The sequence below is a fragment of the Geodermatophilus sp. SYSU D00703 genome (genome assembly GCF_054050155.1).
Genome location: NZ_JBJGYU010000005.1, coordinates 168,693 through 209,239, shown reverse-complemented (window position 1 = coordinate 209,239; position 40,547 = coordinate 168,693). Strand labels below are relative to the sequence as shown.

At 72.1% G+C, this 40,547-nt stretch carries 32 protein-coding genes and 4 tRNA genes (1 of these 36 only partly in view); 6 read left to right on the top strand and 30 right to left on the bottom strand.

The features are described 5' to 3' along the window. Nucleotides 1–225: 225 nt before the first annotated feature. The 4 genes from ACI782_RS08820 to rplJ all read right to left on the bottom strand — a co-directional run bounded on the left by ACI782_RS08820 (nt 226) and on the right by rplJ (nt 9,287). Nucleotides 226–4,131, bottom strand: a complete 3,906-nt coding sequence (locus tag ACI782_RS08820; protein ID WP_456908178.1) for a DNA-directed RNA polymerase subunit beta' — start codon at nt 4,129–4,131, stop codon at nt 226–228. Between the two features lie 100 nt (nt 4,132–4,231). Continuing rightward, entirely contained in the window at nt 4,232–7,741 is a 3,510-nt protein-coding gene (gene rpoB, locus ACI782_RS08815; protein WP_456908176.1) for a DNA-directed RNA polymerase subunit beta, read from the bottom strand. 537 nt (nt 7,742–8,278) lie between these two features. After that, complete coding sequence (gene rplL / locus ACI782_RS08810) at nt 8,279–8,677, bottom strand: 50S ribosomal protein L7/L12 (RefSeq protein WP_456908174.1); 399 nt, start codon at nt 8,675–8,677, stop codon at nt 8,279–8,281. A gap of 16 nt (nt 8,678–8,693) precedes the next feature. Continuing rightward, nucleotides 8,694–9,287, bottom strand: a complete 594-nt coding sequence (rplJ, locus tag ACI782_RS08805; RefSeq protein WP_456908172.1) for a 50S ribosomal protein L10 — start codon at nt 9,285–9,287, stop codon at nt 8,694–8,696. 233 nt (nt 9,288–9,520) lie between these two features. On the opposite strand from rplJ, the gene ACI782_RS08800 reads away from it, so the two are divergent. Continuing rightward, a complete protein-coding gene (locus ACI782_RS08800; protein WP_456908170.1) occupies nt 9,521–10,441 on the top strand; it encodes a Kelch repeat-containing protein in 921 nt (306 codons plus the stop codon). On the opposite strand, the gene rplA is transcribed toward ACI782_RS08800, so the two are convergent. The 5 genes from rplA to ACI782_RS08775 all read right to left on the bottom strand — a co-directional run bounded on the left by rplA (nt 10,356) and on the right by ACI782_RS08775 (nt 13,386). After that, the gene (rplA, locus tag ACI782_RS08795) at nt 10,356–11,075 is read right to left on the bottom strand and encodes a 50S ribosomal protein L1 (RefSeq protein ID WP_456908168.1); all 720 of its coding nucleotides are present in this window, start codon (nt 11,073–11,075) and stop codon (nt 10,356–10,358) included. The genes ACI782_RS08800 and rplA overlap by 86 nt on opposite strands. Before the next feature lie 147 nt (nt 11,076–11,222). Next, nucleotides 11,223–11,654 (bottom strand): 50S ribosomal protein L11, encoded by a 432-nt coding sequence (rplK, locus tag ACI782_RS08790; protein WP_456908167.1) that lies wholly within the window; start codon nt 11,652–11,654, stop codon nt 11,223–11,225. An 87-nt stretch (nt 11,655–11,741) separates the two neighbouring features. Then, nucleotides 11,742–12,617 carry a transcription termination/antitermination protein NusG gene (gene nusG / locus ACI782_RS08785; RefSeq protein ID WP_456908165.1) on the bottom strand — a complete coding sequence of 292 codons (876 nt, stop codon included), beginning with the start codon at nt 12,615–12,617 and terminating at the stop codon, nt 11,742–11,744. Between the two features lie 44 nt (nt 12,618–12,661). Further along, the gene (secE, locus tag ACI782_RS08780) at nt 12,662–13,204 is read right to left on the bottom strand and encodes a preprotein translocase subunit SecE (protein ID WP_456908163.1); all 543 of its coding nucleotides are present in this window, start codon (nt 13,202–13,204) and stop codon (nt 12,662–12,664) included. 109 nt (nt 13,205–13,313) lie between these two features. After that, a tRNA-Trp gene (locus tag ACI782_RS08775) sits at nt 13,314–13,386 on the bottom strand. A gap of 330 nt (nt 13,387–13,716) precedes the next feature. On the opposite strand from ACI782_RS08775, the gene ACI782_RS08770 reads away from it, so the two are divergent. Further along, nucleotides 13,717–14,973: a pyridoxal phosphate-dependent aminotransferase gene (locus ACI782_RS08770; RefSeq protein WP_456908161.1), complete on the top strand. Its 1,257-nt coding sequence runs from the start codon at nt 13,717–13,719 to the stop codon at nt 14,971–14,973. A gap of 13 nt (nt 14,974–14,986) precedes the next feature. On the opposite strand, the gene ACI782_RS08765 is transcribed toward ACI782_RS08770, so the two are convergent. From ACI782_RS08765 to ACI782_RS08735, 7 genes are all read right to left on the bottom strand, one after another. Further along, on the bottom strand, nt 14,987–16,420 hold the full coding sequence (locus ACI782_RS08765; protein WP_456908159.1) for a peptidase M1: 1,434 nt from the start codon (nt 16,418–16,420) through the stop codon (nt 14,987–14,989). After that, complete coding sequence (locus tag ACI782_RS08760; protein WP_456908157.1) at nt 16,417–16,833, bottom strand: MaoC/PaaZ C-terminal domain-containing protein; 417 nt, start codon at nt 16,831–16,833, stop codon at nt 16,417–16,419. The genes ACI782_RS08765 and ACI782_RS08760 overlap by 4 nt, the downstream gene beginning before the upstream one ends. After that, on the bottom strand, nt 16,830–17,276 hold the full coding sequence (locus tag ACI782_RS08755) for an FAS1-like dehydratase domain-containing protein (protein WP_456908155.1): 447 nt from the start codon (nt 17,274–17,276) through the stop codon (nt 16,830–16,832). Before ACI782_RS08755 ends, ACI782_RS08760 begins: the two co-directional genes overlap by 4 nt. 32 nt (nt 17,277–17,308) lie before the next feature. Further along, nucleotides 17,309–17,473, bottom strand: coding sequence for a 50S ribosomal protein L33 (rpmG, locus tag ACI782_RS08750; protein ID WP_456908153.1), 165 nt, complete (start codon nt 17,471–17,473; stop codon nt 17,309–17,311). A gap of 97 nt (nt 17,474–17,570) precedes the next feature. Further along, nucleotides 17,571–17,644: transfer RNA gene (locus ACI782_RS08745), tRNA-Met, on the bottom strand. Between the two features lie 45 nt (nt 17,645–17,689). Beyond that, nucleotides 17,690–17,762: transfer RNA gene (locus ACI782_RS08740), tRNA-Thr, on the bottom strand. A gap of 70 nt (nt 17,763–17,832) precedes the next feature. Next, entirely contained in the window at nt 17,833–20,382 is a 2,550-nt protein-coding gene (locus tag ACI782_RS08735; protein WP_456908152.1) for an EAL domain-containing protein, read from the bottom strand. Between the two features lie 616 nt (nt 20,383–20,998). On the opposite strand from ACI782_RS08735, the gene ACI782_RS08730 reads away from it, so the two are divergent. Next, nucleotides 20,999–21,430, top strand: a complete 432-nt coding sequence (locus tag ACI782_RS08730) for a pilus assembly protein TadG-related protein (RefSeq protein WP_456908150.1) — start codon at nt 20,999–21,001, stop codon at nt 21,428–21,430. An 82-nt stretch (nt 21,431–21,512) separates the two neighbouring features. On the opposite strand, the gene ACI782_RS08725 is transcribed toward ACI782_RS08730, so the two are convergent. Further along, nucleotides 21,513–21,594: transfer RNA gene (locus tag ACI782_RS08725), tRNA-Tyr, on the bottom strand. A gap of 90 nt (nt 21,595–21,684) precedes the next feature. Here ACI782_RS08725 and ACI782_RS08720 point away from each other — a divergent pair. After that, nucleotides 21,685–22,176 (top strand): YajQ family cyclic di-GMP-binding protein, encoded by a 492-nt coding sequence (locus ACI782_RS08720; protein WP_456908148.1) that lies wholly within the window; start codon nt 21,685–21,687, stop codon nt 22,174–22,176. Nucleotides 22,177–22,191: 15 nt separating this feature from the next. On the opposite strand, the gene htpX is transcribed toward ACI782_RS08720, so the two are convergent. Beyond that, the gene (gene htpX, locus ACI782_RS08715; protein ID WP_456908146.1) at nt 22,192–23,067 is read right to left on the bottom strand and encodes a zinc metalloprotease HtpX; all 876 of its coding nucleotides are present in this window, start codon (nt 23,065–23,067) and stop codon (nt 22,192–22,194) included. Nucleotides 23,068–23,272: 205 nt separating this feature from the next. On the opposite strand from htpX, the gene ACI782_RS08710 reads away from it, so the two are divergent. Together ACI782_RS08710 and ACI782_RS08705 are read left to right on the top strand one after the other, a co-directional pair. Then, nucleotides 23,273–25,192: a 2-oxoacid:acceptor oxidoreductase subunit alpha gene (locus ACI782_RS08710; RefSeq protein ID WP_456908144.1), complete on the top strand. Its 1,920-nt coding sequence runs from the start codon at nt 23,273–23,275 to the stop codon at nt 25,190–25,192. Then, on the top strand, nt 25,189–26,280 hold the full coding sequence (locus ACI782_RS08705) for a 2-oxoacid:ferredoxin oxidoreductase subunit beta (protein ID WP_456908141.1): 1,092 nt from the start codon (nt 25,189–25,191) through the stop codon (nt 26,278–26,280). The genes ACI782_RS08710 and ACI782_RS08705 overlap by 4 nt, the downstream gene beginning before the upstream one ends. Before the next feature lie 100 nt (nt 26,281–26,380). Here the strand turns inward: ACI782_RS08705 and ACI782_RS08700 are convergent, their stop codons facing one another. From ACI782_RS08700 to nuoF, 12 genes are all read right to left on the bottom strand, one after another. After that, complete coding sequence (locus tag ACI782_RS08700; RefSeq protein WP_456908139.1) at nt 26,381–26,881, bottom strand: hypothetical protein; 501 nt, start codon at nt 26,879–26,881, stop codon at nt 26,381–26,383. Between the two features lie 120 nt (nt 26,882–27,001). Continuing rightward, entirely contained in the window at nt 27,002–28,213 is a 1,212-nt protein-coding gene (locus tag ACI782_RS08695) for a PQQ-dependent sugar dehydrogenase (RefSeq protein ID WP_456908137.1), read from the bottom strand. 22 nt (nt 28,214–28,235) lie between these two features. Next, nucleotides 28,236–29,294 (bottom strand): polyprenyl synthetase family protein, encoded by a 1,059-nt coding sequence (locus ACI782_RS08690; RefSeq protein WP_456908135.1) that lies wholly within the window; start codon nt 29,292–29,294, stop codon nt 28,236–28,238. After that, nucleotides 29,294–30,859 carry an NADH-quinone oxidoreductase subunit NuoN gene (nuoN, locus tag ACI782_RS08685; RefSeq protein WP_456908133.1) on the bottom strand — a complete coding sequence of 522 codons (1,566 nt, stop codon included), beginning with the start codon at nt 30,857–30,859 and terminating at the stop codon, nt 29,294–29,296. Before nuoN ends, ACI782_RS08690 begins: the two co-directional genes overlap by 1 nt. After that, nucleotides 30,859–32,505: an NADH-quinone oxidoreductase subunit M gene (locus tag ACI782_RS08680; protein ID WP_456908131.1), complete on the bottom strand. Its 1,647-nt coding sequence runs from the start codon at nt 32,503–32,505 to the stop codon at nt 30,859–30,861. The genes nuoN and ACI782_RS08680 overlap by 1 nt, the downstream gene beginning before the upstream one ends. An 88-nt stretch (nt 32,506–32,593) precedes the next feature. Continuing rightward, the gene (gene nuoL, locus ACI782_RS08675) at nt 32,594–34,489 is read right to left on the bottom strand and encodes an NADH-quinone oxidoreductase subunit L (RefSeq protein ID WP_456908129.1); all 1,896 of its coding nucleotides are present in this window, start codon (nt 34,487–34,489) and stop codon (nt 32,594–32,596) included. Nucleotides 34,490–34,505: 16 nt separating this feature from the next. Continuing rightward, the gene (gene nuoK, locus ACI782_RS08670) at nt 34,506–34,805 is read right to left on the bottom strand and encodes an NADH-quinone oxidoreductase subunit NuoK (RefSeq protein WP_456908127.1); all 300 of its coding nucleotides are present in this window, start codon (nt 34,803–34,805) and stop codon (nt 34,506–34,508) included. Beyond that, entirely contained in the window at nt 34,802–35,608 is an 807-nt protein-coding gene (locus ACI782_RS08665; protein ID WP_456908125.1) for an NADH-quinone oxidoreductase subunit J, read from the bottom strand. Before ACI782_RS08665 ends, nuoK begins: the two co-directional genes overlap by 4 nt. Then, on the bottom strand, nt 35,605–36,252 hold the full coding sequence (gene nuoI / locus ACI782_RS08660; RefSeq protein ID WP_456908123.1) for an NADH-quinone oxidoreductase subunit NuoI: 648 nt from the start codon (nt 36,250–36,252) through the stop codon (nt 35,605–35,607). The genes ACI782_RS08665 and nuoI overlap by 4 nt, the downstream gene beginning before the upstream one ends. After that, nucleotides 36,245–37,711: an NADH-quinone oxidoreductase subunit NuoH gene (gene nuoH, locus ACI782_RS08655; RefSeq protein WP_456908121.1), complete on the bottom strand. Its 1,467-nt coding sequence runs from the start codon at nt 37,709–37,711 to the stop codon at nt 36,245–36,247. The genes nuoI and nuoH overlap by 8 nt, the downstream gene beginning before the upstream one ends. Continuing rightward, complete coding sequence (locus ACI782_RS08650; RefSeq protein WP_456908119.1) at nt 37,708–40,194, bottom strand: NADH-quinone oxidoreductase subunit G; 2,487 nt, start codon at nt 40,192–40,194, stop codon at nt 37,708–37,710. The genes nuoH and ACI782_RS08650 overlap by 4 nt, the downstream gene beginning before the upstream one ends. After that, nucleotides 40,191–40,547: the 3' end of an NADH-quinone oxidoreductase subunit NuoF gene (gene nuoF / locus ACI782_RS08645; RefSeq protein WP_456908117.1), read on the bottom strand. 972 nt of this gene lie beyond the right edge of the window; the window shows 357 of its 1,329 coding nt (coding positions 973–1,329); its start codon lies off the right edge, out of view — the gene reads right to left on this strand; its stop codon occupies nt 40,191–40,193. The genes ACI782_RS08650 and nuoF overlap by 4 nt, the downstream gene beginning before the upstream one ends.

Genomic DNA, 40,547 nt, shown 5'->3' with positions numbered 1-40,547 from the left:
CGTCAGGCGACCCGCCCCGCCGGCCCCGCCCGCCGCCGCCCCCCCCCCCCCCCCCCCCCCCCCCCCCCCCCCCCCCCCCCCCCCCCCCCCCCCCCGGGACACGGGGAGGGCCCAGGCAGCAGGGGGACGGCACCTGGCCACGGTGTCGTCCGGCGGACGACAGTGACGCAGGAGGGCCCCCAGGTCTGCGCGACCTGGGGGCCCTCCTCGTGGACTACCGGGGGCTCAGCCCCGCCAGTCGTACTCCTCGAGGCGGACGGCCTCGCCGGAGCCCTGACCGAAGACGTCCGGGCTGTAGTACTGCCCGTCGTCGTACCCGGCCATCGTGTAGACGGCGGCGCGGGCCTCCTCGGTCGGCTCGACCGTGATGTTCCGGTAGCGGCTGATCCCGGTACCGGCCGGGATCAGCTTCCCGATGATCACGTTCTCCTTGAGGCCGAGCAGGCTGTCGCTCTTGCCCTGGATCGCGGCGTCGGTGAGCACCTTGGTCGTCTCCTGGAAGGAGGCGGCCGACAGCCACGACTCGGTCGCGAGCGAGGCCTTGGTGATGCCCATGAGCACCGGGCGGGCCGAGGCCGGCTCGCCACCCTCGGCGACGACCCGACGGTTCTCGGTCTCGAACAGCGTCCGCTCGACCAGCGCACCGGGCAGGAACTCCGTCGCGCCCGAGTCGATGATGGTCACCCGCTTCAGCATCTGCCGGATGATCACCTCGATGTGCTTGTCGTGGATCGACACGCCCTGGCTGCGGTAGACCTCCTGGACCTCGCGGACCAGGTGCAGCTGCACCTCGCGGGGGCCCATGATCCGCAGCACCTCGTGCGGGTCGACCGCACCCTCGGTGAGCTGCTCGCCGACCTCGACGTGGCCGCCGTCCTCGACCCGCAGCCGCGAACGGCGCGACAGCTTGTCGTAGACGACCTCGTCGGAGCCGTCGTCCGGGGTGATCGTGAGCTTGCGGAACTGCTCGCCGTCCTCGATGCGGACGGTGCCGGCCAGCTCGGCGATCGGCGCCTTACCCTTGGGGACGCGTGCCTCGAAGAGCTCGACCACACGCGGCAGACCGTGGGTGATGTCCTCACCCGCGACACCACCGGTGTGGAAGGTGCGCATCGTCAGCTGGGTGCCGGGCTCACCGATCGACTGGGCGGCGATGATGCCGACCGCCTCGCCGACGTCGACCAGCTTGCCGGTCGCCAGCGACCGGCCGTAGCAGGTGGCGCAGGTGCCGAGCAGCGACTCGCAGGTCAGGACGCAGCGGACCTTGACCTCCGCGACGCCGGCGTCGACCAGCTGGCCGATCAGCACGTCTCCGAGGTCCTGGCCGGCCTGCGCGATCAGCGTGCCGTCCTCGGCCACCACGTCGGCGGCCAGGGAGCGGGCGTACACGCTGGTCTCGACGTGCGCGTCCCGGGTGAGCTGGCCGTCGATCACGGTCGCGATGGGCATGATCACGCCGCGCTCGGTGCCACAGTCCTCCTCGCGGATGATGACGTCCTGGGAGACGTCGACCAGCCGGCGGGTGAGGTACCCGGAGTCCGCGGTCCGCAGCGCGGTGTCGGCCAGACCCTTGCGGGCACCGTGCGTGGAGATGAAGTACTCCAGCACGGACAGACCCTCCCGGAAGTTGGCCTTGATCGGCCGCGGGATGATCTCGCCCTTCGGGTTGGCGACCAGGCCACGCATACCGGCGATCTGGCTGATCTGCATCATGTTGCCTCGGGCGCCCGAGTTGACCATGACCCAGACCGGGTTGGTGGTCGGGAAGTTGTCCACCATCGCCTGGGAGACCTCGGCCCGCGCGCGGGTCCAGATCTCGATCAGCTCGCCACGACGCTCGGCGTCGGTGATGACACCGCGCTCGTACTGGCGCTCGATCTGCCGGGCCTCGTCCTCGTGCCGGTCGAGGATCTCCTGCTTGGCCGGCGGGGTGACGACGTCGTCGATCGCGATCGTGACGCCGGACCGGGTGGCCCAGCGGAAACCGGCCGACTTGAGGGCGTCCAGCGTCGCCGCGACCTGCACCTTGGGGTAGCGCTCGGCGAGGTCGTTGACGATCGCCCCGAGCTCCTTCTTCGGCACCTGGTAGTTGACGAAGCGGTAGTCCTCGGGCAGGGCCTCGTTGAACAGCACCCGGCCCAGGCTGGTCTCGACCAGCGCCGCCGCACCCGGGGTCCAGTCCTCCGGCTGCTCCCACGGCTCGTTGACCTTGCCGTTGTCGACGCCGAACACCTCGTCGAGGCGGATGAACGCCCGCTCCTGCAGGCCCAGCGCACCCTGGTCGAAGGCCATGATCGCCTCGGCCGGCGAGCCGAACGCCGCCGGCCTGCCGCCGTCGGCCTCGTGCCGGCTGGGCACCAGCGTGGTCAGGTGGTACAGGCCCAGCACCATGTCCTGGGTCGGCGCGGTGATCGGACGACCGTCGGCCGGGGACAGGATGTTGTTCGACGACAGCATGAGGATGCGGGCCTCGGCCTGGGCCTCGGCCGACAGCGGCAGGTGCACCGCCATCTGGTCACCGTCGAAGTCCGCGTTGAACGCGGTGCAGACCAGCGGGTGGATCTGGATGGCCTTGCCCTCGACCAGCTGCGGCTCGAAGGCCTGGATGCCGAGACGGTGCAGAGTCGGCGCGCGGTTGAGCAGCACCGGGTGCTCGGTGATGACCTCCTCGAGCACGTCCCACACGACCGGCCGCGCGCGCTCCACCATCCGCTTGGCGGACTTGATGTTCTGCGCGTGGTTGAGGTCGACCAGCCGCTTCATCACGAACGGCTTGAACAGCTCCAGGGCCATCTGCTTGGGCAGACCGCACTGGTGCAGCTTCAGCTGCGGGCCGACGACGATGACCGAACGGCCGGAGTAGTCGACGCGCTTGCCGAGCAGGTTCTGGCGGAACCGGCCCTGCTTGCCCTTGAGCAGGTCGGACAGCGACTTCAGCGGGCGGTTGCCCGGGCCGGTGACCGGCCGGCCGCGACGGCCGTTGTCGAACAGCGCGTCGACCGACTCCTGCAGCATCCGCTTCTCGTTGTTCACGATGATCTCGGGCGCGCCGAGGTCGAGCAGACGCTTCAGCCGGTTGTTCCGGTTGATCACGCGGCGGTACAGGTCGTTCATGTCGCTGGTGGCGAAGCGGCCACCGTCGAGCTGCACCATCGGGCGCAGGTCCGGCGGGATGACCGGGACGCAGTCCAGCACCATGCCCATGGGCGAGTTGCGGGTCTGCTGGAAGGCCGCGACGACCTTGAGCCGCTTGAGGGCGCGCAGCTTGCGCTGGCCCTTGCCGCTGCGGATGGTCTCGCGCAGCGCGGCGGCCTCGGCGTCGAGGTCGAACTCGGCCAGCAGCTTCTGCAGCGCCGCGGCACCCATGCCGCCCTCGAAGTACTCACCGAACCGGTCGCGGAGCTCGCGGTAGAGCCCCTCGTCGGCGATGAGCTGCTTGACCTCGAGCTTGCGGAAGGTGTCGAGCACCTCCTCGAGGCGGTCGATCTCCCGCTGGGCGCGGTCGCGCAGCTGGCGCATCTCGCGCTCGCCACCCTCGCGGACCTTGCGGCGGACGTCGGACTTGGCGCCCTCGGCCTCGAGCTCGGCGAGGTCGGCCTCCAGCTTCTGCTGGCGGGCCTCCACGTCGGCGTCCCGACGGCTCTCGAGGTTGTGCTTCTCCGCGCTGATCTCGGCCTCGATGGTCGGGAGGTCGCGGTGGCGCGCCTCGTCGTCGACCGAGGTGATCAGGTAGGCCGCGAAGTAGATGATCTTCTCGAGGTCCTTGGGCGCCAGGTCGAGCAGGTAGCCCAGGCGCGAGGGAACGCCCTTGAAGAACCAGATGTGGGTGACCGGCGCGGCCAGCTCGATGTGGCCCATCCGCTCGCGGCGGACCTTGGCCCGGGTCACCTCGACGCCGCAGCGCTCACAGATGATGCCCTTGAACCGGACCCGCTTGTACTTGCCGCAGTAGCACTCCCAGTCCCGCGTGGGACCGAAGATCTTCTCGCAGAAGAGACCGTCCTTCTCCGGACGCAGCGTCCGGTAGTTGATGGTCTCGGGCTTCTTCACCTCACCGTGGCTCCACTGGCGGATGTCGTCGCCGGTGGCCAGACCGATGCGGAGCTCGTCGAAGAAGTTGACGTCGAGCACTGAGTGGACCCCTTTCCCGGGGCTCGGTTACTGCACTTCTTGCTGATGGTCTTGGGTGGGCGCCGGCCGGCCCCGGGTGCTGGGGCCGGCCGGCGGCCGATCAGACGTCCTCGACGCTGGAGGGCTCGCGGCGGGACAGGTCGATGCCCAGCTCCTCCGCGGCCCGGAAGACCTCGTCGTCGGTGTCACGCAGTTCGATCGCCTGCCCGTCGCCGGAGAGGACCTCCACGTTCAGGCAGAGCGACTGCAGCTCCTTGAGCAACACCTTGAACGACTCCGGGATGCCCGGCTCGGGGATGTTCTCGCCCTTGACGATCGCCTCGTAGACCTTGACGCGGCCCAGGATGTCGTCGGACTTGATGGTGAGCAGCTCCTGCAGCGCGTAGGCCGCGCCGTAGGCCTGCATCGCCCAGCACTCCATCTCACCGAAGCGCTGGCCACCGAACTGCGCCTTACCACCCAGCGGCTGCTGCGTGATCATCGAGTAGGGGCCGGTCGACCGGGCGTGGATCTTGTCGTCGACCAGGTGCAGCAGCTTCAGGATGTAGACGTAGCCCACCGAGATCGGCTCGGGGAACGGCTCGCCGGAGCGGCCGTCGAACAGCCGCGCCTTGCCGGTCGGGGCCACCATCCGGTTGCCGTCGCGGTTCGGGACGGTCGAGCTCAGCAGCCCGACGATCTCCTCCTCGCGGGCACCGTCGAACACGGGGGTCGCCGTCCGGGTGCCCGGCCCGGCCGCCCGCGCGGCCGGGGGGAGGTTCGCCGCCCACTCGGGGTCGCCCTCGACCTGCCAGCCGGACTTGGCCACCCACCCGAGGTGGGTCTCCAGGACCTGGCCGACGTTCATCCGGCCGGGCACGCCCAGCGGGTTGAGGACGATGTCCACCGGGGTGCCGTCCTCGAGGAACGGCATGTCCTCCTGCGGCAGGATCTTCGCGATGACGCCCTTGTTGCCGTGGCGGCCGGCGAGCTTGTCACCGTCGGAGATCTTGCGCATCTGGGCGACGTAGACCCGGATCAGCTCGTTGACGCCGGCGGGCAGCTCGTCGCCGTCCTCGCGGGAGAACACGCGGACGCCGATGACCTTGCCGGACTCGCCGTGCTTGACCTTCAGCGACGTGTCGCGGACCTCGCGGGCCTTCTCGCCGAAGATCGCCCGGAGCAGCCGCTCCTCGGGGGTCAGCTCGGTCTCGCCCTTGGGCGTGACCTTGCCCACGAGGATGTCGCCGGGGACGACCTCGGCACCGATGCGGATGATGCCGCGCTCGTCGAGGTCGGCGAGGACCTCCTCGGAGACGTTCGGAATGTCCCGGGTGATCTCCTCGGCACCGAGCTTGGTGTCGCGGGCGTCGACCTCGAACTCCTCGATGTGGATCGAGGACAGGACGTCGTCCTGCACGAGGCGCTGCGACAGGATGATCGCGTCCTCGTAGTTGTGGCCCTCCCACGGCATGAAGGCGACGAGCAGGTTCTTGCCCAGCGCCATCTCACCCTGGTCGGTGCACGGCCCGTCGGCGATGACCTGGCCGACCTCGACCCGCTGCCCCTCGTCGACGACCGGGGTCTGGTTGATCGAGGTGCCCTGGTTCGAGCGACGGAACTTCAGCAGCCGGTAGGTCTGCCGGGTGCCGTCGTCGGCCATGACGGTGACGTAGTCGGCGGTGGAGTCCTCGACCACACCGGCCTTCTCGGCCACCACGACGTCGCCGGCGTCGACGGCGGCACGCAACTCCATGCCGGTGCCGACCAGCGGCGCCTCGCTGCGCAGCAGCGGGACGGCCTGACGCTGCATGTTCGCGCCCATGAGCGCGCGGTTGGCGTCGTCGTGCTCGAGGAACGGGATCATCGCCGTCGCGACGGAGGTCATCTGCCGTGGCGAGACGTCCATGTAGTCGACGTCGGCCGGCGGCAGGTAGTCGACCTCGCCGCCCTTGGTGCGGACCAGGACGCGCTCCTCGGCGAACCGGCCCTGGACGTCCAGCGGCGAGTTGGCCTGGGCGACGACGAAGCGGTCCTCCTCGTCGGCGGTCAGGTAGTCGATCCGGTCGGTGACCACACCGTTCTCGACCCGGCGGTACGGGGTCTCGATGAAGCCGAAGGCGTTCACCCGCCCGTAGGCCGACAGCGAGCCGATCAGGCCGATGTTCGGGCCTTCCGGCGTCTCGATCGGGCACATCCGGCCGTAGTGGCTCGGGTGGACGTCGCGGACCTCCATGCCGGCCCGCTCACGGGACAGACCACCGGGGCCCAGCGCCGACAGGCGGCGCTTGTGGGTCAGGCCCGCGAGCGGGTTGGTCTGGTCCATGAACTGGGACAGCTGGCTGGTGCCGAAGAACTCCTTGATGGAGGCGACGACCGGCCGGATGTTGATCAGCGTCTGCGGCGTGATCGCCTCGACGTCCTGGGTGGTCATCCGCTCGCGGACGACACGCTCCATGCGGGAGAGGCCGACCCGGATCTGGTTCTGGATCAGCTCGCCGACGGTGCGCAGGCGGCGGTTGCCGAAGTGGTCGATGTCGTCGACACCGTGGTCGGGCTCGCCGGCGTGCAGGCGCACCACGTACTCGATGGTGGCGACGATGTCGTCCTCGGTCAGCGTCAGGGTGGCCTGGGGCACCTCGAGGCCGAGCTTCTTGTTCACCTTGTAGCGGCCGACCTTGGCCAGGTCATAGCGCTTCGGGTTGAAGAAGAGGTTCTCCAGCAGCGCCTGGGCGCTCTCCCGCGTCGGCGGCTCACCCGGCCGCAGCTTGCGGTAGATGTCGAGGAGCGCCTCGTCCTGCCCGGCGATGTGGTCCTTCTCCAGGGTGGCGAGGACGGTCGGCGACCACTGGAAGTGCTCGCGGATGCGGTCCTCGGTCCAGCCCAGCGCCTTGAGCAGCACGGTGACCGGCTGGCGGCGCTTGCGGTCGATGCGGACGCCGACGGTGTCGCGCTTGTCGACGTCGAACTCCAGCCAGGCACCGCGGCTGGGGATGACCTTGGCGCTGAAGACGTCCTTGTCCGACGTCTTGTCCAGGGTCTTGTCGAAGTAGACGCCGGGGCTGCGGACGAGCTGCGAGACGACGACGCGCTCGGTCCCGTTGATGACGAAGGTGCCCTTCTTCGTCATGATGGGGAAGTCGCCCATGAACACCGTCTGGCTCTTGATCTCGCCGGTCGTGTTGTTCATGAACTCCGCGGTGACGAACAGCGGCGCCGCGTAGGTCATGTCCTTGTCCTTGCACTCCTCCAGGGACGCCTTGACGTCCTCGAAGCGCGGGTTGGAGAAGGACAGCGACATCGAGCCGCTGAAGTCCTCGATCGGGGAGATCTCCTCGAGGATCTCGGCGAGCCCGCCGACGGCGGTGGCCTGCTCCTCCGGCGCGAGGGTGGCGCGCCACTCGGGGCTGCCGACCAGCCAGTCGAAGGAGGCGGTCTGGAGCGCCAGGAGGTCCGGCACCTCGAGGGGCTCGGAGATCTTGGCGAACGACACGCGCAGCGGCGCGCCGGGGATCTTCTGCTGGTCGGCCTCGCCGGTGCGGGGGGCGGTCTGGGGAGGCTGCGGGGTGGTACCGGTGGTGCCTGACTCGGTGGTGCTGGCGGAGATGCTGGTGGGGCGAGAGCCTGCCAAGATGCGTCCTTCCAAGGACCTCACGACGTGCGGGCGGTGGGTGCTGGGTCGTCCTGGGTCGTCGTCGGTGATGGCGGGGCTGTCCGCGTCATTCCTGCACCATGGGGGATCCACCGGGTGTCCGGGACGGATCCCGGGCACCACATGTGACCCGTCAGTAGCGGGCAGGCAGTCAGGGGGCAGCGCAACAGAGAACCCTACCCCTGCTGCGGCTGGCTGTCCACGTCGGGGGTCCGGTGCGACCGGACACACACCCGGGAAGGACAGCCGGCCCAGTGGGAGCCGGGTCGGTCGCGCGTGTGACGACACGCCCATGGTGCCAGCCGGACGGCCGCTGCGGGAGTGCCACGCCGCGCTTTTCCCCGGATGGGCGCCCGGGGTCCGCCGGCCGCGGCCGGATGCCGCAGGGGCCGCCCTCCGGGTGGAGGACGGCCCCTGGGAACGCGGTGGAACGGCCCCGGCGGTCAGGCGCCGGGCAGGGCCTCGCTGCAGGGTCCCACGCCGAGCGGGCGAGGCGTGGGGGCAGCGAGGTCCTCCTTACTTGACGGTGACGGTGGCGCCGGCGCCCTCGAGAGCGGCCTTGGCCTTCTCGGCGGCGTCCTTGGCGACCTTCTCCAGGACCGGCTTCGGCGCGCCGTCGACCAGGTCCTTGGCCTCCTTGAGGCCCAGCGAGGTCAGGCCGCGCACCTCCTTGATGACCTGGATCTTCTTGTCACCGGCGCTCTCGAGGATGACGTCGAACTCGTCCTGCTCCTCGACAGCGGCGGCACCGCCGTCGCCACCGGCACCACCGGCGGCCGGGGCGGCCGCGACGGCGACGGGCGCAGCAGCGGTGACCTCGAAGGTCTCCTCGAACTGCTTCACGAAGTCGGACAGCTCGAGCAGCGTCATCTCCTTGAACGCGTCGAGCAGCTCCGCGGTGGACAGCTTGGCCATGATCTCTCCTTCTGGGTCAGTCGGTGCTGGCCGCGGCGTCGGCGGCGTCAGCGTCGGTGGCGGGGGTGGTGTCAGCAGCAGCGGAGTCGCCGCCCTCGGCGGGCTTCTTCTCCTGCAGCGCAGCGGCCAGGCGGGCGACCTGCGACAGCGGGGCCTGGAACAGACCCGCGGCCTTGGACAGGTTGCCCTTCATCGCGCCGGCCAGCTTGGCCAGCAGGACCTCGCGCGGCTCGACGTCGGCCAGGGCGGTGACCTCGGCGGCGCCGACGGTGCGGCCCTCGACCACGGCACCCTTGACGACGAGCAGCGGGTTGGCGCGCGCGAAGTCACGGATGGCCTTGGCGGCGTTCACCGGGTCGCCCTCGATGAAGGCGATCGCGGTCGGCCCGTTGAGCAGCGGGGTCAGGTCGCCGAAACCGACCTGCTCCGCGGCCCGCTTCGTCAGGGTGTTCTTGACGACGGCGTAGCTGCTGCCCTCACCGAGGGAACGGCGCAGCTGGGTCAGCTGGGCCACGGTCAGCCCGCGGTACTCGGTGAGCAACGCCGCGCTGGACGACTGGAACCGCTCGGTGATCTCGTCGATCACCGCGGCCTTCGCCTGCGTGGGCATGGGCCTCCTCTCGTCTGTCGGGCGACCACCGGCCGGTGCACGACGGCGGGCGATCTACCGGGCCCGGAGACGAGGAACGCCCCGGCGCAGGGCGCACGGGGCGAGAGGCGGACGCACGGCGCCCACCGATCGGACCGTCCTCCTGCGCGGGCCGCCCGGGATCCGGGACCTTCGATCGCACGCGGACGTGCGACGACCAGCGGTCTTGGGGGGAACGGCGACGAGCATACGCCATGCCGCGGGACCGCCGCTGTCGCCGTCCTCACCCGGCGGGCTCCCCCGGACGCGGCTCTCCGTGCGTCGTCGCGCGCTCACGCCCGGTACGGCGGCGTCCGTGTCGGGCCCACGGACGCCCGGATGGCCGTCAGGGTCCGGGCGGTCACCGACCCTGGGCAGGACACGTCGCCCGGGGAGGGGGAGCCATGAGCGGCTGGTCGGCCACGGGACCGACGGGCACGGGGCGCAGCGGGCACAGCGCGAGCCTGTTGCCGAACGGCACCGTGCCCGTCGCCGGCGGGGACGCCGGGGGCCAGCAGACGGCGACGTGCGAGGTCTACGACCCCGCGACGGGTACGTGGTCGGTGGGAGCTCCGCTGCTCACACCGCGGACCGCGCACACCGCCCTGTCGCTGCCTGGCGGGCGCGTCCTCGTGCTGGGCGGCTACGCCGAGGACGTCTTCGTCCCCACCCTCGAGCTCTTCGACCCCGCCACGGGCACGGGGACGAGCCCCGGCGCGACCGCCCCGCCGCGGGAGCACCCCGCCGCGGTGCTGCTGGGCAGCGGAGCCGTGCTGGTGACGGGCGGCTACGACCGTCAGGCGCAGACCGACCTGGCCAGTTGCGCGTCCTTCGACCCGGTCGGCGGCACGTGGTCGGGGGTCGCGGCCATGGCGCCCCCCTCGCTACAGCCACGCCGCCACGCTGCTCACCGACGGGCAGGTGCTCGTGGCCGGCGGCGGTTCGGCCACCGCGGAGCTGTTCACCCCCTGATCCACGGCCGCCGGTCCCGGGAACGTCGGAGGCCCCGCAGCGCGGCGCGCTGCGGGGCCTCCGACGAGGTGCCCGTCGTCAGGCGGTGGGCTCGTCCACCGTCAGGTTGCGGGTGCGGTTCGGGTCAACCGGGATGCCCGGGCCCATGGTCGTGGAGATGGTGACCTTCTTCAGGTACCGGCCCTTGGCGGCGGCCGGCTTGGCCCGCAGGACCTCGTCCAGCGCCGCGGCGTAGTTCTCCACCAGCTTGGTCTCGTCGAACGAGGTCTTGCCGATGACCAGGTGCAGGTTGGCCTGCTTGTCGACGCGGAAGTTGATCTTCCCGCCCTTGATGTCGGCGACGGCCTTGGTCACGTCGGGGGTGACGGTGCCGGTCTTCGGGTTCGGCATCAGGCCGCGCGGGCCGAGGATGCGGGCGATCCGGCCGACCTTGGCCATCTGGTCCGGGGTGGCGATCGCCGCGTCGAAGTCCAGGAAGCCGCCCTGGATGCGCTCGATCAGGTCGTCGGAGCCGACGACGTCGGCGCCGGCGGCCTCGGCCTCGGCGGCCTTGTCACCGGTGGCGAACACGATGACGCGGGCGGTCTTGCCGGTGCCGTGCGGCAGGTTCACCGTGCCGCGGACCATCTGGTCGGCCTTGCGCGGGTCGACGCCGAGCCGCATGGCCACCTCGACGGTGGCGTCGTAGGTGGTCGGGGAGGTCTCCTTGGCCAGGGTCGCCGCCTGCAGCGGGGAGTACAGGTTGTCGCGGTCGACCTTCGCGGCGACCTCGCGGTACTTCTTGCCGTGCTTCGCCATGGTGGTTCCTCTCCCCCGGCGTCCGCCGGGAGTCGTGTGGTGCACGGGCCTGGCGAGAGGCCCTCCCACTCGTTACCTGATGGAACGGCCCCGGTGCAGGGACCCGGCCCGAGCGGAGCGAGGGCTGGGGGGCACCGGGGTCCTTCTTCAGCCCTGGACGGTGATGCCCATCGAGCGCGCGGTGCCCTCGATGATCTTCTCGGCCTGCTCCAGGGAGTTGGCGTTGAGGTCGGCCATCTTGGTCTGGGCGATCTCGCGGACCTGGTCGCGGGTCACGCTGGCGACCTTGGTCTTGTGCGGCTCGCCGGAGCCCTTCTCCACGCCGGCCGCCTTGAGCAGCATGCGCGCCGCCGGCGGGGTCTTCGTGACGAAGGTGAACGACCGGTCCTCGTAGACCGAGATCTCGACCGGGATCACGTTGCCGCGCTGCGACTCCGTGGCGGCGTTGTACGCCTTGCAGAACTCCATGATGTTGACGCCGTGCTGGCCGAGCGCCGGACCCACGGGCGGGGCGGGGGTCGCCGCGCCGGCGTTGATCTGGAGCTTGATGACCGCGGTCAACCGCTTCCTGGGGGGCATGACTTCCTTCTCGGTGACGGGATGGAACGGCCCCGTCGCAGGGCCCCGCCGCGAGCTTACGAGCGGTGGGGGCGACGGGGTCCTTCCTCAGATCTTCTGGACCTGGTTGAACGAGAGCTCGACCGGCGTCTCCCGGCCGAAGATGGAGACGAGCACCTGCAGCTTCTGCTGCTCGGCGTTGATCTCGTTGATCGTGGCCGGGAGCGTGGCGAACGGGCCGTCCATGACGGTGACCGACTCGCCGACCTCGAAGTCGACGACGGCGACCGGAGCGGCCGTGGTGGTCGTCGTCTCCGCGGCCTTGGCCGCCGGCTTCTGGATGGCCGGGGCGAGGATCTTGACGACCTCGTCGAGGGTGAGCGGCGAGGGCCGCGAGGTGGCACCCACGAAGCCGGTGACGCCGGGGGTGTTGCGCACCGCGCCCCAGGACTCGTCGTTGAGCTCCATGCGGACCAGCAGGTAGCCGGGGAAGACCTTGCGGTTGACCTGCGTGCGCTTGCCGTTCTTGATCTCGGTGACCTCCTCGGTGGGCACCTCGATCTGGTAGATGTAGTCCTCCATGTCCAGCGACTGGATGCGGGACTCCAGGTTGGTCTTCACCTTGTTCTCGTAGCCCGCGTAGGAGTGGACGACGTACCAGTCGCCGGGCGCGATGCGCAGGGCCTTGCGCAGCGCCTCGGCCGGGTCCTCCTCCTCGTCCTCGGCCAGGTCGGAGGACGGCGCCGGGGCGGCCAGCGGGTCGCTCACCAGGCTGTCGGCATCGCCGCTCTCCACCTCGGGCGTCGCGTCGGCCACGCCGGTGAGGGCGTCCTGGTCGACGGTGTCGATGGACCCCTCGGCGGCTCCGGGCTCGCCCGCGCCGGTCTCGAGGTCCGCGGTGCCGCGGACGTCGAAGCGGGCGTCGTCGAGGTCGATCCCCTCGACGGCGCTGTCGGTGTCGAAGGGCTCGCGGGGGTCGGTCACGGTGTCTCTTCCTCGTCGGCGTCGTGTGGGTGTGGCGGCGGTGCTCAGCCGAAGACGGCGAGCACGCCCTGGGCGAAGAGGAGGTCCAGGCCGGCCACCAGCGCCACGATGAAGGCGACGAAGACGATGACGACGGTCGTGTACGTGATCAGCTCCCGCCGACCCGGCCAGATGACCTTGCGCAGCTCGGCGACGACCTCGCGCAGGAACCGGCGCAGGCTGCGCCGCTGGCGGACCTCCTCGGCGCGGGCCCGCTGGGCCGCCGCACGCGACCGCGTGCCCGTCCCCTCCCCGGCCGGACGGGCGTCGGTGCGCTCGCGGGCCGCCCGGCGGGTGCGCGGGGCGACCGGCTCGTCGTCCTCGTCGTCCCCGGCGGTGATCCGGCTCCCGCGGCGGGCCCCCGAGGGCCGCCCGGCCACGACCTTGTCCTCGTCGGCCTCGGCCTCGGCGGCGAGGTCGGCCTCGGCGGCCTCGAGCTCGGCGGCGTCGTCGACGCCCGGGGCCTCGCGGTCGAGCTGCTCGTCGGTCAGCTCAGCGTCGGAGGCGGCGCGAGGCTCGTCCTCGCGTCCCGGCTTCTCGTCGCTCACTGCGCCTCGCTCGCCTCGTGGGTGGTGGCCGCTGCTCTGGGGCCGACGGTCTGGGATCGGTGCTGTCGTACGGGTCGTGCACGTCGCCGGCGGGTGCCGGCGGCACGGGCAGGGGTGACAGGACTTGAACCTGCAGCCTGCGGTTTTGGAGACCGCTGCTCTGCCAATTGAGCTACACCCCTATGCCCTGGGCCGGGCCTGGGCCCGCGCGCCCCCACCACGGACAGCACCGAGCCCGTGGGGGCATCCGGGGCACGCCGGTGGCGGGGTCAAACAGCCCCAGGACAGCGAGTGTACGGGACCGACGGGCTCCTCAGCCAACGTCCCTCCGAAAGGGGTGGCGGTGCCGCGACGGGCGCGCCGCCCCGAGGCGGTCCGCCCTCGCCGGCTCGGGTTGCGTCGGGTGCGCGCCGTCACCCTCGGTGGCGCACGTGCGGCTGCGGCGGGACGCCGGGGCCGGGCTCCCGGGAACGGGGGCGACCCCGGACGCCGCCCTTTGACACGATGAGGGCATGACCGCCGTCTCCTCCTCGGAGCCCGCTGCCCCCGCCCCCGACCTGCCGCCCGCGCAGCGGCGGGTCTCCCGCCGGATCGCTGCCATCGCCGAGTCGGCGACGCTGGCCGTGGACGCCAAGGCGAAGGCGCTCAAGGCGGCGGGCAAGCCGGTGATCGGCTTCGGCGCCGGTGAGCCGGACTTCCCGACGCCGGACTACGTCGTCGAGGCCGCCATCACCGCCTGCCGCCAGCCGGCCATGCACCGCTACACACCCGCGGGCGGGCTGCCGGCGCTCAAGGAGGCGATCGTCGCCAAGACCGCCCGGGACTCCGGGTTGGAGATCACGCCGGCCAACGTGCTGGTCACCAACGGCGGCAAGCAGGCCGTCTACGAGGCGTTCGCGACGATGCTCGACCCCGGCGACGAGGTGCTGATGCCCGCGCCGTACTGGACGACCTACCCGGAGGCGATCGCCCTCGCCGGCGGTGTGCCGGTGCCGGTCGTGGCCGACGAGCAGAGCGGCTACCTGGTGTCGGTGGCGCAGCTGGAGGCCGCCCGCACGCCGCGGACCAAGGTGCTGCTGTTCTGCTCGCCGTCGAACCCCACCGGCGCCGTCTACCCGCCCGAGGTGGTCGAGGAGATCGGCCGCTGGGCGCTGGACAACGGGCTGTGGGTGCTCACCGACGAGATCTACGAGCACCTGACCTACGACGGGGCGACCGCCCCCTCCCTGCCGGTCGTGGTGCCCGAGCTGGCCGACCGGTGCGTCGTCGTCAACGGGGTGGCCAAGACCTACGCGATGACCGGCTGGCGGGTCGGCTGGATCGTCGGCCCGACCGACGTCGTGAAGGCGGCCACCAACCTGCAGTCGCACGCCACGTCCAACGTGGCCAACGTCTCACAGGCGGCCGCCATCGCCGCGCTGAACGGCGACCTGTCCGCGGTGGCGACGATGAGGGAGGCCTTCGACCGGCGGCGCCGGACCATCGTGTCGATGCTGCGGGAGATCCCCGGCGTGGCCTGCCCCGAGCCGCAGGGGGCGTTCTACGCCTACCCGTCGGTCAAGGGCCTGCTGGGCCGGTCGATCGCCGGGCGGACGGCGAACGACAGCGTCGAGCTCGCCGAGCTGGTCCTCGAGGAGGCCGAGGTCGCCGTCGTCCCCGGTGAGGCGTTCGGCACCCCCGGCTACCTGCGGATGTCCTACGCGCTCGGCGACGACGACCTGGTCGAGGGCGTGAGCCGGATGCAGCGCCTGCTCGGTTCCGCGGACTGAGGAACGACCCCACTCAGCCGGGGAGGTCGTCCTCCTGCAGGGCCCCGGCGTCCACGAGGACGTCGAGGGCCGCAGGCAGGTCCTGCAGCGCCAGGGCGACGTCGGCCGGGGTCGCGGTGGTCCAGGCGTTGGCGTCCACGTAGCAGCGCAGCGCGGCGTCGAACGCCTCCGCGCCCGCGGCCTCGCGCGCGGCGAGCAGTGCGGCGCCGCCCTTGCCGTAGACCCGGCCGAAGTATGCGCCGGTGCCGGGGAACTCGTCCATCGCCGAGCCGACGTCCCCGGGAGCCCGCAACGCCTGGTCCACCTCGGCGTCCGGCACCGGGAAGGCCACCGACTCGGCGTAGCTGGCGAACGCCTCGTCCAGCCAGGGGTCGCGGAACTGGGAGTCGCCGACCATCCCGTAGAACCACATGTGGGCGACCTCGTGCAGCAGCACCAGTCGGGTGGCGCCGGCCAGCAGGATCGAGCTGGGGTACTCGATGCCACCGCCGTAGTCCGGCAGCAGCGGCACGGTGAGGGTCTCGTACGGGAAGGCGCCGAAGCGCTCCTCCAGGTCGGTGATCGCCTCGACGGTCCAGCCGGCGAGCTCGTCGGCCGGGACCTGCGGGTCGGGCAGCACCCCGGTGGTCACCTCGACGCCGCTCGGGGTGGCGGCCGTGGCGGTGGTGAACTCCCCCACCGCGACGCTGACGTCCCGGGCCACCGGCTCGGTCGACGTCCACGTCCGGCGGCCGTCGCTGGGCGCGGAGGGTTGGTCCTGGTCCCCGGTCATGAGGACGGTGAGGTCCTCCGGCGCCGAGACGCGGATCGTGGTGTCGGCGACCGCGCTGCTCGCGGTCTCTCCCTGGACCTCGACGAACGGGTCGCGGGCCCAGCCGACCCCGGGCTCCCAGGCCAGCAGCGGGGCGCCGCTGGCCCACCAGGACACCCCCTCGGCCGTGCCGACCCGCTCGAAGCGGCCCTCGCCCAGCGCGAGCGTGAAGTCCAGCTCCACCTCGGTGGACGCCCCGGCCGCGAGCTCGTCGTCCAGCCGGACCACGTACAGCCCGCCGGGCCCCTCCGCGGCGGCGTCCTCGTAGTCGCCCGCGGCCACGTCGTCCCCGCGGACGCCGTCGACGGTCAGGCGGTTGCCCGCGCGGGCCGCGTCGGGCGCGTTGGGGACCAGCCGGAAGACCAGCTCGTCGGTGGCCCGGTCGGGCGTGAAGACCACCGTCTCGGTGCCGGTGACCGTGCGCAGGTCGTCCTCCAGCCGGACGTCGAGGTCGACCACCGGCCGGTCGGGGTCGGGCTCGGCGCGCCGGTCGCAGCTGCCGGGCTCCTCGGCGGGGGACGCGGTCGGGGTGGGGTCGGCGCGCTCGGCGGCGACGGTGTCGACGAACGAGGTCCCGCAGCCGGCCAGGAGCAGCACCGAGGCGGCCGCGACGACGGCTCGGCGCCGCGCGTTCACGCCAGCCGGACGGTGGCGCGGGCCAGCGAGAAGACCTTCTCACCGCCGCTGGTGACGGTCAGGTCGACGCGGGCGCGACCGTCCTCCCCGAGGGCGGCGACCTTCCCGCGCACGGTGACCGCGGCGCCCTCGTCGTCGTCCGGGACGACGACCGGCCGGCCGAAGCGGACGTGGTACTCGACCAGCGCGCCCGGGTCGCCGGCCCAGGCCGTGACCGCCCGCCCGGCCAGCGCCATGGTCAGCATTCCGTGAGCGATGACGCCGGGCAGGCCGACCTCGGTGGCCACGCGCTCGTTCCAGTGGATGGGGTTGAAGTCCCCCGAGGCGCCGGCGTAGCGCACCAGGTCGGCGCGGGTGACCCGGTAGGTCTGCTCGGGCAGCTCGGTGCCGACGGCGACGTCCGCGGCTCTCATGCCGTCCCCCGGGCGACCAGCATCGACGTGGCCGAGCACACCGGCTCGCCGTCCTCGGTGGTGACGTCGACCCGCGTGGTGAGCAGGTCGTTGCCCGCGATGCTGCGCACCGCCTCGATGGTCGGGGTGGCGACCAGCCGGTCCCCGGCACGGATCGGGCGGTGGTGGGTGAACTTCTGCTCGCCGTGCACGACGCGGCTGTAGTCGAGGGCGACGTCCGGGTCCTCGACGACCACGCCGGCCGCCGAGAGGGTCAGCGCGATCGCGAAGGTGGGCGGGGCGACGACGTCGAGGTGCCCCGCGGCGCGGGCGGCGCCGGGGTCGCGGTGCACGGGGTCGGTCTCGCCGATGGCGGCGGCGAACTCGGCGATCTTCTGCCGGCCGACCTCGTAGACGGCGGAGGGCGGGTAGCTGCGCCCGACCAGTGTCGGATCAAGCGCCATGCTCCCGCCCTCCTTCGCTTAGGACCGCTGGGTCAGCGGGTCTCGCGGTGCACCGTGTGCTTGCGGTCCTTCGGGCAGTACTTCTTCAGCTCGAGCCGGTCGGGGTCGTTGCGCCGGTTCTTGCGGGTGATGTAGTTGCGGTTCTTGCACTCCTGGCAGGCCAGGGTGATCTTCGGACGGATGTCGGTGGCTGCCACGGGAGTACTCCTCGCCTTGTCGGACGGGCCTGCCGGGCCCGGCGTGCGGACGGCGCCCACACGACGACGGACCCCGGGGTGCGGGGTCCGTCGAGAGTAGCGGTGACCGGATTTGAACCGGTGACACAGCGATTATGAGCCGCTTGCTCTGCCTGGCTGAGCTACACCGCCGGGATGACCGCACGGGCCGGTCTCGCGACAGGACCGGTTGGTCGGAGCCCCTTTACGGAATCGAACCGTAGACCTTCTCCTTACCATGGAGACGCTCTGCCGACTGAGCTAAAGGGGCGTTGGCCGGAGCCGTCGAAGACTCTACCTGACGCCTCCGGGCACCTGCTGCAGGGGGGTCGCCCGGCCGGTCACGTGCGGACGAACAACCGGCGGTGCGGGGTGCCCGGGACGGCGGACCGGACGCCGGTGCGGGCGAGGATCCAGCTCTCCAGGCGGTCGTCGGGCAGCGGCCGGCTGACCAGGAAGCCCTGTAGCTTGTCGCAGCCCATCTCGGCCAGGAGGTTGCGGGTCAGCTCGTCCTCGACACCCTCGGCCACGACGCGCAGGCCCAGGTTGTGGGCCAGCTCGATGATCGAGCGGGCGATGAACGACTCGCCCTGGCTGGTCGACATCCCCAGCACGAAGGACTTGTCGATCTTGACCTCGTCGATCGGCAGCTGCCGCAGCTGGGACAGGGACGAGTACCCGGTGCCGAAGTCGTCCATGGACAGCCGCAGTCCGAGGGCGTGCAGGTCGGCGAGGACGGTGCTGCTGCGCACCGAGTCGTCCACGACGCTGCCCTCGGTGAGCTCGAGGGTGAGCAGCTCGCCGGGGACGCCGTGCCGCCGCAGCGCCCGGCGCACCCGGTCGACCAGATCGGGCTCGGCGAGGCAGCGCGCCGACAGGTTGACCGCGACCGACAGGGCGATGTCCTGGTCCAGCCACTTGCGGCAGCGGGCGAGCGCGAGGTCGAGCACGTGGTCGGTGAGCAGGCCGATCCGGCCGATCTGCTCGGCCAGGTGGATGAAGTCGTCCGGCGCGATGGCGCCGTAGCGCGGGTGGGCCCAGCGCACCAGCGTCTCCACCGAGACGATGTCGGAGGACCGCGCGTCGATGATCGGCTGGAAGACGACGCTGATCTGCCCGTCGGCCATCGCCTGCTCGAGCTCGGTGCCCAGCTGCAGGCGGCGCAGGCTCTGCTGGTCGAGGACCGGGTGATAGCTGGCCATCCCGCTGGAGCCGGACCCGGCCAGCAGGGCGACGTCGGCGCGCTGCATGAGGGTGCCGGCGTCGGTGCCGTGCACCGGCGCGGCGGCCACACCGATGGAGAGGGTGACCTCGAGGTCGAGCCCGGCGACGCGGGCGCGGGTCGAGGTGGCCTCGCGCAGCCGGCGCGCGGCGCGCTCGGTCGCCGCCAGGGACAGGCCGGGCAGCAGGACGGCGAACTGCTCGCCCTCCATGCGCGCGACCAGGGCCTGGGGCGGCGCGTGCTCGCGCAGCAGGCCGGCGGTGACCAGCAGCAGCTCGTCACTGGCCGCGTGCCCGAGGGTGTCGGTGACCTCGCTGTAGTTGTCCAGCGCGGCGAGGATCAGGCCCACCCGGCCCCCCACCGGGTCGGCGGCCAGCAGCGCGTCGATCTCCACGGCGAGGCGCTGCCGGTTGGGCAGGCCGGTCAGCCGGTCGTGGTCGGCGTCGTAGCGGATCTGGGTGAGCAGCTGCTGCTGCCGGATCGCCGCGTTGACGTGGGTCAGCATGGAGTCCAGCGCCGACCGGTCCCCGTCGGCGAAGGTCATCACGTCACTGCGCCGGTCGCAGACCTCCAGGTAGCCCGGCTCGCCGGCGGCGGTGGCCACCGGAGCGGCGAGCAGGTCACGGGCGCCGCGGCGGCACAGCGCGGCGGCCTCGGCCTCGGTGGCGCGGGCGAGGGACACCAGCAGCGGGCCGTCGTTGGACCCGTCGGTGGCGCGCCGGCGGATGAGGTCGTCGGGGTCGCCGGGACCGTCGTACCAGGAGCGGCCGTCCTCGGCGGCGACGACGAGCTGGGGCCCCTCGTCGAGGTACGGCGGCAGCCACAGGGCGACCCGCTCGGCGTTGAGCAGCTCCCGGACGGCGTCGACGATCTGGAAGGTCCCCTCCTCGTCCGGCGGGACGCCCTCGACGCGACGGGCGAACTCGTACACCCGCTCCAGCCGCTTGCTCTCCCGCGCCACGGCCGCGAACCGCCGGAACAACAGGATGACGGCCGCGGCGGCAGGGAGCATGAGCACCGAGGACCACAGCGTCAGCGAGGTCAGCAGCAGGGCGACGACGGCCACGGAGACCGCGAACGGCCCCACCACGGCGATCGGGAGCAGCTGCTCCTGCCAGAACTGCCGTCCGGGGTTGCCCCCACTGAGCCGGATCGCGGTCACCACGAGTGAGGTGCCCACGACGTCGGCCGCCAGGACCGCGAGGATGAGGCCGACCCAGGTGATCGGCGCGGTCAGCTCGCCGACGGGGAGGATCTCGAGGACGGCGGCGGCGACGGCCATCTCGACGACAGCGACCGCGAGGTTGTACACGGCCTTGGCCGGCGCGTAGCGCTGCACGGCCAGGCTGACGCCCAGACCCAGGACTCGGGCGACTGCCGCCCAGAGCCCGCCGACCTCGACCAGGGCGAGGGTCATCGCCAGTTCGCTCACGGACCACAGATAGGTCTGTCGCCGGAACTCGATCTGGAGGGAGACGGTCTCGGTCACGAAGAACGCGATCGCGACCAGCACGAAGGGCAACGGCTCGAACGCCGTGCTCGCTCCGGGGAAGACGAGGACGGCGACGATCACCGCGAGCAGGACACCGCCTGCCGCGATGGTCCACGGATGGAGTGGCGCGGCGGCCCGTGGCAACGGCGCGCGCGGCTCGGGACTGGCCAACGTCACCCGGATTCTGGGAAAGGGGAGGAGAGCGCGCCGAGGCTAACAGCGGGAATCGCCTCGGAGGGAGCGCCACCAACCCGAACGGGGCAGCCGGCCCGCCGCCGGACCGACCGCCCCGAGGGTGTCTAGCGGTGGCTCAACAACCCCACTTGGCTCCGCGACCCCACTTGGCCCCGCGACCCCACTTGGCCCCGCGACCCCACTTGGCCCCACGCTGCGTGTTCGTGTTCATGACGCCTCCTCAGGCATGAAGGACTGCTCGGATCTGCGGCAGTCACCCAGGCGCGGGGGCAGAGCGTCGTTCGGTACGGACCGCGCCCGAGAGATTGCTGCCCGTCACCCGATCGGGACAAGCACGGAAGATCACGACGGTGTGACAAATCGTCATGCCGTCACTGTCCGTAGCGCGATCTGCCTCTGTGTCACCCGTCCGTGTGACCACTGGAACGGGTGAGACTCCTGTGCCGGAAGGGACGAGATCGGGACAGTGGAGGGCGTGTTCCGCGCGATCCACAGGCTCCGGAGCCTGGCACCGGCACTCTCGGCGCGGCGTCCACAGCCGTCCACAGCGCTGTCCACAAGCCGTGGACGAGAGGCGACACGCCCTACGCTCCCCGCCGTGCGAAGCCAAGTGCCGGAGTCCGAGCGCGGCTCCACGCTGCCGCTGGTCCTGGTCTGCTGGCTGGTCGCCGCACTCATGGCGTTCGGGGCGATCTCGGCGTCCGACGCGTTCCTCGAACAGCAGGAGGTGCAGGCCGTGTGCGACGGAGCGGCGCTCGCCGCCGCCAACGCGACGGACGAGGCCGCCCTGTACGCCACGGGGCTCGGGTCCGCCCTGCCGCTCACCGTGGCGAGCACCCGGGCCGCCGTGGCCGACCAGCTCGTCGACGGCGGCACCCCGCTCGACGCCTGGTCGACCGAGACGGACGGGGTGGAGGTCACCGTGCACTGCAGCCGCCGGGTCGAGATCGCCTTCGGGTGGCTCTTCCGCGGCGGCGAACCGCTCGACCGCACCGCCGTCGCCAGCGCCCGGGCGCCGACGGTCACCTGACGCGCCGGCCAGGGAACGAGCCGGTGAGGGGACGACGAGGCCCCCGACCTCACGAGGAGGTCGGGGGCCTCGGGCACACCTGTGGCGGGTGAAGGATTCGAACCTTCGTAGGCTAAGCCGACGGATTTACAGTCCGCTCCCATTGGCCACTCGGGCAACCCGCCGTGGTGGTACCGGGAGAGCGTACAAGACGACGCCGCCGTCCCTGCCAGGCCCCCCGCGCCCGGACGGCGGACCGAGAGGAGCACCCACAGATGGCCGACTCGTCCTTCGACGTGGTGAGCAAGGTCGACCGCCAGGAGGTGGACAACGCGCTCAACCAGGCCGCGAAGGAGCTCGCCCAGCGCTTCGACTTCCGCGGCACCAACGCCAGCATCGCGTGGTCCGGCGAGGAGGGCGTCACGCTCCAGGCCGACACCGAGGAGCGGGTCACCGCCGCTCTCGACGTCTTCAAGGACAAGCTCGTGAAGCGCAAGATCTCGCTGAAGTCCCTCGACGCCGGCGAGCCGCAGTCCTCCGGGAAGAGCTACAAGATCTCCGCCCGGATCAAGCAGGGCATCGAGTCCGACACCGCCAAGAAGATCGCCAAGATCATCCGCGACGAGGGGCCGAAGGGCGTGCAGGCTCAGATCCAGGGCGACCAGCTGCGGGTCAGCGGCAGGAAGCGCGACGACCTGCAGGCGGTGCAGCAGCTGCTGCGCGGCAAGGACCTCGACGTCGCCCTGCAGTTCGACAACTACCGCTGAGCCGCAGGCCCGGGCTCAGCCGCGGCCGAGCTCCCGGGCGATCTGCTCGAGGCGGGCGATGCGCTGCGGCATCGGCGGGTGCGTGGAGAACAGTGACGCCAGCCCCGGCCCCCGGAACGGGTTCGCGATCATAAGGTGGCTCTGGGTCACCAGCCGGTCCTCCTGCGGCAGCGGACGAGCCGCCGCCCCGCGCTCGATCTTGCGCAGCGCGGAGGCCAGGGCCAGCGGGTCCTGCGACAGCGTGGCCCCGGAGGCGTCGGCCTGGTACTCCCGGCTGCGGCTGACCGCCATCTGCACCAGCCCGGCCGCGAGCGGGCCGAGGACCACCAGCAGCAGGCTGCCCAGGGCGTTGCCGCCGCCGCGCTCGTCGGAGCGCCCGCCGAAGAGGGAGGCGAACATCGCCATGTGCGCCAGGTAGGTGATTACCGTCGCCATGGCGCCGGCGACCGAGCTGATCAGGATGTCCCGGTTGTAGACGTGCGACAGCTCGTGGGCGAGCACAGCGCGCAGCTCGCGGCGGTCGAGCAGCTCGAGGATGCCCTGGGTGACGCAGACGGCCGCGTTGCGCGGGTTGCGCCCGGTCGCGAAGGCGTTCGGCTGGTCGGTCGGGCTCACGTAGAGCCGCGGCATCGGCTGCCGGGCCTCGGTGGCCAGCTCCCGGACCATCGCGTACAGCGCCGGCGCCTGGGTCTCGGTCACCGGGAAGGCCCGCATGGCCCGCAGGGCGAGCTTGTCGCTGTTGAAGTACGCGTAGCCGTTGACCGCCAGGGCGACGACGAGGGCGACCAACAACCCCCCGCGTCCCCCGATCAGCGCGCCGGCGGCCAGGATGATCCCGCCCATCAGTCCGAGGAGGACCGCGGTCTTCAGCCCGTTGCTCCAGCGCTGCACGTCGGGACAACGGCGCGCCGGGGGACGCCGTTCCCCGCGTGCGGGCGGCCCTCACCTGCGAGCACGGTCACGGAATGGGGACGCCGGCGCGGGGGTTGCGCCCTCAGGAGCCGGGTCGGGCCCGGCCGTTCCGCACCGTCACCCCGGCAGCAGGACCGCGGGTCGTGACGGACACGTAATCTCGGCCGGTGGAGGTGCACCACTGATGACCACGACCAACCCGCCCGACACCGCCGGCTCGGCGGGCAGTTCGGCGCCCTTCGTCAAGAGCGTCGTCGAGCTGGACCGGGTCGTCATCCGGCTGGCCGGTGACTCCGGCGACGGCATGCAGCTCACCGGGAACCGGTTCACCAGCGAGACGGCGTCGTTCGGCAACGACCTGTCGACGCTGCCGAACTTCCCCGCCGAGATCCGCGCGCCGACGGGGACCCTGCCGGGTGTCAGCTCCTTCCAGCTGCACTTCGCCGACCACGACATCATGACCCCGGGCGACGCCCCGGACGTGCTGGTCGCGATGAACCCGGCCGCGCTGAAGGCCAACATCTCCGACCTCCCCGGCGGCGGGCTGCTGATCGTCGACTCCGACGAGTTCACCCCGCGCAACCTGGCCAAGGTCGGCTACGCCACCAGCCCGCTCGAGGACGGTTCCCTCGACGGCTGGCAGTTGGTCAGCGTGCCGCTCACCAGCATGACCCTGGACGCGCTCGCCGACTCCGGCCTCGGCAAGAAGGAGGCCGAGCGGTCCAAGAACATGTTCACCCTCGGCCTGCTGAGCTGGATGTACCACCGGCCCACCGAGGGCACCATCCGCTTCCTGGAGCGGCAGTTCCGCCGCAAGCCCGAGATCGCCGCGGCCAACATCGCCGCCTTCCGCGCCGGCTTCAACTACGGCGAGACGACGGAGGCCTTCGCGGTCTCCTACGAGGTCAAGCCCGCGCCCATGGCGCCGGGTCGGTACCGCAACATCTCGGGCAACCAGGCCCTGGCGCTCGGCATCGTCGCCGCCGGCCAGCGGTCGGGCCTGCCGGTCTTCCTCGGCGCCTACCCGATCACGCCGGCGTCGGACATCCTGCACGAGTTGTCCCGGCACAAGTCCTTCGGCGTCCGGACCTTCCAGGCCGAGGACGAGATCGCCGGCGTCGCCTCGGCGATCGGCGCGTCCTTCGGTGGTGCGCTGGGCGTCACGACGACGTCCGGGCCGGGGATCTCGCTGAAGTCCGAGGCCATCGGCCTCGCGGTGATGACCGAGCTGCCGCTGGTCGTCGTCGACGTGCAGCGCGGCGGGCCCTCCACCGGGCTGCCGACGAAGACCGAGCAGTCGGACCTGCTGCAGGCGATGTTCGGCCGCAACGGCGAGGCACCGCTGCCGGTGATCGCGCCGCGCTCCCCCGCCGACTGCTTCGACGCGACGCTGGAAGCCGCGCGGATCGCGCTGACCTACCGCACTCCGGTGATCCTGCTGTCCGACGGGTACCTGGCCAACGGTGCCGAGCCGTGGCAGATCCCGGACGTCGAGGACCTGCCGGACCTGCGGGTCGAGTTCGCCACCGAGCCCAACGGCGAGGACGGCGAGTTCCTTCCCTACCTGCGTGACCCCGAGACCCTGGCCCGCCCGTGGGCGATCCCGGGCACGGCGGGGATGCAGCACCGGATCGGCGGCCTGGAGAAGGCCGACAAGACCGGCAACATCTCCTACGACCCGGCCAACCACGACCTGATGACGCGGCTGCGCCAGGCCAAGGTCGACGGCATCGCGGCGACCCTCCCGCCCACCGAGGTCGACGACCCGGACGGCGACGCCCGGGTCGCCGTCATCGGCTGGGGCTCCACCTACGGCCCGATCGGGGCGGCCTGCCGCCGGATCCGCCGCTCCGGGCGCTCGGTCGCGCAGATCCACCTGCGCTGCCTCAACCCGCTGCCGACCGACCTCGGGGACGTCCTGCGCCGCTACGACCAGGTCGTCTGCCCCGAGATGAACATGGGGCAGCTGTCCCTGCTGCTGCGCGGCAAGTACCTCGTCGACGTCCAGAGCCACACCCAGGTGCGCGGGCTGCCCTTCCGGGCCGCCGAGCTCGCCGGGGTCGTCCAGGACGTCATCGACTCCACCACCGGAGGCACCCAGTGACCACGATCGACCTCGGCATGCCGGCCGAGGGTCCCATCGCGGACGCCATCGCCCGCTCCCTCGGGAGCCAGGGCGAGAAGCAGATCGCGTTGAAGGCCAAGGACTTCAAGACCGACCAGGAGGTCCGCTGGTGCCCGGGGTGCGGTGACTACGTCATCCTCAACGCGGTCCAGAGCTTCCTGCCCAGCCTCGGCATCGCGCGCGAGGACATGGTCATCGTCTCGGGCATCGGATGCTCGTCCCGCTTCCCGTACTACATGAACACCTACGGGATGCACTCGATCCACGGCCGTGCCCCGGCGATCGCCACCGGCCTGGCCGCGTCGCGTCCCGACCTGTCGGTCTGGGTCGTGACCGGGGACGGCGACGCGCTGTCCATCGGCGGCAATCACCTGATCCACACGCTGCGCCGCAACGTGAACCTGAAGATCCTGCTGTTCAACAACCGGATCTACGGGCTCACCAAGGGCCAGTACTCGCCCACCAGTGAGGTCGGCAAGGTCACCAAGTCCACGCCGATGGGCTCGCTGGACCACCCGTTCAACCCCGTGTCGCTGGCCATCGGCGCCGACGCGACCTTCGTGGGCCGGGCGATGGACTCCGACCGTAAGGGCCTCACCGACGTGCTGCGCCAGGCGGCCGAGCACCAGGGCACCGCGCTGGTCGAGATCTACCAGAACTGCAACATCTTCAACGACGGCGCCTTCGACCTGCTCAAGGACCCGACCACCGGCACGCAGTGGTCGATCCCGCTGGAGCACGGCAAGCCGCTGGTGTTCGGGCCGGAGGGCGCGTCCTGCGTCGTCCGCGACGAGGTGGGCGGCCTGCGCATCGCCGAGACCAACCAGGTCGCCGCCGAGGACGTCGTGGTGCACGACGTCACGCGCCAGGACCCGTCCTACGCCTTCGCGCTGTCGCGGCTGTCCAGCCAGGACCTCCGCTACACCCCCATGGGCGTGTTCCGGGCGGTGCAGAAGCCGACCTACGACCGGATGATGGCCGACCAGATCGAGGACGCGCGCACGCAGTCGCCGGCCGACCTCGACGCCATCCTGTCCGGCGGCGACACCTGGACGGTCGACGCCTGACGCTCGTTCCGGCGTGAGACACGCGACGAGGGGCCCCGGGAACCAGGTTCCCGGGGCCCCTCGCGTTCGTGCGTGAGGTCAGCTCCTCACGGCGCTGGGCTCAGTGGCCGTCGTGGCCGTCGTGGCCGTCGTGGTCGCCGTGGTCGCCGTTGTCACCGTTCGCTTCGTCGACGACCTCGACCCACTCGGACTCCTCGTCGAGTTCGTCGTCGTCCTCGCTGATCGTCACGGTCACCTTGACCCAGTCGCCCTCCTCGGCGGCCTCGTCCTTCTTCTTCAGCGTGACGGTGATCTCGTTCTCCTCGCCGTTGCAGTCGAGGTCTTCGTCCTCCACCTCGTAGCGGATGTCCTCGTGGCGGTTCTTGGCGGTCACGTCGGCGGTGATGTCGTCGTCGTCATCGTCGTCGTCGCACTTGTACTTGAACGTGACGTCGAGCTCGTCGCCGTCTTCCTCCAGCTCCGCCTCGTCGTTGATGTCGGTGACCTCCGCCCAGGCGTCGTTGCCGTTGTCGTGGTCGCCACCGGCCCAGGCGGGCGCGGCTCCGGTGAGGACCAGGGCCGTGGCGGCAGGGAGGGCGAGGATCAGACGGGAGCGGCGCATGGGATTCCCCTTTGTGCTCGGCCACGAGGGCGGCCGTGGAACACGGACACGCGCACCATTACGAATTGATGACTTCTGTCACAACCTCGTGATGTCCGAGACGTCCGACGAACAGGCGGGTCAGGCGCGTGGCGCGACCCGGAGTACCTGATCGGTCCCGTTCCCGTTGTCGGTCGTGACGTACAGGTCGCCGTCCAGGCCGAGCTGCACCGTCCGGATCCGGCCGTACGTCCCCTCGAACTCCGGCAGCCGGAACTGCTCGAGCAGCGCACCGTCGTCGGCGACCCTCAGGGCCAGCACGCCGCGCCCCTTGAGGACGCCGAGCAGCAGCAGCCCCTCGTAGGCCCCCCACCGGTCGCCGAGGAGGAAGGTGGCGCCGGAGGGAGCGATCGTCGGCTCCCCAGAGGCCCAGGTGGCCGGGAGGACGTCGGGCAGCGTGGGGTCGGTCATCGGGACGAACTCGCCGTAGCCGGGCCCGAAGGGCACGAACCCGCCGTTGCCGCCTGCCCGCAGCAGGGTGACCTCGTCGTCCCGGTCGGGACCGTGCTCGACGGCGAAGACCTGGTCGGTCCCGGGCCGCAGCGCCAGACCCTGGACGTTGCGGTGCCCGAACGTCCACACCCGCGGCTCGGCGCCCGGCCGGCCGGCGAACGGGTTGCCGGGGGCCGCCTCCCCGGTGGTGGGGTCGATCCGCAGCACCTTGCCGGCCGTCGTGCCGAGGTCCTGGGCGCTGTCCGGGACGGCGGTGTCACCGGTGCCGACCAGCAGGGCGCCGGTGGGGTCGAAGCGGAGCCGGCAGCCGCCGTGCCGGCCGATCCGCTCGTTGACCGGGACGCCGCCGAGCAGCGGGTCGACGACCCGCGTGGCGCGGCGCCAGTCGTCGTCCACGGCCCAGGCCACGACCGCGATCGACAGGTCAGCGCCGTCGTCCCGCCCCTGGCAGGTGTAGAAGCGTCGGTTCCGCTCGAAGTCCGGGTCGAGGACCAGCCCCATCAGGCCGGTCTCCCCGCGGGCGAAGACGTCGGCGAAGTCGGCGTCGACCTCCTGGACGGTGCCGTCGGGGAGGACGGCGGTGAGCCCGCCACCCCGCTCGTCGAGCAGCAGCGTCCCGTCGGGCGCCTGGGCGAGGTCCCACGGGTGGTCGAGCCCGTCGGCGACGACCGTGACGTCGAGGGCGGGGACGACCGGGGCGGGCGTCGGGGACGCGGGCGCGCTGCTGTCCGCGGGCGGCGGCGTCGGCGAGGTGGGGCCGGGCTCCTCGGCCGCCGTGCCGCCGGTGCAGGCGGTCAGCAGCGCGGCGACGGCGACCAGGCAGGTCAGGCGGGCGCGCACCGCCCCAGCATGCCCGGGGAGCTCAGCTGGTGCGCGTGACGACGTAGTCGCACAGCGCCCGGAGCGCGTCACGGACCGGCCCCTCCGGGACGGCGGACAGCCGCGCGCGGGCCCGGTCGGCGTACTCCTGCAGCACCCCGGTGGCCCGCTCCAGCGCCGCCGACGAGCGCAGCAGGTCCAGCGCCTCGGCGTGCTCGGCGTCGTCGGTGATCGGCCGGGAGACCAGCTCGCGCAGGCGCGCCTCGGCCGGGTCGTCCCCGGCCAGGGCGAACAGCGCCGGCAGCGTGGCGATGCCCTCCCGCAGGTCGGTGCCCGGCGACTTCCCCGAGGCACCGTCCCGGCTGACGATGTCGAGCAGGTCGTCGGAGAGCTGGAAGGCGACCCCGACCTCCTCGGCGAAGGCGGTCAGCGCCGCCACGAGGTCCTCGCCGACGCCGGCGAAGGAGGCGCCGAAGCGGGCGGAGGTCGCCACCAGCGAGCCGGTCTTGTCGGCCAGCACCTGCAGGTGGTGGGCCACCGGGTCGTCGCCGGGGCGCGGGCCGACGGTCTCCAGGATCTGGCCGGTCACCAGGCGCTCGAAGGTGCGCGCCTGGATGCGCACCGCCTCGGGGCCCAGATCGGCCAGCAGGTCGGAGGCGCGGGCGAACAGGAGGTCACCGGTGAGGATGGCGATGCTGTTCGACCACCGGCTGTTGGCGCTCGGCGCCCCGCGGCGGACGGCGGCCTCGTCCATGACGTCGTCGTGGTACAGCGTCGCCAGGTGGGTGAGCTCGCAGACGACCGCCGCCTCGATCACCCCCGGGGCGCGCGGGTCGCCCAGCTCGGCGGCCAGCAGCGCCAGCAGCGGCCGGAACCGCTTGCCCCCGGCGGCGACCAGGTGCCCGGCGGCCTCCGAGATGAACGCGTGCTCGCTGTCGACGGCGGTGAGCAGGGCCTCCTCGACGCGCGCCAGCCCCTCGGCGAGGCGCGGGCCGAGGTCCCCCTCGGGCAACCACGGCCCGATCGTCGAGGCGGGGGTCGAGATCCGCTGCCAGGTCTCGACCGGGGTGTCCCCGTCGACGGCGGCGCTGGCTCCGGTCATCAACCGACGAAGATAGCCGCCTGCTCGGCCAGGTCGAGAACCGCCCCGGGCACGATCCCCAGGACGATGGTCGCGGTGACCGTCACGGCCAGCACGATCGTGGTGGGCAGCCCGGGGACCCCCACGGTCGGGCCGTCGGCGGCGGGCTCGGAGAAGTACATGAGGACGATGACCCGCAAGTAGAAGAACGCCGCCACCGCGCTGGCCAGCAGCGCCACCACGACCAGCGGCCACGCGCCGTCGTCGATGGCGGCCCGGAACACCGCGAACTTGCCGGTGAAGCCGCTGGTGAGCGGGATCCCCGCCAGCGCCAGGAGGAAGAGACTCATGACGGCGGCGGTCAGCGGCGAGCGCCGGCCCAGCCCGGCCCACTTCGACAGGTGCGTGGCCTCGCCGTCGCCGTCCCGGACCAGCGTCAGCAGCGCGAAGGCCCCGAGCGTGGTGAGCCCGTAGGCCAGCAGGTAGAACATCGTCGCGGGCAGCCCGGTGCTGTCGCCGTCCGCACCGCCGCCGTACCCGATGACGCCGGTGAGCAGGAAGCCGGCGTGCGCGATCGAGGAGTACGCCAGCATCCGCTTGAGGTCGGTCTGGGTGAGGCCGAGGACGGCGCCCACGACCATCGAGACGATCGCGATGCCGTAGACGATCGGCCGCCACGTCCACTCGCTGGTGCCGAAGGCGACGTAGAGCAGGCGCAGGATGGCGCCGAACGCGGCCACCTTGGTGCAGGCGGCCATGAAGGCGGTGACCGGCGTGGGGGCGCCCTGGTAGACGTCCGGCGTCCAGGAGTGGAACGGCGCGACGCTGGCCTTGAACAGCAGCCCGACGACCAGCAGCGCGAGGCCCAGGACCAGCAGCACGTCGCTGCCACTGGCCGCGGACGCCGCCCGGATGTCGGCGAGCCGCACGCTGCCGGTGGCGCCGTAGACGAGGGCCAGGCCGTAGAGGAAGAACGCCGAGGCGAACGCGCCCAGGAGGAAGTACTTGAGCGCCGCCTCCTGCGAGAGCAGCCGGCGGCGGCGGGCCAGCCCGCTGATCAGGTACAGCGGCAGGCTGAGCACCTCGAGGGCCACGAACATGATGAGCAGGTCGTTCGAAGCGACGAACAGCATCATGCCGCCGATGCCGAAGGTGGCCAGCGGGTAGACCTCGGTCTGCACCCGCGGCGCGGTCATCAGCTCCCGGTCGCGCGGGCTGCCGGCGGGCACCGCGGCGGCCGCCACGAACGCCGAGCGGGCCGGGTCCAGGGCGCGCTCGGCGAACAGCAGGATCGACAGGGCCCCGAGGCCGGCGATGGTGGCCTGCAGGAAGACCGCCGGGCCGTCGACGGCCAGCGCGCCACCGGCGGTGACCTCCCGCGTCCCGGCGAGCAGCAGGCTGGTCACCAGGCCGCCGACGGTGCCGACGAGCGCGACGGCGACCTGCACCGGGTGGCGGACGTCCCTCGGCGCGAAGGCCTCGACGAGGACGCCGACGCAGGCGGCCCCGAAGACGAACAGCAGCGGGGCGAGGCCCCCCAGCGACAGGCTCGGTGCCTCGATGGCGTCGACCGCGCTGACCAGCATCAGTTGCCCCCGTCGGTGGTGGCCGGCTGCACGCCGGCGGGGTCGGCGCCGACGTCGCTCATCGTCGCGGCGACCGCGGGCTCGATGAGGTCCAGCAGCGGCTGCGGGTAGACGCCGAGCGCGATGACCAGCGCGACCATGGGCGCGGCGACGGCCAGCTCGCGGCGGGACAGGTCGCGCACCCGAAGCCGCGCCAGCGCGGGGGCGGCCAGGGTGGCGGTGGCAGTGGCGGTCGCGGTGGCGCCGCCCGCGGCCGGGGTATCCGTCGTCCCGCCGGGCTGCGCCGTCCGCTGCGGCTCGAGGAGCACGCCGCGGGGCGGGCCGTGCATGGTGCGCTGGTACACCAGCAGGATGTAGAGCGCCGCGAGGATGATCCCGACGGTCGCCAGCACGGTGTAGACGGGGACCTCCGGGAACGACCCGATCAGCACGAGGAACTCGCTGACGAAGCTGTTGGTGCCCGGCAGGGCCAGCGAGGCCAGGCCCGCGACGAGGAAGGTGCCGGCCAGGAGCGGGGCCTGCGCGGCGACGCCGCCGTAGTCCCCGACCAGCCGGGAGCCGCCGCGCGCGATGAGCATGCCGACGACGAGGAACAGCAGCCCGGTCGCGATGCCGTGGTTGACCATGTAGAGCACCGAGCCGGTGGCCGCCTCGGTCGTGAAGGCGAAGATGCCCAGCGCGATGAAGCCGAAGTGGGCGACCGAGGTGTAGGACACCAGCCGCTTCATGTCCGACTGCCCCATCGCCAGCAACGCGGCGTAGAGGATGCCGGCGACGGCGAGCACCAGGACGAACGGGGCGAGGTCCCGGGAGGCGTCCGGGAACAGCGGCAGGCAGTAGCGGATGAACCCGAAGGTGCCGACCTTGTCCAGGACGCCGACCAGCAGCACCGCGCCGCCGATCGGGGCCTCGGCACCGGAGTCGGGCAGCCAGGTGTGGAACGGCACGAGCGGCGCCTTGATCGCGAAGGCGACGAAGAAGCCGAGGAACAGCAGCCTCTGCACGCCCGGGTCGATCTCGATCTGCCGCAGCGCCTCGAAGGCGAACGTCCCCTCCCCCAGCTCGGCGCTGCTGACCACGTACAGCCCGATGACCGCGGCCAGCATCACCAGGCCGCCGACCAGGCTGTAGAGGAAGAACTTCACCGCGGCGTACTGCCGTCGCGGCCCGCCGAAGCTCCCGATGATGAAGTACATCGGGACGAGCATCGCCTCGAAGAAGACGTAGAAGAGGAAGACGTCGGTGGCGGCGAAGACGCCGACCATCATCGCCTCGAGCAGCAGCAGCCAGGCGAAGAAGGTGCGCATCGAGCGCCGGGTGGTGGGGGTGTCCCGCCAGGACGCGACGACCACCACGGGCACCAGCACGCCGATGAGCAGCAGCATGACCAGCGCGATGCCGTCGACACCGAGGGCGAAGTCGACGCCGAAGTCCGGGATCCAGGCGACGGAGGTCGTCAGCTGGAACCGGGCGCCGCCGGCGTCGAAGGCCACCGTGGCCAGGACGGCCAGCAGGAGCACCAGGCCGCTGACGCCGAGCGCGACCTGCTTGGCGAGGTCGTCACGGCCCTTCGGCAGGGCGGCGACGAGGGCGGCACCGACGGCCGGCACGACGATCATCGCCAGCAGCCACGGGAAGTCAGTCACGCTCGGGGACCTCTCTCGTCGGTCGTCCTCGGGGTCGTCACCTTCGGTCTCCTGCCGCCCGGCGGAGCCGGCAGGAGAGCAGAGCCGCTCATCCCGCCGTCACCGCCAGCAGCGCCCCGGCGACGACGACCGCGCCGCCGAGCATCGACAGGGCGTAGGAGCGCACGAAGCCGGTCTGCGTGCGGCCCAGCCGGGACGACGAGCCGCCCAGCGTCGCGGCCAGCCCGTTGACCGCGCCGTCCACACCGCGGTTGTCGACGAAGACCAGCGCGCGCGTCAGCCACTGGCCCGGCCGCATGAACACCGACTCGTTGACCGTGTCGGCGTACAGCGCGCGGCGGGCGGCCCGGACCGGCAGGGAGACCCGCGCCGGCGCGATCACCGGGACCTCGCGGCGGCCGACGAACAGCCAGGCCGCGCCGACCCCGAGCAGCATCACGAGCGTCACGAGCGCGCTGACCAGCAGGGGGGCCACGACGTGCTCGGCGGCTTCCGGCTCCCCGAACACCGGGGTGAACCACTCCTCCAGCGGGAAGGCCACCACCAGCAGGAAGCCGGCGACCACCGAGCCGACGGCCAGCAGCACCATCGGCACCGTCATGACCGGCGGCGCCTCGTGCGGGTGGACGCCCTCCTCCCACCTGGGGCGGCCGGAGAAGGTCATCAGCATCAGCCGGGTCATGTAGAAGGCGGTGAGCCCGGCCGCCAGGATCGCCACCGTCCCGAGCAGGTAGCCCCAGCCGTCGCCACGGTCGAACGCGGCCTCGATGATCGCGTCCTTGGTGTAGAAGCCGGACAGGAACGGGAAGCCGATCAGGGCGAGGTAGCCCAGCCCGAAGGTGACGAAGGTGGTGCGCATCCGGGTGGCCAGCCCGCCGAAGCGGCGCATGTCCACCGAGTCGTTCATCGCGTGCATGACCGACCCGGCGCCGAGGAACAGCCCGGCCTTGAAGAAGCCGTGGGTGAACAGGTGCGCCAGGCCCGCGACGTAGCCCACCGGCCCCAGCCCGACGGCCAGGAACATGTAGCCGATCTGGCTGACCGTCGAGTAGGCCAGCACCTTCTTGATGTCGTCCTGGGCGCAGCCGGCGATCGCGCCGATCGTCAGCGTGATCGCGCCGACGGCGAGAACGGCGGCGCGGGCGGTCGGCGTCAGGTCGTAGATCGGGGCGCAGCGGGCGATGAGGTAGACGCCGGCGGTGACCATGGTCGCGGCGTGGATCAGCGCCGACACCGGGGTCGGACCCTCCATCGCGTCGGGCAGCCACGCCTGCAGCGGGAACTGGCCGGACTTGCCGCACGCGCCGAGCAGGAGCAGCAGTCCGAGGGCGGTGATCGTGCCGCCGGCCAGCGTGCCGACCGCGCCGAAGACGCCCTCGTAGGTGACGGTGCCCAGCTGGGCGAACATCAGGAAGATCGCCAGCGCCAGCCCGACGTCGCCGACCCGGTTCATGATGAACGCCTTCTTCGCGGCGGTCGCCGCCGTGGGGCGCGTGTACCAGAAGGCGATGAGCAGGTAGGACGCCAGCCCGACGCCCTCCCAGCCCACGTAGAGCATCACGAAGTTGTTGCCGAGGACCAGCAGCAGCATCGCCGCGACGAACAGGTTGAGGTAGGCGAAGAAGCGGCGGCGGCCGGGGTCGTGCGCCATGTAGCCGACCGAGTAGACGTGGATGAGCGCGCCGACGCCGGTGATCAGCAGGACGAACGCCGCGGACAGCGGGTCGTAGAGCAGGCCGGCGTTCACGTCGAGCGAGCCGACCGAGACGAAGGTGAACAGGTCCACGCTCACCGCGCGCCCGTCGAGCTGGACGGTGCAGACCACGCCGATGAGGAAGGCCACGACCACCGTGGCCACGCCCAGCAGGTGGCCCCAGCGGTCGGTGCGGCGTCCGCCGAGCAGGAGCACGGCGGCGCCGGCCAGCGGCAGCGCGATCAGCAGCCAGGATGCGGCGAGCAGCCCGTCGGCGGGCACAGTTTCCATCGACCGGTCCCCGTTCTCAGTACTTGAGCAGGTTGGCGTCGTCGACCGACGCCGACCGGCGGGTCCGGTAGATCGACATGATGATCGCGAGGCCGACGACGACCTCCGCCGCGGCGACGACCATGACGAAGAACGCCATGATCTGCCCGTCGATGGCGCCGCTGGCCCGGGCGAACGTGACCAGCGTGAGGTTCACCGAGTTGAGCATCAGCTCGATGCACATGAAGACGACGATCGCGTTGCGTCGCACCAGCACGCCGACCGCGCCGATGGTGAACAGCATCGCGGCCAGGACCAGGTAGTGCGTGAGACTCACGGCCGCTCCTCCGGTGCCGGGTCGAGGGTGCCGAGGGCCGCGTCGGGGGTGCCGAGCTCCGCGCGGCCGGTGGGACGCGGCATCTGCTCGACCTCCTGGGGGTCGATCCCGGTGGCGTAGCTGTCCTCCGCCGGCCGGCCGTCGGGCAGCAGCGCGGGGGCGGCGACGGAGTTGGCCCGGGCGTAGACGCCGGGGCCGGGCAGCGTCTGCGGCCGGTCGGTGAGGAACCGGGCCCGGGAGAGCTCCTTCTGCGTGCGGCGGGTGCCGGGCTCGCGCTCGATGTGGGCCAGCACCATGGCGCCGACGGCCGCGGTGATGAGCAGCGCACTCGTGACCTCGAACGCCAGCAGGTACCGGGTGAACAGCACCTCGGCGACCACGTCGATGTTGCTGTCCTCGCCGCCCTGCACCGCCTGGAGCCCGGTGACCGGGAGGTCCTGGGTGGCACGGGCGATCCCGGCGCCGACCAGCCCGGCGAAGCCGATGCCGAGCAGGATCGCGGCCACCCGCTGCCCGCGCAGGGTCTCCACCACCGAGTCGGAGGAGTCCCGGCCGACCAGCATGAGCACGAAGAGGAAGAGGATCATGATCGCGCCGGTGTAGACGATGATCTGCACCGCGCCGAGGAACGGCGCCGCCTGGACGACGTAGAAGACGCCCAGCGCCAGCATGGTGTTGACCAGCCACAGCGCCGAGTGGACGGCGTTGCGCGAGAGCACCATGCCCAGTGCGCCGGCCAGCGCGATCGGGCCGAGCACCCAGAAGACGACGGCCTCGCCGGTGCCGACGACCGCGCCGTTCACGGGGCCTCCACCGTGACCGGCTCGGCGGGCGACGCCGGGTCCGGCTGCCGGACGTAGTAGTCGCGCTCGTCGTCCCCCAGCCGCATGGGGTGCGGCGGCGCCTCCATGCCGGGCAGGAGCGGGGCCATGAGCTGCTCCTTGGTGTAGATGAGGTCCTGCCGGTTGTCGTCGGCCAGCTCGAAGTCGTTGCTCATCGTCAGCGAGCGGGTGGGGCACGCCTCGATGCACAGCCCGCAGAAGATGCAGCGCAGGTAGTTGATCTGGTAGACGCGCCCGTACCGCTCACCGGGCGAGTAGCGGGCGTCCTCGGTGTTGTCGCCGCCCTCGACGTAGATGGCGTCGGCCGGGCAGGCCCAGGCGCACAGCTCGCACCCGACGCACTTCTCCAGCCCGTCGGGGTGCCGGTTGAGCACGTGCCGCCCGTGGTAGCGCGGCTTGGTCACCTTGGGCTCGTAGGGGTACTGCTCCGTGGTCACCTTGCGGAAGATCTGCGCGAAGGTGACCCCGAAGCCCTGGGCCGGCCCGGGCAGCCGGCTGGCCCGCTTGACCGGGGCGGCGTCCCCGTCGCGGCGGGCGAGCTCGCCGCGGGACGCCTGGGCCAGGCCCTTCTCGGTGCCGTCCGTGGACGGGTCCCGCTCAGGCATCGCCGTCCTCCTCCTCGGTGCGGGTGCCCCGCCGTCCGGTGCTCACGACCCCGCCGGCGGCGACGGTCTCCCTGCTGCGCAGCCGCGGGGACGGCGGCACCTTCAGGTCCATGGGCGGGACGGGGAAGCCGCCCTCGGCGCGGCTGGGCGCGCCGGCCGGCCGGCGCCGCGCCCCGGTCGGTGGCAGGACCTCCGGCTCGGCGTCGGTCGGGTGGATCGACCCCGCGGCCGCCTTGGCGGCCGCGATCCGGGTGTCACGGTTGCTGATGCGGCTGGCGACCAGCAGCCCGGCGAGGACCAGCAGCGCGATGGGGACGCCGACGAACAGCGCCACCTCACCGGTGGACAGCTCCGCCTCGCGGGCGACGGTGCGCATCGTCGCGACGGCGAGGATCCAGACCAGCGCCGTCGGCACCAGCACCTTCCACCCGAAGCGCATGAACTGGTCGTAGCGCAGCCGGGGCAGGGTGCCGCGCAGCCAGATGAAGACGAACAGCGCGACGACGACCTTGAGGAAGAACCACAGCAGCGGCCACCACCCGCTGTTGGCGCCGTCCCAGATCGTGATCGGCCACGGCGCCCGCCAGCCGCCGAGGAACAGCGTCGCGGCCAGCGCCGAGACGGTGACCATGTTGATGTACTCGGCGAGGAAGAACAGCGCGAACTTCAGCGACGAGTACTCGGTGTGGAAGCCGCCGACCAGCTCGCTCTCGGCCTCGGGCAGGTCGAACGGCGCCCGGTTGGTCTCGCCGACCACGGCGACGCAGTAGATGACGAAGGAGACCGGCAGCAGGATCGCGTACCAGCCGGGCCCGGTGAACTCCAGCCCGAAGAAGGACAGCTGCGTGCCGTCGGCCTGCGCGGCGACGATGTCCGAGGTCGACATCGAGCCGGCGTAGAGGAACACCGCGACGATCGACAGCCCCATCGCGATCTCGTAGCTGACCATCTGCGCCGCGCTGCGCAGGCTGCCCAGCAGCGGGTACGTCGAGCCGGAGGACCAGCCGGAGAGCACGATGCCGTAGACGCCCATCGCCGAGCAGGCGAGCACGACGAGGACGCCGATGGGGGCGTCGGTCAGCTGCAGCGGGGTGCGCTGGCCGAAGATGCTCACCGTCGGGCCGAGCGGGATCACCGAGAAGGCCAGGAAGGCCGGGATCGCGGCGATGACGGGGGCCAGGAAGTAGACCGGCTTGTCGGCGAGCGCCGGCATGATGTCTTCCTTGAACGCCAGCTTGAGCCCGTCGGCGAGGCTCTGCAGGTAGCCGCGCGGGCCGACCCGGTTGGGGCCGATCCGCTGCTGCATCCGGGCGACGACCTTGCGCTCGAAGACGATCGCGAACAGCGTCATCAGCACGAGGACGACGAAGACGCCGACGATCTTGATGAGCACGATCCACCAGACGTCGTGTCCGAAGTCGGCGAGGGTGGGCTGGTCGGTGGCGGCCAGGACGGTCACGCGGCGCCTCCGGTGGGGGTGGTCGGGGTGGGTGAGGACGCAGCGACGAGGCGGACGACGCCCCCGGGCGGCGTGCCCAGTGCGGTCCTGACCTCGCTCCCCGGTGAGCGCATCGGCAGCCAGACCACCTGGTCGGGCATCTCGGTGACCACCACGGGCAGGGTGACCTCCCCCATCGCGCCGCAGACGGTGAGCCGGTCGCCGTCGGCCAGGCCCAGCCGCCGGGCGACGCCCTTGCCGATCCGGGCCGCCGGCGGGCGGGCGGTCCCGGCCAGCTCGGGCTCGTCGCGCTGCAGCGTGCCGACGTCGAGCAGCTGCCGCCAGGAGGCCAGCACCGCCTCGTCCTCGGCCAGCGGCGGGTCGGCCGGCGGGGCGACGTCCAGGCCGGTGACCTGCGGGCGGACGGCGACGGCGCCCAGCGCGGCGAGCTCGGCGCGGGCCACCTCGGGGGCGGGCAGCCGCAGGTCGACGTCGAGCTCGTCGGCCAGCCCCTGCAGCACGCGCCCGTCAGGCAGCTGCCCGGTGCCGTGCAGCGTGGCGTCGAAGGACCGCAGCCGGCCCTCCCAGTCGAGGTAGCCGCCGGCCTTCTCCGGCGCGGCGGCCACCGGGAGGACGACGTCGGCGTGCTCGGTGACCGCGCTCGGGAACAGCTCCAGGCTGACCACGAAGTCGGCGTCGGCCAGGGCCGCCATGGCCAGCTGCGGGTCGGGCAGGTCGGCCGGGTCGACCCCGCCGACGAGCAGGCCCTTGAGCTGCCCGTGGGTGACCGCGGTGAGGATGCCGGTCGTGTCGCGGCCGGGCGTGGCCGGCAGGTCGGGGACGCCCCAGGCGGCGGCGACCTGCGCGCGGGCGCCTTCGTCCGTGACCGGGCGGCCGCCGGGCAGCAGCGTCGGTAGCGCGCCGGCCTCGACGGCGCCGCGCTCCCCGGCCCGGCGGGGTACCCAGGCGACGCGGACGCCGGTGGCCCGCGCCAGGGCGGCCAGGGCGGAGAACGCTCCGGGGACCTCGGCCAGCCGCTCGCCGGCGAGCACGATCGCGCCGGGCTGCCGGAGCGCGTCGACCGCCGGCCCGCCCCAGGTGCCCTCGGCCAGCGCCGCCAGGGACCGCGCCTCGGTGCCGGGCAGGGTGGCGAGCACCGTGGCCTGCAGCTTCTCGGCCGCGCGGGTCACGAACGGGGCGAGGTCGAAGACCGCCAGGCCGCGGGTGCGGACGGCGCGACGCAGGCGGAGGAAGACGATCGGCGACTCCTCCTCCGGCTCGAACCCGGCCAGGAGCACGGCCGGCGCCGCGGCGAGGTCGGCGTAGGTGACCGCCCCGTTGACCGGGCCGGTGCCGGCGACGTGTGCGGCGAGGAAGGCCAGCTCCTCCGCCGAGTGCGCGCGGGCGCGGGCGTCGACGTCGTTGGTGCCCAGGGCCACCCGGGCGAACTTGGCGTAGGCGTAGGCGTCCTCGACGGTGAGCCGGCCACCGGGCAGGACACCGACGCCGCCGGCCTCCCGCGCGGCGCGCAGCCCCTCGGCGGCCACGACCCACGCCTCCGGCCAGGACGCCGGTTCCAGCACGCCGTCCCGGCGGACGAGGGGCGTGGTGAGCCGGTCGTTCGCCGTCGCGTAGCGGAACGCGAAGCGGCCCTTGTCGCAGTTCCACTCCTCGTTGACCTGCGGGTCGTCCCCCGCCAGCCGGCGCAGCACCCGGCCGCGGCGGTAGTCGGTGCGCTGGGCGCAGCCCGACGCGCAGTGCTCGCAGACGCTGGGTTCGCTGCGCAGGTCGAACGGGCGGGAGCGGAACCGGTACTGGGCGCTGGTCAGCGCACCGACCGGGCAGATCTGGGTGGTGTTGCCGGAGAAGTAGGAGGAAAACGGCTCGTCCTCGTAGATCGCCACCTGCTCCAGCGCGCCGCGCTCGAACAGCTCGATGAACGGGTCGCCGGCCACCTGCTGGGAGAAGCGGGTGCAGCGGGCGCAGAGCACGCAGCGCTCGCGGTCGAGCAGGACCTGGCTGCTGATCGGCAGCGGCTTGGGATAGGTCCGCTTCACGTCGACGAACCGGCTCTCGGTCCGGCCGTTGCTCATCGCCTGGTTCTGCAGCGGGCACTCGCCGCCCTTGTCGCAGACCGGGCAGTCCAGCGGGTGGTTGATCAGCAGCAGCTCCATCGTGCCCTGCTGCGCCTTGTCGGCGACCGGGCTGGTGAGCTGCGTCTTCACCACCATCCCCTCGGTGACCGGCATGGTGCAGGAGGCCACCGGCTTGCGCTGCCCCTCCACCTCGACCAGGCACTGCCGGCAGGCGCCGACCGGGTCGAGCAGCGGGTGGTCGCAGAACCGCGGGATCTGCACGCCGATCATCTCCGCGGCCCGGATGATCAGCGTCCCCTTGGGCACGGCGACGTCGAAGCCGTCGATGGTGCAGTGGACGGCGTCGGGTGGGGTGTGCGGTCCCGGCACGGCGGGGACGGCGGCGGGCGCGGGCTGGGGCGTCGTCACGAGGCCACTCCGACGGGCTCGAGCCGGAGGCTGCGGCCGAGGCGGGCCTGTTCCTCCGGCGGCAGCAACGCGACGTAGTCGTCGCGGAAGTACTTCAGCGAGCTGGCGATGCAGCTGGTCGCGCCGTCACCGAGGGCGCAGAAGGAGCGACCCAGGATGTTGTCGCAGGTGTCGGTCAGCAGGTCCAGGTCGGCCGCCGTCCCCCTGCCGTCGACCAGCCGCTGCAGGATCTGGACCAGCCAGTACGTGCCCTCCCGGCACGGCGTGCACTTACCGCAGCTCTCGTGCGCGTAGAACTCGGTGAACCGCAGGGTGGCCTCGACGATCGAGTCGGTCTCGTCGAAGACCATCAG

Coding starts and splice junctions, on each gene's coding strand:
- ACI782_RS08770 (WP_456908161.1), top strand. CDS start 13,717: ATGACCGCCGTCTCCTCCTCGGAGCCCGCTGCCCCCGCCCCCGACCTG.
- ACI782_RS08760 (WP_456908157.1), bottom strand. CDS start 16,833: ATGAGAGCCGCGGACGTCGCCGTCGGCACCGAGCTGCCCGAGCAGACC.
- rplL (WP_456908174.1), bottom strand. CDS start 8,677: ATGGCCAAGCTGTCCACCGCGGAGCTGCTCGACGCGTTCAAGGAGATG.
- ACI782_RS08755 (WP_456908155.1), bottom strand. CDS start 17,276: ATGGCGCTTGATCCGACACTGGTCGGGCGCAGCTACCCGCCCTCCGCC.
- ACI782_RS08720 (WP_456908148.1), top strand. CDS start 21,685: ATGGCCGACTCGTCCTTCGACGTGGTGAGCAAGGTCGACCGCCAGGAG.
- ACI782_RS08700 (WP_456908139.1), bottom strand. CDS start 26,881: ATGCGCCGCTCCCGTCTGATCCTCGCCCTCCCTGCCGCCACGGCCCTG.
- rplA (WP_456908168.1), bottom strand. CDS start 11,075: ATGGCGAAGCACGGCAAGAAGTACCGCGAGGTCGCCGCGAAGGTCGAC.
- nuoL (WP_456908129.1), bottom strand. CDS start 34,489: ATGGAAACTGTGCCCGCCGACGGGCTGCTCGCCGCATCCTGGCTGCTG.
- nuoN (WP_456908133.1), bottom strand. CDS start 30,859: ATGCTGGTCAGCGCGGTCGACGCCATCGAGGCACCGAGCCTGTCGCTG.
- nuoI (WP_456908123.1), bottom strand. CDS start 36,252: ATGCCTGAGCGGGACCCGTCCACGGACGGCACCGAGAAGGGCCTGGCC.
- rplK (WP_456908167.1), bottom strand. CDS start 11,654: ATGCCCCCCAGGAAGCGGTTGACCGCGGTCATCAAGCTCCAGATCAAC.
- ACI782_RS08800 (WP_456908170.1), top strand. CDS start 9,521: ATGCCGCGGGACCGCCGCTGTCGCCGTCCTCACCCGGCGGGCTCCCCC.
- ACI782_RS08690 (WP_456908135.1), bottom strand. CDS start 29,294: ATGACCGGAGCCAGCGCCGCCGTCGACGGGGACACCCCGGTCGAGACC.
- rplJ (WP_456908172.1), bottom strand. CDS start 9,287: ATGCCCACGCAGGCGAAGGCCGCGGTGATCGACGAGATCACCGAGCGG.
- ACI782_RS08710 (WP_456908144.1), top strand. CDS start 23,273: ATGACCACGACCAACCCGCCCGACACCGCCGGCTCGGCGGGCAGTTCG.